The sequence below is a fragment of the Sphingorhabdus sp. genome (assembly GCF_046292425.1).
Classification (GTDB): domain Bacteria; phylum Pseudomonadota; class Alphaproteobacteria; order Sphingomonadales; family Sphingomonadaceae; genus Sphingorhabdus_B.
This window is the reverse complement of sequence record NZ_JBKBQV010000018.1, coordinates 1-42,509: the sequence shown is the minus strand read 5'-3', so window position 1 is coordinate 42,509 and position 42,509 is coordinate 1. Positions and strand designations below refer to the sequence as shown.

Below are 42,509 nucleotides of genomic sequence, written 5' to 3'. Positions count from 1 at the left end.
AACAGACTTTGCCTTGAACAGACGTTATTCTGTGGATTGTCAGCCGACCGCTAAAACGATCACCGTTGTAAGTCGGCCCATCCAACGCATATCCTAGTGCTGCTAATCTCGCCCGATCTAAACCAAGGTATTCCTCAACGAGTGGCGCGTCGGCAAAGCCGCGGGTGATCTCCCGCTCGCGTCGCACCTCGTATCTGGTAATTCCTTCCCGGTCAGGCGGGTATCTTAAACGTTTGGCCATTGTGTATTGTCCCGATGTTGCTCGAGAACACTAAGTCGCAGCGCCGGCAGTTTTAGGACCTGCATTAACTGGGCAAAACCGCGACGAACAATAAATCAACAATAAGTGCAGACATGAGAATCAAGGGTCTCTCATCTCGTCGGTGGTCGCGCGCTGCCCGTCGGTTAATGCACTTCCGTGCTTTACGCATTCCACTTGGTTGCTATTAAACCGATTGAACGTCGCGCACATATAGCATAGCAGAACATAAAGCGAACAAGTGTATATAAAAGGGTAGGCCATGCGATCATTGGAACTTTGTGCTGGTGCAGGCGGACAAGCAATCGGATTAGAGATGGCCGGTTTTGAGCACGAAGGCCTTGTTGAAATTGATAGTCACTGCTGTGATACGCTTCGCTTTAACCGACCACAATGGAACGTTATCGAAGAGGACCTGAGGTTATTTAAGGAGCGGGCAGGTGATTTTGCCGGAGTGGAACTCGTTGCTGGCGGGCTACCCTGTCCCCCGTTTTCAGTTGCTGGCAAACAATTGGGAGCTCTAGATGAGCGCAACCTATTCCCGGATGCGCTTGACATCGTGGACGCAGTTCGGCCCAAAGCTGTGATGATCGAAAATGTGCGAGGCTTTTTGGGCGCCGTTTTTGAAGATTACCGTATTCAACTTAAAGCGCAGCTCAAGAAGCTTGGGTACGACGCGGATTGGCGGTTACTGAACGCGTCAGACTTCGGAGTGCCACAACTTAGACCTCGTGTAGTAATTATAGCTACCAAGCATGAGTTTACCTCAAATTTTCAATGGCCCACTGTTGATCCGGTAAATCCGAAGACTGTAGGGCAGACGCTATATGACCATATGCGATCCGATGGATGGAAAGGCGCAGCACAGTGGCGTGACCGAGCAAGCGACATTGCACCTACTCTTGTCGGCGGATCGAAGAAACATGGGGGACCAGATCTTGGTCCGACTAGAGCAAAACGTGCGTGGGAGTCTTTAGGAGTAAATGGTCATACGCTTGCAGATAGCCCGCCAGACGCAGATTTTGTAGGTATGCCTCGCTTAACGGTGCCCATGGTTGCACTACTCCAAGGATTTCCACCCGAGTGGAAAATCACTGGCCGTAAAACGGCTGCTTATCGACAAGTTGGGAATGCGTTCCCGCCACCCGTTGCAGCATCGGTAGCCACGCAGCTTAAGAAAGCGATTAGCGTCAGGCGATCCCTAGCTGTTGCTTGAGTTGAGACTTCTTGGCGGGGTTCTCCCAATCGCGGATTAGCTGCCGATGATCGGGTGGAAGGTCGCGCCAGTTGTGGAGGGTGTAAGTGCTGCGGGTGAACCCCTGTGGCGTCTTGTAGCGCCCACTCGTAATTTCAAGACCGATTACGGGGTATCGTAAGTCGCGCAGTCTCTTCTGCCAGTCTTCCTGCCTCTCAGTCGCGTTTGCTACGAACTCAATCACGTTAGAGTCAACAGGCTCTCCAATGTGAAGCTTGAGCAAGTGAGCAATTCGAAGATGTACCGTCTCGTAGGCAAGCAACTCGGCCATCTCGTTTGGGTCGTAAGACTGGAAATGATCACGTTTGCCGTTGTTACAGTCGGAACAGATTGCCCATAAGTTCTCTATTACCGTGAGCCCGCCCCAAGCCTGTGGGACCTTGTGATCTATCTGCAGCTTCACTCCATCCTCTGCGACGGTCTTGCCACACATTTGGCAGCGCCCCTTTGCTAGATTTAGTGCCTCTGCACGCAACTTCCCAGAGATGACACCCGAGTCCGTTTCGCCAACCTTGGGCGCTCCAAGTCGGTAAACATAGCGGCCGTCTTCAAAGCCACCGGGGAGTTCATAGTATTTTCTCAAACTGCGCAAGCGTCGATCCAGATGCATCTGGTCTGCCCCGACGTTCAAAATCTCCTTGATCTGATCAATGTCGAGGCCATTCGGGTGCTCGAGTAGCAGGTCGCGGATCGCCCGGGCTACGTGATTTAACTTGTCACCAATGACGTCGCCGCTCGAGTCTATTGCCATGCTTTCCATGGTGGCAGCAGGCTGCGGCGTGGTCAACTTGAGTCATAATGGACCGATCGATGGAATGTCGACCGACACGTACTCAGTTTTTGGGGTTCCAGTATAAAGAAACGATGACGTGGCGGACCTTATATTCACGTCCTGTTCGCTCGTGCACGTGACGCGTGTTCATCACCAGATCGCCAGGTTCACGCGTCTCAATAGTTACATCTGGGCGAGATTCTGCGAGGTGCTTTTCCCATTCGTCCATCACTCGATCGGCCCGGGCGCCGCGATGATAAATTACGATGCCACCGTGGTCCTGGTCCTTGATAGCAGTCGCATAGCGGCTATCGAGCTGGTTAAAGCCTTTTAACAGCCAGTCGTAACCACTGTGAATCTTGGCTTCACCAAGCCACAAAAAATCAAACCGTCCATCGATCACAATATCGCAGTGGCCACCTGTTGTGGTATCGTGAGTTGCTTCGAAACCAAAATGCTTCAACGAAGTAATGAGGTCTATCGACAATCCATCTTCACTGCGGTCATGTCGTTCCTTCGGCGTACGCGAAAATTCTTGCAGGATGTGGTCGATTGCGGGATCTACCCTTGCCAGAATATCGTCAGCACAAGTGGCAGCCATCAATGCAAGCGGCGTTTCCCAAGCAATTTTCCCACGCGCCATGAGCTCCAAGTCCCGCAATGACAATTCATCCATGCGCGCGGGCTTCCAGAAACCGCGTGGAGACTTCAAAGTATGGAATGAGCTTGCTTTCAAAGTCTTCTATCAGAGCGCCGGTCTCGGGATGCTCCAGCAAGCCACTCTTTCGTGCGGTAGCCAGTTCTAGGGCATCGACGTGGACCTCAAAACCTTCCTCTTCGCAAAGAAACGCTTTGGCATCCAGCGCGTGCACAGTTGAACTGACAAGAATTGCCAAGGCGGCGAGAAACTCTTGATCGATTTCTTTGCGGCCAACCGCATCGAGAAGCTTAGGTATAGTGAGCATTCTCAGCTCCTGGTCGTCGAGCTCCCCCATAAACTCAATCACCCCAAGCGCTAGCGTTGCCGCCGGAACATCCGGCCAGCCTGTCGCTACCTCGCGCTTAAGATTTTCAACGGACATTACTCTCCTATCACTGGCCTTCGCGATCACATGAAGTGAAGGATACGATTTCGCACATGATCGTAATCAAATAACCCAACAGTCTTGCGGATCACGGCATCGTACAATTGCGGGTTTGCATTGTCCGCGATGTAGCTCGTCGTGTGCAAATTCAGCTCTGGATGAGATTCAACGCCACCGCCAAGATTGAATGTATATGCTATACTAACTTTATAGGGCGTAACAGGAGTTTTGAGGTTTTTCTTGCCGCCCATGTGATAAAGTTCGGTGCGTAGGCAATCCACTGATACCCGCATCCGCTCATGCTTTATGGATCGGGTGGTTGTCCCAAATGCTAGCTCTACAACGCGCCCTTCGCCTGCCTCTTCATACATCTTCATCAGAAGCGGAAAGAGGTTGATTGGTGCCACAAACGGGTTGCCACCAACAAGCTTGTTGAAAGCGGCCATGGCAGTGTTCTGAGAAGCGCGTCCTATGTCCGCATGCGTTCCTTTCGGATAGTCGATCCGCAAATCAATCACATTTCCTTGGTCAGGGATCCATACGACGTCAAAGGCTTGGTGCCGGATCAGCTTAAGGCCAATAACCTCGTCGTAGCCGGCCAACATTTGCGCGGCCCCGTCTGGGAACGCCGATGTGTCCACTGGCTCCCGCACCTTGAGCGCCCTCACAGAACCAAATACCGCAGCGATACCGCCTTCGGCCTCGACCACGGAAACCAGTTTTGGCTGGCCTAGCGGCAACTTTAACAAGTCTGCTTCAGAAAGCAAAAACGGAAACGTGTCTGCAATTGCGCCCTTCGGTGGCTTTGCAGCCTTAAGGGCGATCCGCATAGCCGCCAACGTCAAATCATCGACAGTATAATAGCGACAAAGCTTCTCCCCGCAAAGCTCATGCTCACGCAGCGCTTCCAGCAAAGCGTCCGCTTTTTTGTTTGGTAGCGCGTTTTTCTCGCTCAGTTTATCAACGGTGCCTGACCAACCGCGACCGCGGGCGACATTTTGCAGTTCGAACATCGGCTTTGAAACATCAAATGGCACACGGGCCTCAAGGCTTGCCGCCAGCACGGATCGTTTCTTTGTCACATGGTCTCCCTCTTCAGCCAACCATATGTTCCAAGCTATTAAGAGTCACCCTTAAATTAGAACAACCGCGCGATACGGTGCCTATTCGGTATTTGCCAAACGACTTAATATTGAACAAGAGGGATTTTTGGCCAAAGTCCATGTAATATAAAGTAAAAATGGTAGACGCTGAGGGGTTCGAACCCACGACCCGCTGATTAAGAGTCAGCTGCTCTACCAACTGAGCTAAGCGTCCCCATTTCGGGCTGGCCAGATACGCAGGCCCGTTTGGAGCGCCGCCTTTGATGGGTTTAGCTGGCTTTGTCAAGCTTCGCTGCGGGATTTATTGGAACTGGCCGCGCTTTGCTCCGGGGTGGCGTTCGATCGACATGATGATACCGACGCAAAGCATCATCGTGAGCATCGACGATCCGCCATGGCTTACGAAGGGCAGGGGTATGCCTGCAACGGGGGCGAGGCCCACGACCATAAGAAGGTTGATCATGATGTAGAAGAATATCGTGCAGGTCAGTCCCGCAGCGACGAGCTGTCCGTAGCGTGTTTTGCTCTGCATGGCGACTTTAAGGCCCCAGCGCATCAACAGAAAATAGAGGAAGATAATGGTAAACCCGCCGACAATACCCCATTCTTCGGCCATGGTAGCAAAGACAAAGTCGGTGTGTCCTTCGGGAAGGTAATCCAAATGGCTTTGAGTGCCATTGCCAAAGCCTTTGCCGAAGATGCCACCTGAACCAATGGCGATCTTCGACTGGGTGATGTGATAGCCAGCCCCAAGCGGGTCGTTTTCCGGGTTGAGGAAAATCAGAACGCGGTCTTGCTGGTATGGTTTGAGTCCAAAGAAATACACCAAGGGCGCGAATATGGCGACGCCGACCCCCGCTCCAATGAAATAGATGAGCGGCAACCCGGCCATAAAACCGACCACGCCAAGGCCAAAGGCGTACGCGATGGCAGCATCAAAGTCCGGCTGGATGATCACCAGAATGCTCGGCAGCAACAACAGCGCGCCGAGAGGCCAAACGGCATCAATGCCAAAGATGCGGTTCGGCGGCAGTCGGTCGAAAAACCAGGCTGCGGCAAGCACCATGACGGGCTTCATCAGTTCGGATGGCTGAAGCGTGATAATCCCAAGATTGATCCACCGCTGGCTGCCGCCGCCTACGAACCCCATGAGTTCCACAACCACAAGCATCAGCAGCAGAAGCAAATAGAGTGGGAAGGTGATCGACTTCCAGAATTCGAGTTTCATCCGCGACATGATGATCACCATGCCCAGGAGAATCAGAAACCGGATGACATGTTTTCCAGCCCATGGTTCAAAATGGCCGCCCGCAGCGGAATAAAGGACTGTGGCGCCAAAGCCCACCAATGCCATCAGGATGAATATGACGCGCCATGGCAATGCGGCAATTGGCGCAGGTACGATGCCGTTCATATTGTGGGGTCCAGCGGCGGGGGAGGTGCAGGTTGCCCTTGATATGCAGCATATTTGGACGCCATGCGCTGTTCGATATTGCCTCCCCATCCAGCCTCGAGCGCCTCAAGCGAGGCCATTGCCTGTTCGCGGTCATATAGAAATGTCAGCACATCTTTGGCGATGGGCGCTGCGGCGCGCGCGCCACCCATGCCATGTTCAATCACGACGGCGGCGCCATAACGTGGTTGATCAACGGGCGCAAAACATACGAACAGGCCGTGGTCGCGATATTTCCATTCCCCCGATTGCCCCCGCTGTGCACCTGCGATTCTGCGGACTTGCGCAGTACCTGTCTTTCCGGCCATCGCGACATTTTCAAGCTGGAGCCTGCTGCGCACAGCCGTTCCTGCTCCATTGACGACAAGGTTCATGCCCTCGCGCACGACGTCGAGATGTTCCTTGGGAAAGGACAATGGTCTTGGTGCAGCCCGTTTTTGCATAAGGATTTCGGGCTGGATGTTCAGGCCAGAGGCAATGCGTGCCGACATAAGTCCCAACTGGAACGGACTCGCGATAATATACCCTTGTCCAATGACCGCGTTTAGCGTGTCGGACTCAGTCCATTTCTGGTCATATTTGCGCATTTTCCAGGCGCTATCCGGCACTGTGCCATAACGTTGCGAGGGGAAGGGCAGCGCGAATTCCTGGCCCAGCCCAAGTTCACGCGCGACGGGTGCGATATTGTCATAGCCGAGCCGTCGCCCCATGGCGTAGAAATAGGTGTTGCAGCTCTTCATAATCGCGCTGGACATGTTCATCGGCCCATGCCGCCCAAGGCATTTGAAAACGCGGTTGCCGAGCCGGTAGCCGCCGCTACAATTTACCGTCTCCTCAGGGTCGATGCCGTGGCGCAACATGGCAAGGCCCGCCATGGGCTTTAGCGTTGAACCCGGCGGGTAAAGTCCCTGAAGAGCCTTGTTGAGCATGGGGATATGATCGTCGCTGTTTAACATCTTCCATTCGACCCGCCCAATGCCGTCCGAAAAGCTGTTGGGGTCGTAACAGGGCATTGATGCCATGGTGATGATGTCGCCAGTGAGGCAATCGAACACCACCACTGAGCCTGATTCAAGGCCAAGTCGGCGTGCGGCATAATTATGCAGGTCGATATCAATGGTTAGCTGTACCGGCTTGCCGGGCGTATCGGGCCGGGTAGTCAGCTCGCGCACAATCTTGCCTCGTGCGGTAACCTCGGTCCGCTTCGCGCCAGGTTTACCCTGTAGCCTGTCTTCAAGCGTCTTTTCGAGGCCGTCTTTGCCGACCTTGAACCCCGGCGTAATCAACAACGGGTTTTTGTTTTTTTGATACTCTTCTGCCGATACTGTACCGACATAGCCAATCAGATGTCCAACCGCGGCGCCGCTTGGGTAGAAACGCGAATAGCCTTGCCGTGGGCTGACACCGGGAAGGTCGGGCAAGCGAACACTAACGGCAGCGAAACGATCATAGTCAAGACCGTCAGCAACCTGCACCGGCTGAAACCCCTGCGCGTTCTTAAGCTCCCTCTGGATTCGGTCGACATCATCTGTCGAAAGAGCCAACAACTCTGCCAGCGTCTGGATTGTTTCCTCTTTCTTCAACAATCGGTCGGGAATGATGTCGACGCGGAAATCAGCGCGGTTGGTCGCTATAGGCTTGCCATACCGGTCAATGAACCAACCTCTGCGCGGCGGGATAATGGTCAGGTTGACCCGGTTGCTTTCGGCCAGCAGCTTGTATTTTTCATTATCTGCAACGGCAATATACGACATGCGCGCAGCCACCGTGAGGCCAATTGCCGCCTGCACGCCGCCCACAAATATGGCACGGCGCGTGAAGGTGAAGTCAAGCTGTCCTGAAGTTACCTGCTTTTCGACTTTCATGTTGCCAATCGCCAGCTGTCGAGACGGGCGCATATTCGCACGACGAGCGGATATAGCAATATAGACAGTATGATTTGTGGAAGCACAATCACGGGATCCGGCGCAGCATGCGCCATCCCAGCAATCCAAACCCCGCCAAGCAACACAGCCGTGATGAGCAAAGCCGCTATTAGCCAGTCCTGAAGATAATCGCGCCAGATTGCTCTGGCGTCAATGACTTCAACTGTCAGCATCGCAAGTGACCAAAGCAGTCCAGCGCTGCCAAAGGGTTGGCCGCTGAAAAGATCGTCAATCAGACCGAATGGAACGCCTGACCAAACTGGCAGGAGTCCCGGCCGCATCAAACGCCAACTGAGGAACATGAGCAGCCCAAAAGGCGGCACAAGCGGCTCGGCAGTCAGGACTGGCAAGGTAGTGACCATGGACGCCAGAATGACCGATGCAATCGGGATCGCCAGCATCTTGAGCAACGATTGTTCGCGGTCGAAGCGGCTTTCATATTCACGTCCCGGCCGTGTGGGCAGGCGGATTGCGGTCTTCGGGATTTTCACTCCGCAATCTCTTTTGTTTCGCCGTCAGGGGCCGCCGATTGCTGGGCTATCCGGGCCTCTGACTGATATGGTCTCACGACAACGACATACGGCGTGTTGCCGGGGTCAGCAAAGGGGATCGCTATTGCACCGTCGCTTGTCTTGCGGATAACGCGCGCAAATGGAATATTTGGGCGGTATAAGCCGCCATTGCCGGACGTCACGATGATGTCGCCGACCTTAAAGGGGCTTTCCCCAAGATTTAGCGGCTTTACCAAAACGGTTCCGTCGCCAAGGCCCGCTGAAAATGCGGGCAGGCCATCAATCGCGCGCATAACGGGCACCAGATTTTCGGAATCCGTTACCAAAAGGACACGCGCCGTCGTCGGTCCTGTTTCAATGACACGCCCGATCAGGCCGGACGGCCCACGAACAGGCTGTGCACGTTCAACGCCAAAGTTCCGACCGATGGACAAGGTTGCGATGCGCCGTGTGCTTGAAGCCGTGGAGCTGATAAGCCGGCCGACCGCAACTTGCTGCTCGCCATCTTCCGCCAGTTTCAATAGTCCACGCAGCCGTGCATTTTCGACGCGGAGCGCCTGCGCTTCGATTAATTTGCCGCGATTGGCTTTGACTTGCTTCTGAAGGGCTGCATTTTTGGAGGCAGCATCCACATAGGCTGACACATTGCGCGTCAAGCCTTGGGCACCCTGCCGCACATTGCTGAACACACGCGCAACGGGAGCGGTAACTTCCGCGCCTACTGTGCGCAGTGCCGAAAACCCTGCAGGGTCCACCACTGAAATTGCCAGAAGCAAGGCAGCCACCACGGTTCCCGCAATCGCAACCACATAGGTCGCGAACAGGCCATATTGCGCCTTCCGGGAAAATCCGGGGCGCCGATGTGGTGGCGGCGCCATCCTAACCTCGCCTTAGGCGGTAAGCAGGACGCCGCGGAAGATTGGATCTTCCATGGCCCTGCCAGTACCAATGGCAACGCAGGTCAACGGGTCTTCAGCGACAGTAACAGGCAGGCCCGTTTCGTCACGCAAATATTCGTCAAGGCCAGCCATCAACGCGCCGCCGCCGGTCAGGACGATACCCTGATCCACGATATCGGCGGCCAGTTCAGGTGCGGTATTCTCAAGGGCAATGCGCACGCCTTCAAGGATGGTCCCGATGGGTTCGGACAAGGCTTCGGCAATTTGCCCCTGATTGATCGAAATTTCCTTTGGCACCCCGTTTACAAGGTCGCGGCCCTTGATGTGCAAGGTTTGGCCGATGCCATCGGCTGGCGGACGCGCAGTTCCAAAATCTTTCTTGATCCGCTCGGCAGTTGCCTCGCCGATCAGCAGGTTATGATGTCGTCGGACATATGAGACAATCGATTCGTCCATCTTGTCACCTCCGGTTCTAACCGAAGTGGTGTAAGCAAGGCCACGCAACGACAGGACGGCAACCTCAGTTGTGCCACCACCGATATCGACGACCATTGAGCCGATTGGCTCTGTCACTGGCATGTCAGCGCCGATGGCCGCTGCCATTGGTTCTTCAATAAGGAATACCTCCGATGCGCCCGCGTTCGACGCCGCATCGCGAATCGCGCGGCGTTCGACGGAAGTAGATCCTGATGGGACGCAGATGACGATTTCAGGATAGCTGAACATCCGGCGCTTGCCGTGCACCTTGTGGATGAAGTGCTTGATCATCTGTTCTGCAACATCGATGTCGGCAATGACGCCGTCACGCAAGGGGCGAATGGCTTCGATGCTGTCCGGCGTCTTACCCATCATAAGCTTGGCGTCGTCGCCAACAGCCTTTACGCGCTTGATACCATTGAGGGTTTCAATTGCCACAACCGACGGTTCGTTCAAGACGATGCCTTGGCCGCGGACATAGACGACCGTGTTGGCGGTGCCCAGGTCGATTGCCATGTCCTGTGATGCGAAACGGAAAAACTTGCCAAATACCATGTAATATCCACCCAGTCCGGTTTGGTGAGAGTCCTTTGGAGCGCGCCCAAATAATCGCGCGGTCCTAGCGGAATTTGCTGTTTTACAAAACAGGTATTTGGCTGGATTGCGAACGATTAAGGAGTCGCTTGAGCAGTGCGCTTGGGCTAGGAACCTGCGGATGTCAATAAGAAGGCTCCCTGAAAATCTGGTCAACCGGATTGCTGCCGGTGAAGTGGTGGAAAGACCAGCCAGCGCGTTGAAGGAATTGGTGGAAAATGCCATCGATTCGGGCGCGCGAAATATCTCGGTACGCTTGGGAGCAGGGGGTATTGATCTGGTTGAAGTCACCGACGACGGCTGCGGTATGTCACCGTCCGATATGGCCTTGGCGCTTGAGCGCCACGCGACGTCAAAACTGCCGGATGAAGACATTGAAATGGTCTCCACTTTGGGCTTTCGCGGGGAAGCCCTGCCGTCGATTGCCAGTGTTTCAACAATGACTCTCGAAAGCAGGCCTGCAGGTGCCGAAGGCTGGAGGCGGACCGTGGACCATGGCATGGTTGTGAGCGAGGGGCCGGCCGCTTTGCCGCATGGCACGAGAGTTCGCGTTGAAAATCTTTTCGGCAAGGTGCCCGCGCGCCGCAAATTCCTGCGCAGCGCCCGCGCGGAATATGCTGCGGCGCTGGACACAATGAAACGGCTTGCAATGGCGCGGCCCGACGTCGGCTTTGTGGTCGAACATGACGGGCGGCGCGTATTGGCGGTTCAGCCAACATTGGCGCGCCCTGAACGTGTCGCGGCACTGACCAGCAGCGAGTTGATCGACAACAGCGTGGCGCTTGATTTCGAACGCGAAGGCGTGCGGCTTGGCGGCGTTGCCAGCCTGCCGACCTATAATCGCGGTGTGGCCGACCATCAGTTCCTGTTCGTCAATGGCCGTCCCGTGAAGGACAGACTGCTCATCGGTGCGGTGCGCGGCGCTTATGCCGAAATGCTGGCGCGTGACCGGCATGCCGTGGTGGCCTTGTTTCTGGACCTGCCGCCAACGCAGGTTGATGTGAACGTCCATCCCGCCAAGACTGAGGTGCGCTTCCGTGACCCGGCATTGATCCGTGGCATGATCGTGTCTGGCCTGCGCCATGCACTTGACCAGTCGGGCTTTCGCGCGGTGCAACGGCCAAGTGCCGACGCGCTCGCCGCATGGCAGCAGGAGCCTGTGCAGACCGCGCAAGGCGATATCTTTGCGCGCCCTGTAACACTTGGGGCGACTGCTTATCAGGGGAATTATGGCCGGCACCCTGCTTATCCATCGGCCTATGAAAACCGCAGCAGCTTTGCCGATATGGGCGCGATTCAAGGCGAAGACCTTGCGCCCTTATGGGGCAGGGCGGCCGAAGCGCACGAACCCGTCCCCGACCGCGCCCGCAATCCACTAGGCGTTGCGCGCGGACAAGTCGCCAATACTTATATCGTGGCGGAAGCCGAAGACGGCCTTGTTATCGTTGACCAGCATGCCGCGCACGAACGGTTGGTGCTTGAACGCATGCGCACGGCCATGGCGGCGGCGGGGAGGGCAGTCCCATCGCAGGCGTTGTTACTGCCAGTGGTCGTTGAACTGGAAGAACCCGCATGTGACCGGCTTGAGGCGCGCGCAGAGGAGCTCTCCGCCTTCGGGCTGGAAGTGGAACGCTTCGGTCCCGGCGCCATGTTCGTACGCGCCACGCCAGCGGTTCTGGGCGAAGGAGACGCCAAGGCGTTGCTGGAAGACCTAGCCGACGATCTTGCGGCCTATGACGATGCGCTGTCTCTAAAGGAACGGATTGACCATGTCGCCGCGACCATGGCCTGCCACGGCTCCGTCCGCGCAGGCCGCGTGCTGTCCGTCACCGAAATGAACGCTTTGCTCCGCGAAATGGAAATCACCCCGCACAGCGGGCAGTGCAACCATGGCAGACCAACTTGGGTGAAGCTGGCGTTGGGCGACGTGGAAAAGCTGTTCGGGCGGAAGTAAACGAGCAATCTGACTTCAAGTCAGTTCAAACATTAAACCGGAACAGCATAATATCCCCGTCTTTGACGAGATATTCCTTGCCCTCCGAACGCCATTTGCCCGCTTCTTTTGCGCCAGCTTCGCCATTGTACTGGACATAATCTTCATAGGCCATGGTTTCGGCGCGGATGAAGCCTTTTTCGAAATCGCTGTGGATGGCGCCGGCTGCATTTGGTGCGGTAGCGCCCTTGGTCACTGTCCATGCCCGTGCTTCTTTGGGGCCAACGGTGAAAAAGGTAATCAGATCGAGCAATTCGTAACCTGCGCGAATGACGCGCGCTAGGCCAGTTTCGGTTAGGCCCAGGTCTTCGAGGAACACTTCGCGGTCCTCGGCAGGCATCGTGGAGATTTCCGCCTCAATCGCGGCGGACACAACGACCGCCTCGGCGCCTTCTGCCTTGGCCTTTTCAAAGACCTTTGCCGAGAGGGCGTTACCGTTGGCAGCGCTAGCTTCTTCAACATTGCAAACGTAAAGCACGGGCTTCGCAGTCAAAAGTTGCGCTATCTGGAAATGTCGTTCTTCTTCGGCATCGTCGCGCTTGGTCAGGCGAGCGGGCTTGCCATCACGCAACAGGTCAAGCGCACGGCTTAGAACAGCTGCGCTAATCTTGGCTTCCTTGTCCCCCTGTATGCCTTTTTTGATGAGGTTGGGAACGCGCTTTTCAAGGCTTTCAAGGTCGGATAGCATCAGTTCGGTTTCCACTGTCTCGGCGTCCGAAATTGGGTCGATCTTGTTGTCGACATGTTGAATGTCGTCATCTTCAAAGCAGCGCAAAACGTGGACGATGGCGTCGACTTCGCGAATATTACCCAGGAACTGATTGCCAAGGCCTTCGCCCTTTGACGCCCCGCGCACGAGGCCGGCTATATCGACAAAGCCCAATTGGGTTTCGATGATTTTCTGACTGCCGCCGATTTTCGCGATGGTCTGCAAGCGCGGGTCAGGCACTGCGACATTGCCGATATTGGGTTCAATCGTGCAGAACGGATAGTTAGCCGCTTGCGCCGCCGCTGTCTGAGTCAGCGCATTGAACAAGGTGGACTTGCCCACATTGGGAAGTCCCACGATACCGCATTTAAAACCCATGAGATGTCCTTGATATTTTGAAATTGCGCCGCACTGATGCGATGTTGGCCGCGCCGTAGCGCCATGCGGTGCAAAATACCAGAGGCGGCTTTAGTCGTTAATCATGTACTGCCTTGATGAGTGGGCCATAAGGCGAGTTTCCAAGCCAAGCGAGCTGCGTTTCCGCTGAAACTTTATTGATCGCCTCTTGCGGCTTGGCTCCGGGGTGAACAGCACGCCGTAGTGGCCGACTTCCAGCGGGCATGGCGATGATTTCGGCTATGGCACGCGGCACGTCGAAGATATCGGCGCTTCGGCCGGAGCCATCCTCAGTGCCCATGCGCGAGGTAAACATTGCATAAGCGGCTTTACGTTCATCATCAGCGCGGGCGAGCAACTCGCTGGTGTAGCGATTGCGGTTACGCCACACATCGGTTGGATAGCCGCCGGGTTGAACGATGGTGACCTCAACGCCATGCGGTGCGAGTTCATAAGCCATTTGTTCGCTCATCGCCTCAAGCGCGAACTTCGTCGCGGAATAATGGCCGCCGCCCGGCACAATTACACGGCCAAGCTGTGACGATATGTTGAATATCTGGCCACGCTTTGCCTTGCGCATCGCTGGCAGGACCGCGCGCGCCATACGGTGGCAGCCAAAAACATTGGTATCGAACATCAACTGTGTCGCTGCCATATCCTGCATTTCGACGGGTCCGGTAAGGCCAATGCCAGCATTGTTGATGAGGACATCAAGCGCCCCGCCGGCAATCCGTTCGGCTTCGGCAACGCCTTTGGTAACTTGATCATCAGAGGTCACGTCAATTTCTATGACGGTGATATCCAGATTTTCCTTCTTGCCCTCGGCCTTCAGTCTGTCGGCCTCTCCCCGGGGCAAGTTCCGCATCGATGCGATCACTTTGGCGCCAGCGCGGGCAAAATGCAGCGCGCCGGCATAGCCAAAGCCGGACGAACTGCCGGTGATCAGAATGGATTTGCCTTTAAGGTTTAACGCGGCGGCGGTTTGCGCGGTCGCAGATGAAGCGACCGCAGTCGCAGTGGTGACAGCGGCGGCAGCGCCAAGCAGCGTTCTACGATTGATTTTGGAAATGGGGTCCATGGGGTTCCTCTCTACTGAAACGCAAAGATCATCTAACTGGCCGGGTAAAGCGAGTCCATCCAGCGTTGCAGTTCGGCAGGGCTTTTTAGCTTAATGATCTTGTTTTCATGCCCAATAAGGTGCCGTTCCATGCGTACCCGTGGTCCGCTGTTCCAACGTATCAGGTAAAACAGAAACCCAAGGTCAAAGCGTTCGGGGCATCCTTCGGTCATGTCCGGGCGGGCACGGCCGCGATAGGTCCAGATGCGCTTAAGCAAGCGGCGGAGGCACAGGGTGATGGGATAATCGAGATAGATGATTTGGTCTGCGCGCGGCAGGCGGTCGCTTAATGTGCCGCCATATGTGCCATCAATGATCCAGCGGTCTGCAGCTGTGATGGCAGCAAGCTTTTTGCGTATTTCCTCCTTGCTACTTTCCACCCAGCCGGGTTTCCAGTTGAGTTGGTCCATATGGAATAAGGGTATGCCAAGGCGGACAGCAAGTGTGCTGGCTAAAGTCGATTTGCCTGCACCGCATGGGCCAATGACCAACACGCGCTGCATGGGTTCAATCCTGTTGCAACCGCATTGCGACGTCATTCATGAACCGGACGTCATCGCCTTTCGCCAGCCAGTCGGCCTCTGCGGAGATCGCGCCCAGCAAATCGGCCAAATCGTCAATCTCGCTCTTATGAAAATTGCCCAGCACATAGCCCGTGACACGGTCTTTATTACCCGGATGGCCAATGCCCAGACGGACACGGCGGAAATCGGCGCCGATATGATCGGTGATCGAACGAATACCATTATGGCCTGCTGCGCCGCCACCAGTCTTTACCTTCACCTTGAACGGGGCAAGGTCAAGCTCATCATAAAAGACGGTTACGTCCTTCGGCTCAAGTTTGTAGAAATCCATCGCTGCGCGCACGCTGCGGCCGCTTTCGTTCATGAAAGTCGCAGGCTTCAGAAGAATGATTTTATCGGAGCCGATCCGAAGTTCCTGGACCCATCCCTGAAATTTCTTGGCGGGCAGGGGAAGTTCGTAAATCTCGGCCAGTGCATCAATGGCCATGAACCCGATATTGTGCCGGTGCATCGCATAGGTGGCGCCTGGATTACCTAGACCTACCCATAATTGCATCGTACGAGTCCCTTGTGGGAAATATCCGGGACGGGCCGAAGCCTGCCCCGGAGATTGATTTAGGCTTCCGCTTCGCCTTCTACGGTCGTGTCACCCTCGGTCGACTTGAGCGCCGATGGTGCAACGATGGTCGCAATGGTGAAATCGCGGTCAGTGATCTTGCTTTCCGAACCATTCGGCAGCTTTACATTGCTGATGTGAATGGAATCGCCGATGTCAAAGCCTGTGACATCAATCTGGATGTCGTCAGGGATCTTGTCGTTATCGCAGACGAGTTCGAGTTCGTGACGCACGACGTTCAAAACACCGCCGCGCTTCAGACCAGGCGACGCTTCTTCGTTGATGAACACCACAGGAACCTGAACGTCGGCCTTTGCGCCCTTCACGATGCGCAGGAAGTCAACATGCGTTGGACGATCGCTGACCGGATGAAATGCAACATCCTTTGGAATCGTAATCTGTTTTTTGCCACTAAGTTCGATCTCGACGACGCTGTTCGAAAAGTGGCCAGTCATCAACAGCTTGATGAGAGCCTTTTCCTCAACGTGGATGAGTTCGGGTTCTTGCTTGTTGCCGTAAATTACGGCGGGCACTCGGTTTTGACGACGCAATTCGCGGGAGGCTCCCTTGCCTGCCCGATCGCGCGTCTCTGCCGACAAAGTCAGCTGATCGCTCATGTTTATTCTCCAAAAAAGTTACTTTGCCGCCACGCCTCCAGGGATGACCATGCACGGCAAGCGGGCGCCTATATGTGGGTTGCCTGCAAAAAGCAAGCTTGGTGCACAATTAGGTGAGCGCTCTGTAAAGGCTGAATATGCTTGTCGCGATCAGGACGATACTCACCGCGAACAGCAATACGCGCGGACGAATGCGCTTTGCGACCAACGCACCGAAGGGTGCTGCCAACAATCCGCCAATCAACAGTCCGCCCGTGACGACCGTGAATGCTTCCAGTCCAATGGTTAGAATGAAGGTGACGGAGACTGCCACGGTCAGGAAAAATTCCGCCGTGTTGACGGTGCCGATTGTTTTGCGGGGATCGGCGCCTTGGATCAGTAGATTGGAAGTAACAACTGGCCCCCATCCGCCGCCGCCGGACGCGTCAAGAAAGCCTCCGATCAGGCCAAGCGGCATGGTGACCTTGGGGTCGCGCGGCTTGTGTTCATGCGTGAAATCCCACGCCTTATAGAACAAATAAAAGCCTATCAGGGTCAAATACCCCATCACAAACGGCCGCGCGGCCTCGGTATGGATGCTGGCTAACAAATAAGCGCCGGTGCAGCCGCCGATGACGCCTGGTATCGCAATGCGGGCGAACAGCTTCCAATCAACATTTTTGTGTAACACATGGCTTATGCCGGAAGCGCCGGTTGTAAACATTTCGACAAAATGGACGCCGGCCGATGCGCGGGCAGGGGCAACGCCCATGACGCTGACGAGCAAGGTGCTGCAAATTACACCAAAGGCCATGCCAAGCGCGCCATCGACCAGTTGCGCAGCAAATCCGACTGCGATGTATGGCGCCACAGCCGCCCAATCGACATTGGCAATATATTCAATCATCCAGACCTCGCCCTTTGCTTAGGATTTGCAAATGCATAGTCAGATGCCCCTTCATTAGCCACAGCTTTGTATCTCGCTATTTTGTTTCTGCCATCCAAGAATGAGTTTCACCCTGAATGTTGCCATTGTCACCCGGGCGTCGATTTAAAAGGTGAACTTAACGGTTGCGCCAACGGTGCGCGGATCGCCAAGCTGCCCCGCAATCAGGCCAACATTGCTTGGGGCGACTTGAAGCAACTCATAATATTGCACGTTGAAAACGTTCCGTACCCAGCCATAAATGTCGAAATTGTCGGACCGAAAGCCCATGCGGTAATTGGATAACGCATATCCGTCGATGTTGGTGTAAATCGATGGCGACGGGTTAGACGAAAAGCCGGACCGGTAATTCCCGTCGAACCCGACGTATAACTGGCCCTCGGTGGCGAGCAGGGTGAAGGGCGTATTCACCTCTGCGCCATAAGACGCGGCCCATTTGGAAACACCGGGCAGGCGTTGGCCCGAAATATCACAATTGGCTGGGCTCAGTCCGTCTGGCGTTGCCGGCGCGCTGGGCGTCTGGCCAGCGCTTGCCACACTGCCGCCCGACAGTTCTGGAGGGCATGGCGCATCGACAAACTGGGCATATTTCGCGTCGGTATAGGCCCCGTTCAAATAGGCACTAAAGCGTTCGCTTGTGCGGATCTTGAAGTCTGCTTCCAATCCTTGCGAGCGCACTTTGCCTGCGTTGGCGAGATAGCCGCGAAGGACACCAAGCTGGCCATTGGTGACGGTAGCCTGATAATTTTTGATATCGGTACGGAAAGCCGTCAGGTTAAATGTCGCCTTGCGGTCCCAAAACTGGGTTTTGACGCCAGCTTCAAAATGATTGACCGATTCAGGCTTTACCACCCCTGCCGAGGCAATCGGCACGCCAGCAGCGTCAAGCGGCAAACCGTTCTGGTTGATGCCAACGGTCTTAAAGCTCTTCGCGTAACTTGCATAAGCAAGAACGTCCTGCGCGAGCTTGTAATTGGCATTCAGGTCATAACTGAAGTTCCAGTCGCTAACCGAGGGTGCGCTCGTTTGGGGCGTAAATACGCCGCATTGCGCTGCGCCAATGGATCCGGTCGGCTGCGGGCATGTCAGCGTGGAACCCGTGCCAGTTGTCACTATCCGCTGATAAAAAACGGATTTCTTGTCATAATTGATCCGCACGCCAGGCTGCAGAGTCAGGGCGTCCGTGACCTTCCAGCTTACCTGCCCAAAAAGTGCTGCGCTGGTGCTCTTTAAAAACTGCGTATTGCGCGCGGTAAGCCCAGCAAGTACGGCTGGATTGTTCGCAAGCGCGCCTGTCAGGTTCCAGCGGCTTGACGCAATGCCCTGTTGTTCAAACCCTTGCGTATCAATCCGCTGTTTGAAGCCGAAGGCACCAACAACGAAGTCGATCTTGTCGCCTGTATAATTGTAACGGAATTCCTGGCTATATTGGTCTTGCTGTGAAGGATTGTTTGATGCCGTCACAATGGGCAGACCCGTAAAGTCACGGTCATTTTCCGGTCTCCAATCCCAAAACCGCCATGCCGAAATAGATGTCAGGGTGCCAGGACCTGCTTTCAGCTTAACGCGCAAGGACGCGCCGCCGATGATGTTACCAGCGCTTAAAGGGGCGTCGATGTCGGTCAGGCGAAAAAACGGGTTGCGCGATACCACCCGGTAATTTTGCGCCGTGGCCAGCGCTTCATATTGCCGTGCAAGGGGGCGCTGCGTCTGGCCCACCCGCACGAAGACCGTTCCGCAGCATTCAGGGTTCTGGTGACTGTAATCGCCTGACACTGTAATGCGGACATCGTCATTTGGCTGGAACAGCAATGTCCCGCGCAGGCCAATATTGTCCTGCTCGTTGATATAACGATTGCTGGTTACGTTGAATATCGTGCCTTTGCGACTGGTGGAGGATACCGCAATCCGTGCGGCGATGGTATCGGTCAGCGGGCCGGATATGGCGGCCTTGGCTTGTTTGAAGTTGAGATTGCCCACCGTCACTTCGGCGCGACCTTCAAAATTGAACCTGGGCTGGTTGGTGGTGATGTTGATAGCGCCTGCGGTCGTATTCTTGCCATATCAGAGACCCTTGTGGACCGCGCAGCACTTCGACCTGCTCGACGTCGAGAAAGTCGAACGTCGCGGCGGCGACACGGGCATTGTAGACATCGTCGACATAGATGCCGACGCCCTGTTCAAAGCCGTCGCTGGTCAGGCCGAATGGCACGCCGAGTCCGCGAATGTTGACCGCGGTATTGCGCGGGTTAGACGCATAGACCTGTAGAGTGGGTGCAAGTTGCTGCAGCTTGACGACATTAAAATTACCTGTTGATTCAATGCTATCTCCGCGAATGACCGAAATGGCCAGCGGCACTTCCTGTGCAGTTTCCTGGCGTCGGCGCGCAGTCACGATGATGACATCGCCGCGGCTGACGTCGTCGTCGGTCTGCGCGCCAATGTCGCGTGCGTCATCCTTGGTTGTGTCACCGACGCTGCTACTTTCTGCATAAGCCGGCGCGGAGAAGGCAAGTAAGGTTACGAGGGCTAGTGAAGGCCCGTAAGCACGAAATCGCATATGTTTATCTTTCGAAAAAACGATGCATCCGGCCGTCCGGTCTGCCTCTGGTCTGGGAGGAAGAAACTAATTGCTGAAGCGTTTGCGCTCCGTGATGTCTACTTGGACAAGCTTGCCCTCGTGGACCGTCATCTGGATGGCACCAAAGCGCATCGAATTCAGTGCCTCAAGCACAGCGAGAATGGGCTCAGAAAGCGTTTGTGTTGCAGGCTCGCTTGTTCGCCCTTCATTGGTGTCATTCATAAGCACCCCTAAACTGGATAGCGCTTTATCACGCTTTCATCCTTACGGCTTGCTTAAAGTCAACCAATTTAATTGACAATATGATTCGGGTGTAGATTTTGCTTTCAGCGCCGAAAGGTTCTGTTTGTGCGCCATCCGGATTTGCCAGGAGTTATTCGGCAGCTTGCAGGTATATGTCCGCGTCAACCACATCGGTTAAGTTAATGCCATCAAGTAACTGCGCGGTTTTGTCGCGCACCTGAAGCATCAACGCGCGCGTACGGCAATTATCTTCCTCTACGCAATTCTTGCACGTTTCATGTGCATATCGGCTTGCGCAGGGCACCAGCGCCAAAGAACCCCGCATGATACGGATGAGGTCGCCATAACTGATGTCGATTGGCGGGACGCCCAACCAATATCCCCCGTCTTTGCCACGTTGCGATGCGACAAGTCCCGACCGCGATAGCTCGGACAAGATGACAGTCAAAAATTTCGGAGGAATCTTTTGCGCCTCGGCAATGTCGGCAAGCTGGACAGGTCCCTTGCCGTAATGGTCGGCAAGATGCTGCATTGCGCGTATAGCGTAGCGGGTTTTTTGCGACAGCATGGCATTCTTTTGCGCTTTGCAACCTCAATTTTCAACCCACCAAGTAGACAAGATCCGAATTGTTGTAAAATCTCCCTATGATTCACGGTGAGTTGCTTGGAAAGGCAGTTGCAATGCGCGATAGGTCCGAATAGCGTGCAACCTTGAGGTGGCTCGGGGCTGAGCTGACATTATACAGGGGGATAATATGAAATATTCAAGAACCGCAATTTTGTTGGTGGCGACCTGCCTTACGACACCTGCCTTCGCGCAGGACGCATCTCCTCCGACGAGCGCGGAAACCAGCGCCGATGAAGGTACTGCGATCATTGTCACCGGATCGCGTATTAAGCAGGACCCGACGAAAAGCGCTGCACCATTGCAGGTTATTACGCCGTCGGATTTGTCGCGCGAGGGAATTAACAGCCCCGAGCAACTCATCTCATTTCTGTCAACAAACGGCACTGGCGCGGACAATCTTGCATCCAACGGTGACGTGACCAGCGGTGCGCAACGCGGCACCAACGGTCTGTCGGCTGCTAACCTGCGCGGTCAGGGCGCAGCATCAACGCTCGTCCTCCTAAACGGACGCCGGGTTGCGGCTCATGGCCTGACCGGCGGTGCGGTTGACGTTAATCAGGTTCCTTTTGCCGCGCTTGAACGGGTCGAAGTATTGAAGGACGGTGCGTCCGCAATCTACGGGACCGACGCGATCGGCGGCGTGATCAACTTTATCACCAAGTCAAATTTCCAGGGTGTGGTGCTCAACGGCTTCACCGACATCACCGAACGAGGCGATAGCCCGATTTACCGCCTGTCTGCGACTGCTGGCTATGGCGACCTTGACACCCAAGGCTTCAACATAATGGGCGCTGTCAGCAAGAGCTGGAACGGCATTTTGCTCGGCAAGGATCGGGATTTTGTTAATGGGAACCAGCCCAATCGCGGTCTTTCAGTTGATACTCGTGGCACCCCGATTGCAACGGCATTTCCTGCAAACCCCAATAGCATCTTTGCACCGACTGGCTCGCTGCTTGGTGGGACTACTAATAATGCCGCAAGCTTTTTCCTTCCCGGATTGGTGATCCCGGGAACCACGATCCGCGCAGACGGGGGCATTAACCCGCTGGATTTACCTGGTGGCGCTGGGTGCGATTCAGTTGAAGGTGGGATGGCGTATGATGAGGTGCTCTGGTCCGTCCCAGGAGCGCGGTTTGCCTGCTCATGGGATACGGGGCGCGCAGCCGTGCTTCAACAACCGCTGCAAACTCTTACTTATTATGGCAAGGCGACATTGGCCCTCGGCGAACATCGTTTGTCTGCAGAAGTGACAGGTTCGGATGCGGACTCGAGGAAGCGGTTCTCGAACAACCAATATTCGATCAACGCGACCACCATGCCGCTCTATTTTCCACTCAACGCAACAACGTCGGCAACCTACAACAGCGTATATGACGCGATTGCGGCGACATTCCCTGCGATCGGCGCCGTGGGGGACCGCACCGTTGATGCTGTCGGAAATTACGGCAAGCCGATTGCCTATCGCTGGCGTAACATTCCTGGCGGCAATCGCGAATATGTCACAAATACCAAGACCATCCGTGGCGCGTTGACTGCCGAAGGCCCGCTTGGTGGCACATGGGATTACCGTGCTGGCGCTTCTTACGCAAAAAGTGAAGCATCGTCGGTGCTGGGGACAGGCTATCATTATGCAGGGATATTCCGTTCTGCTGCCAATGCTGCGGCATCGGGAGTGGTGGGAGCTGTCAATGGCGGCATCGACCCCAGAGCGCCGACTGCGCCCGGCGCAACCCGGCCAGGGATTGTAGGACTGCTGAACAGCGGAATTCTTAATCCCTTCTCCGGCGTACAATCTGCTGCGGCGTTAGCAGGGCTGGACGCCGTTTCGGCTGAAGGAACCACGCTGTATGGCGGTCAGTACGAGGTAAAACAGTTCGATGCCTCTGTATCAGGATCGTTGTTTGATCTGCCCGCCGGTGCGGTCCAGGTTGCACTTGGCGCTGACTACCGCCGTGAAACCTATAGTTTTAACGGGTCGGCAGCAGCGGTCACGGGGCAACCTGAAATTTTCAACGTAGCCTTCGATAACGTAAACGCGTTGACGCCGAAAAACCGCGACGTGAAAGCGGTTTATGCCGAAGTTTCGGTGCCGCTGCTGGATATCCTCGAAGTCACCGGTGCAGTTCGGCTGGACGACTATACGGGTTTCGGCTCGACAATAAATCCCAAGTTTACGGCAAGATTTTCTCCCACGGACTGGGTCATGCTGCGGGCATCTTATAACACAGGGTTCCGGGTCCCGAGCTTTAACCAGATTTTCAACGGCGTTACAGAATCGCCTAATCCTGGCAACAACCTGACTGACCCAACTACCTGCCCTGCAGGCGGGATCGTTAATGTTACAGCCGGTTGCGGTGCGATTACGCCCAATTCCCTGAGCGGCGGTAATCTTAACCTAGGCCCTGAAACATCGGAGCAATATTCGGCCGGTATCGTCTTCACGCCCGCGCGACAATTCAGTGCTTCGGTCGATTTTTGGTCCATCGCCGTCGATAATACTATTGGTGCGCTCACCATTGCGCAGTTGTTAGCGAACCAGTCCTCCTTTCCTGATCGCGTAGTACGAACAGGCGGGGTAATCACAGGGTTGGATTTGCGGGCCGACAACATCGGCTCACGGCGGACCCAGGGTCTGGAAGTCTCGCTGCGTGGCGGTGTCGATGCATTTGGGGGCGTGTTTACCGCAGGTCTTGACGGAACATATCTGATCAAAAAGCGCGAGAAGTTTTTGCCCACGTCACCATTCGGGCCCAGTTTGATTGGCGTGTTCACTTATGCTGGCGACCTTGGCCTCCGCTGGAAACATAGCGCGTTTATCAATTTCGCTGTTGACGATGTGATGCTCAGCTTCTCCCAGATCTATCGTAACGGCTACAAGAACAATGCACTTCCGCGATCCGCCAGCCGTCCCGATTACAACGAGCGGGTTAAGGCCTATGTCATCTACAACATGTCGGCCGCAGTTGATATTGACGACCGTTTCCGCCTGACCGCGGGCGTGCGTAACGTGTTCGACAAGGATCCGCCATTTGCCATCACTTATGACAGCAACACGGGTGCTGGCTCAAGCTGGGAGCCGCGCGTTGCGGATCCACGTGGACGGTCCTTCACTGTCGCGGTTGAAGCAAAGTTCTGATCTAAAAGGATGCCGGGTATGGATTTGAATGCAACTCGGCGTCAGATTATCGCGGGGCTGGCAGCGTTGCTGTCGGCCTCGCCGCTTTTGGCGGCAAACCCGGCGGCGGCTAAAGCTGCGCGCAAGCCGTCGCGCCTGCGCGTGGGGGACACCGTTGGTTTGATTGAGCCGGCATCGGCCAGCGACGAGCCCTTCCAGATCCAGTTGGTCGAAGAGGCTATTTTGGCCATGGGGCTAAAGCCAAAGCGTGCACCCCATTTGCTGGAGCGTTATGGCTATCTTGCAGGTCAGGACAAGGACCGCGCGTCAGACATCAATACAATGTTCGCTGATAAGGATGTGAAGGCCATATTCGCTGTGCGAGGCGGATGGGGCAGCGCGCGGCTTTTGCCTTATCTCGACTGGAACATCATTCGCGCAAATCCGAAATTGCTTACCGGTTTCAGCGATATTACCGCGCTGCATATGGCGATTGCTGCCAAGGGCGGGTTCGTGACTTTGCACGGCCCGAATGCCAGCAGCGCATGGGGCAAGGCTTCATGGGATATTTACCGTGAAATCGCATTTGATGCTGGCACGCCTTTGTTCACCAATCCCGTCGGCGGCGAGGACAGGCTGACGCAAAGGCGTTGGCGTACAAGGGTGTTGGGCACCGGCAAGGGCAAGGCGCAAGGAAAGTTGCTGGGCGGAAACCTGACAGTGCTGACCGCGCTTGCGGGAACACCTTATTTACCCAGTTTCGACGGCGCAATTCTGTTTCTGGAAGATGTAGACGAGGCGGAATATCGCATTGACCGGATGCTGACACAATTGGGGCAGGCAGGTGTGCTCAAAAATTTGAAGGGCGTCGTATTCGGGCAATGCACCGACTGTGTTAACAAGGGCAACAGCTATGGCGCCTTCACGCTCAACGACGTGCTGACTCAACATCTGGGTGGACTAGGTGTCCCAGCCTATCAGGGCGCGTATTTCGGGCATATCACTGACCAGTTCACGCTGCCTGTGGGCGGCATGGCAGAAATTGATGCAGATGCCGGAACGCTCCGCCTGCTTGAGCCCGTCGTTGTTTAAATCAGGAACTGCGTAATCAGCAACGCAAAGCTGTTATTGGCCATGTGGAGAATGATATTGGTCCGCAGCGACCCTGTGCGGTGGTATAAATAGCCAAAAGCAATGCTCAGGGACATCAAGCCGGGGATCGCATAGGGTTGCAGGTGCACCAATGCGAACAGAAATGACGACAGCAATATTGCGCCCCAGACCGGCAGATATTTCGTCAGCGCATTTTGTAATAGTCCGCGAAACAGAAGTTCCTCGACCAGCGGCGCAGCAATCGCGATGGCAAAGAACATAGCCGCCATATTCAATGGCGTCCGCGCAATGCCGGCAAGGAGTTTCGCCATTTCTTCTTGCATACCAATGCCGGGAATGACGTAATTGGCATATAATAGATTGAAGCCCATCGCGGCGATGACGAGCAATATGGCAAGCCCGGTAGCCTTGTGCAGGGGGATTTTGCCGAAATCATTCAGTCCCAATGTCTCCATGCGTCCCTGTCTGCGCAGATACAGCCACATCAGGAACAACTGGACCACCGCTGATGCAACAAGGCCGAAAATAATGGAGATTGGCAAAGGCGTGGCTGACGTCGCCAAGCCGTCCTGCGTCGCTGCAATAATTAGGCCGGTGCATAACCCCTGTAGGACGAAATACAGCACGATGAAGCCGATTGTGGGCAAAAGGCCGGGATATCGTTTCGGCGATGAAATCGAAATTGCAGGATCGCCGGGTTGCATTTTTTCCATATCAATCCTGCTAAAATAATGAAGGCCGGACGTGCTCTGCCCGACCCTCACCTGTTTACACATCAAAACTTAATAGGCTACCCGCGTTGCGGACAGGCCATAGGCGGGGAGCAATGCCTGAACGCTGGTCGGGCCTGCCAGATGTCCTGCACCGACCGCCATGAATGTTACGCCGGGCTTCGCCATCCGCGCCGAAATCCATTTCGCCCAATTGGCATTCCGTTTGGTCAGCAAGGCATCGTATAAAGTGCGGCTAGTGAGCCCCTCATTCATAAGTTGCCCTAGGCCCTCTGGGTCAGGCGCTGCCCACATGTCGACCATCTTATCGAGAGTGCCTCCAACATCATCAATCATTTTTGCCGTTTCGACCAAAAACGCGATTTGTTCAGCCTCTGGCAGGGTGTCAAACACGCCAAGCTGAAACTCCATCGTTTCAAGCCCCGCAATCGGCTTGTTACCGGCCTTGGCTGCTGCCGTAAGCTGTTTTTCAACGCCACTATTCGGGTCGAAACCCGTTTTCTGAGCCGCGAGCAAGGATAGGGTGATTGCCGCAGCCCATGGTTCAAACGGGTCAAATGCGGGGGCCGGAATACCAATCTTACCCATCGCTGCTTCGTAAACGGAGCGGTCGGCGTCGTTCATTTTTGAACGCAAGGTCTTGCCCTGCTGATCCATTGCAAGCTTGCCAAACAAGGCTTGTGATTCTGCCGGGGTTGGCTCGACCAGTTCCAGAACCAGTTCGTCCGATCCATCGAAAGCGGTTTTTACACCATCATCAAACCAGCCAAGGCCGGGTTTCAGGATGTGTACGCTGCCAAACAGATAGACTGTCGTGTCTTCGTCTTTCACTACCCATAATGCAGGATCAACGTCCTTGACCGCAACTGGTACGACCTTGACGGGATCAAGCGCTTCAACAGATGCAGGTGCTTCTGTTGGCGCATCTTGGGCAAATGCCGGGGCACAGCCAAGCAAGGCAGTCGCGACGAGTAGCGATTTCAAATAGGCACGCATGAAAATTCTCCTAAAAAGCAAAAGCAAAACTGAACTATAAATTCCTGATTGTCAGCGATATTTTTTCCAGAACCAGACGGCGGTCCAGATTAATGAGAATATCAGATAAATCGCCACACCGTCGGGCTCTGGCAAAAAGCCGCCGCGCCACAGCACCCACCACAAAGGCGCAAGGATAAGGAAGGCATAAGCCGCGTAATAGCCGCCGTCCCGGTAAGCGCTCGCTTCCTGTTCATCAATGGCGTGCGTATGCCAGTACCATGCGACAACCGGCATGATGCCTACCCAGATAAAGACGAACGCTATGACGATGCTCAAGGGAATTGGCCCTGAGCTAAAGATCGCCGATAAAGATCCTGGTCCATTGCCGGGCATATTGCCAATGCTCGACATCGACAGCACGACCCCCATAATACCGCCCAATAAGCCGAGACTGACCATGATGTTGCGGTTCAACTTCTCACGTTTGGTCATAGGTTCGCCCGTGGATTTCAGTTTTTTGACGTTGCGCCAGATAGCATAGCTCAAGCCGGCCATGATCGCGCCGACGCCAGCCAGCACAGCAATCGCAACCCCAGATATTGTGCCGGCGCCATCCGATTGATGCTCGCCAAGAAAGCCTGCAATCGCGCCTGCGGTCATTACAATGCCAAGTCCTGCCAGCACAATCCACACGATGCTGCGGCTACCCGTGCCTTCGTTTTCAAGCCTTGTCATCGGGGCCTCCACCAAATCCGTCATCGAAAATCTCCTCGATTGGCAATTCAAACAGCCGTGAAATTTTAAACGCCAGCGGCAGGGACGGGTCATATTTTCCAGTCTCAATCGCGTTCACCGCCTGGCGCGATACATCGAGATGCTCGCCCAAGTCGGCTTGGCTCCAGTTCCGCATAGCCCGCAACACCTTTAGCTTGTTTTTCATGTCAGGTAATGATGTCTTTGTGTCATGGATACCTTACTAAACCGATTCGTGCGTAATGTCAATAAGACCTTACAAAATGCTATGCAGCATTGACAAAAACCGCGAGCGTTATTCAGAACCTTGATTTAGCGGCCTATCTCCGCCAATGGCTGGCCATGTCCGACCTTGCGCCATTAAGTTTTCAGGACCTGATCCTTACGCTCCATGATTATTGGGGCAGGCAGGGCTGTGCGATTTTGCAGCCTTACGATATGGAGATGGGGGCGGGCACATTCCACACCGCGACCACATTGCGCGCGCTTGGGCCTGACCCTTGGAATGCCGCCTTCGTGCAGCCATGCCGCCGCCCAACCGATGGCCGCTATGGTGAAAACCCCAACCGCCTTGGTGCTTATTACCAGTATCAGGTGATCCTGAAGCCAAGCCCGCCCGATTTGCAGGAGCTGTATCTGGGCTCGCTTAACGCCATCGGCATCGACCCGTTGCTGCATGATATCCGCTTTGTCGAAGATGACTGGGAAAGCCCAACGCTTGGTGCGTGGGGCCTTGGCTGGGAAGTATGGTGCGACGGCATGGAGGTGACTCAGTTCACCTATTTCCAGCAAATGGGCGGATTCGATTGCAAGCCGGTGTCTGGCGAGCTGACCTATGGTCTGGAACGTCTGGCGATGTATATACAGAACAAGGACAGCATCTTCGACCTTGCCTATAATAATGCGACGGCCGACCGCCCCGCCGTCACCTATGGCGACGTCTTCCGCGAAAACGAACGGCAGATGAGCACTTATCATTTCGAAGTCGCCGATACAGATATGCTGTTCGACGCGTTTAAAAAGGCAACGGCAGAGTGCGAAAACTGCCTTGATCGCGGGATACCCATTCCCGCCTATGAACAGGCAATCAAAGCGAGCCACATCTTTAACGTCCTTCAGGCACGCGGTGTCATCTCCGTGCAGGAGCGTGCCAGCTACATGGGCCGCGTTCGCGACCTTGCCAAAGGCAGCTGCCAGGCATGGATGGAAAAGAACGGATGGACGGCGTGACCGACTTCCTGCTTGAACTTCGGTCCGAAGAAATACCTGCGCGGATGCAGGTGAAGGCGAAGGAAGATTTGGCCCGCCTTTTCAACGAGGCGTTGGCCAAGGCAGGCCTTGCTGCAGCTTCGGTCGAAACCTTCGCCACACCGCGCCGCCTTACGCTGATCGCGACTGGGTTGCCATTGGCGACCGACGCGGTGTCTGAAGAAACCAAAGGTCCAAAGCTCGGTGCGCCGCCGCAGGCGATGGAGGGCTTCCTGCGCAAAACCGGCCTCACCCAGGACCAGTTGATTGAACGCGACGGCGTCTACTTCGCAGTCGTGGAAAAGGCGGGGCGTCAGACGGCTGAGGTTTTGGCCGAAGCGATTCCTGCGATCATTCGCGCATTTCCGTGGCCAAAATCACAACGCTGGGGTGCCTCGTCCATCTCGACAGAAAGCTTGCGCTGGGTCCGCCCTTTGCAGGGCATTGTCGCAATATTGGGCGACGAGGTCGTGCATTGCGAAATTGATGGTATCGTGAGCGGCGCTGCCACCATGGGCCATCGCTTCCATCATAGCGGCCCAATCACCATCGGCAACGCAGGCGACTATATTGAAAAGCTGCGTGCCTGCCACGTCCTTGTCCATTTTTCCGAACGCTGCCGCATCATTCGCGATGGGGCCGAAGCCGCTGCGAAAGCCGCTGGCCTGACGCTGGTTGCGGACGAAGGTCTGGTTGTGGAGAATGCGGGCCTGACTGAATGGCCGGTGCCCATGCTTGGCCGCTTTGACCCGGCGTTTCTGGAGGTACCGCAAGAGGTCATTCAGTTGACCGCGCGCGTGAACCAGAAATATTTTGTCTGCCATGACGCCAATGGCAACCTTGCCAACGCGTTCGTCTGCACCGCGAATATCGACGCGCATGACGGGGGTGCGGCGATTGTTGCCGGCAACGAAAAGGTGCTGGCTGCGCGGTTGTCGGATGCGAAATTCTTCTGGGAACAGGATCTGAAAGTCGCGCTGGATGATCAGGCGGCGAAGCTGGCGCAGATCACGTTCCACGAGAAACTGGGCAGCGTCGCCGATAAGGTCGAGCGCGTGGCCAAGCTTGCATGCTGGCTGGTTGAAGAAGGTATTATTGAAGGTGCCGATGCCGACGATGCTGAACGCGCCGCGCGTCTGTGCAAGGCGGATCTCGTCACTGGTATGGTCGGCGAGTTCCCGGAATTGCAGGGCATCATGGGCGGCTATTATGCCCGCGCGCAAGGCGAAAGCGACGCTGTCGCCGATGCCGTCCGGGACCATTACAAGCCGGTAGGGCAGGGCGATGATGTGCCGACCGCGCCTGTTACAGTAGCAGTCAGCCTAGCGGATAAGTTGGATACGCTGGCTCAATTCTTTGCGGCAGGTATGCCGCCCACGGGTTCGAAGGATCCGTTCGCATTACGCCGCGCGGCCATTGGGTTCTTGTCACTGTTGCTTCAAAATGATCTGCGCGGTTCTCTGAAGAGCATGCTCATAGCAAATGGCACCGGTGCGAACTTCGATGCACTAGAAGAATTCCTAATTGACCGCCTCAAAGTTCAACAACGCGAAGCGGGTGTGCGGCACGATTTGATTGATGCGGTGTTTAGCCTTGGCGGTGAGGACGATCTTGTCCGGCTGCTGGCGAGGGTCAAGGCATTGCAGGCATATATCACGACGGCTGAAGGCGCGAATTTGCTGGCCGCGTACAAGCGCGCGGCGAATATTTTGAAGGGCTCAAACCCTGTTTCTCCCGTTCTCGACAAGGCTTCGGATGCGCCAATGTCAGGCGCAGAGGAACAGCAAATGCCGCAGACGGGTGAGGAAGACCCGTTTGTCGACGTCGACCAAGGTATGCGCTCCGCGATTGCGGGCAATCATGGCCGCACCGAAGGCGTAGTGCCGGAGGGCGCAGCGGCAGCGGATATTGCTCTACTTGGCGCGCTGGATGTTGCCGAACCACAGGCGCAAAAGGCGCTTGAGGCCGAGCAATTTGAAGACGCCATGGCAGCGCTGGCGACCTTGCGCGAACCAATTGACCGTTTCTTCGCAGAAGTGATGGTCAATGATGAAGACCCTGCCAAGAGGGCCTTTCGTTTGGGCTTGCTCGCGCGGTTCCGCAATGCGGTGCACAAGGTTGCCGATTTTTCGAAGATTGAGGGGTAAACTCCCCTCCCGCTTGCGGGAGGGGCGGGGTTGGGTGCTGTTTCAGTATCTGACCCTCCCCTAACCCCTCTCGCAGGCGGGAGGGGAACAAAGGAGCAAATATGACTCAGTACGTATTTCGTTTTGGTGGCGGTGTTTCTGACGGTGATGAGACCGTTCGCGGCAACAAGAACATCCTTGGCGGCAAGGGCGCGAACCTTGATGGCATGGCCTCGATTGGCCTTCCTGTTCCTCCCGGCTTCACGATCACGACTGAGATGTGCACGGCTTATTATGCCAATGGCCAAAGCTTCCCTGAAAGCGTGCGCGCTGAGGTTGCCAACGGCCTTGCGCATATTGAGCAGGTGACGGGAAAATCCTTCGGCAATCCTGCCAACCCGTTGCTCGTTTCGGTGCGCTCCGGTGCGCGGGTTTCGATGCCGGGGATGATGGATACCGTTTTGAATCTAGGACTTAATGACCAGACCGTAGAAGGACTTGCAGCTTCATCAGGCGATGCGCGCTTTGCGTGGGACAGTTATCGCCGCTTCATCCAGATGTACGCCGATGTGGTGCTTGAGCTTGACCATGGGGCGTTTGAGGAAGCGCTTGAGATCGCCAAGGAAGATCAGGGCTATTATCTCGACACCGAACTTTCCGCCGATGACCTGAGGTCGCTTGTGGCCGAATATAAGCGGCTGGTGGAGGCCGAATGGGGCAAGCCGTTTCCTCAGGATGTGCATGACCAATTATGGGGCGCAGTGGGCGCGGTGTTCGGTTCATGGGAGTCCGACCGGGCAAAGGTCTATCGCCGCCTGAACAATATTCCGGGTGATTGGGGCACGGCGGTCAATGTGCAGGCCATGGTGTTCGGCAATATGGGCGAAACGTCGGCGACTGGTGTTGCCTTTACCCGAGATCCCGCGACGGGCGAAAATGCTTATTATGGCGAATATCTGATCAACGCGCAGGGCGAGGATGTCGTTGCCGGAATCCGCACCCCGCAATATCTGACCAAGGCGGCGCGTGAGCGCGCAGGCGCAAAGCCGCTGTCGATGGAAGAGTCGATGCCGCAGGTCTATGCGGAACTGGCGCGCGTGTTCGAAATCCTCGAGACACATTATCGCGACATGCAGGATATCGAGTTCACCGTTGAGCGCGAGAAATTGTGGATGCTGCAAACCCGGTCCGGCAAGCGCACGGCAAAGGCCGCGCTGAAAATCGCGGTCGATATGGCCGAAGCGGGCATGATCACCACTGACGAGGCTGTGCTGCGCGTTGATCCGATGGCGTTGGATCAGTTGCTGCACCCCACGCTTGATCCGAACGCCAAGCGTGACGTGCTGACCTCCGGCTTGCCTGCCTCACCCGGCGCGGCATCGGGCGAGATCGTCTTTGACGCAGACACCGCTGAACGTTTCAATGACATGGGCAAGGCGGTCATATTGGTCCGTATCGAAACCAGTCCGGAAGACATTCATGGCATGCACGCCGCCAAGGGCATATTGACCGCACGCGGTGGGATGACCAGCCATGCGGCCGTTGTTGCACGCGGCATGGGACGGCCTTGCGTTTCTGGCGCAGGCAGCATTCAGATCGATGCTGCGGCCAAAACCCTTCGCATCGCCGGGCGTAGCTTGAAAGAGGGCGACATCATCACGCTTGATGGTTCAACGGGCGAAGTAATGGCGGGCGAAGTGCCAACGATCCAGCCGGAGTTGGTGGGTGATTTCGGGACATTGATGGTGTGGGCCGATGCTGGCCGCCGGATGAAGGTCCGTGCCAATGCCGAGACACCGTCTGATGCGCAAACTGCGCGTGACTTTGGCGCCGAAGGCATCGGGCTTTGCCGGACGGAGCATATGTTCTTCGACGCGGCGCGCATTACCGCCGTGCGTCAGATGATCCTGGCCGATGACGAGAAGGGCCGCCGGGTAGCGCTCGAAAAATTGTTGCCCGAACAGCGCAATGACTTTGCCGCGATATTCGAAGTCATGGCTGGCCTCCCGGTGACCATCCGGTTGCTTGACCCGCCATTGCACGAATTCCTGCCGCATCAGGAAAGCGAATTTGCCGAAGTCGCCGCTGCCGCTGGCGTTGGCGTCGAAGTGCTCAAACAGCGCGCATCCGAATTGCACGAATTCAACCCGATGCTTGGCCATCGCGGATGCCGTTTGGGCGTGACCTATCCTGAAATCTACGAAATGCAGGCGCGTGCGATATTCGAAGCTGCGTGCAGCCTTGCGGTCGCGCCCGTTCCCGAGATCATGATCCCCCTCGTCGGCACGCGCCGCGAACTGGAACTGATGAAGGACGTCGTCGACAAGGCCGCAGAGGCAGTCTTTGCCGAACAGGGCAAGCGCATCGAATATCTCGTAGGCACGATGATCGAACTGCCGCGTGCGGCATTGATGGCCGATGAGATTGCAGAGGTCGGAAGCTTCTTCAGCTTTGGAACCAATGACCTTACGCAAACCACCTTGGGCGTCAGCCGCGATGATGCGGCACGCTTTCTGACGCATTATGTCGACAAGGGCATTTACGCCCGCGATCCGTTTGTCAGCCTTGATGTCGAAGGCGTTGGCCAGTTGATCGAGATCGCAGCCAAGAAAGGCCGTGCAACGCGTCCAGAGATCAAATTGGGCATTTGCGGCGAACATGGCGGCGACCCCGCTTCGATCGCCTTCTGCGAAAAGGTCGGCCTCGATTATGTCAGTGCATCGCCCTATCGTGTGCCGATCGCGCGGTTGGCGGCTGCTCAGGCGGCGCTTGCCAGCAGGTAGAATATCCGGCTAACTGCTTGCTTCGGGGGGGAGCAATATGAAGGCTTGGCACAGGTACAGTATCTGTATCGCATTGGGGCTATTGGGCGGCATGGCGTTTGCCGTGCAGCAGGTGCGCGGCGGCTTGAACGACGGCCTCGTCACAAACGGGCCTTGGGAAACGGGCAAAAGCTTTGGCTCGGTCGACGCCAGCACGCTCACCCGCGCCAAGGTTGCGCTCTCCGGCCTGATGGCGTTGCCCGCCAAAGAGGCGATGTATTTTACCGCATCACGTGACAGCGCTGGCCGGGCACTGGACGGTCAATGCACTTACGACGTGCGCGGTGGAAAGCTGGATGGGCGGTGGTGGAGCATTACCTTGTATGAAGGCGAAGGCTGGCTTGTCAAAAATCCCGCCAACCGCTGGTCAGTCGCCGCCAGCGCAGTAGGAACAGACGCGCAAGGCCAATGGGCGTTCACGGTCTCGCCGCAATCGCAGCTCGGCGCCTGGTTGCCTACAGGTTCTGCAAAGGCATTTGACCTGACGTTGCGGCTGTATCATCCGTCGCCGGACTTGATTGGCTATCCAGAAAAGGCCCAGCTTCCCGTCATTACACGCAAAGGATGTGCATGATGCGGCGCTGGTTATTTCCCGTTGTAGTCGGCTGTCTGGTCGCTCTAGGTGCTTATCAGGTGACCTTGTTGGCAACGCCGTACGCGCTGATGTATGCCGCGCTCCAGAAAATCGCTGCGCGCGGGGCAGTGAACCAGTTTGCCTTTTCCCCCATGTCGACTGCGGACAACCAACCCATTGTCCGGCCAAGCCCTGACCTGTCCTATTCCACGTGCGTTTTTGACCTTTCAAAAGGGCCAGTAGTTGTCGATGTGGAGCCGGTCCCCGGACGGTACTGGTCCGTCAGCATCTTTGATGCGCGAACCGACGTCGCCGCTGTACGCAGTGACCGCGATACCAGTGGCAAGGCCGCTCGACTCGCTTTGATGAAAGAGGGACAAAAAGCACCCGCAGGATATGATCCCGTTTTGCTGCATTATGACCGGGGCCTTGCGCTGATCCGTATCTTGCTTGCCAATCCGCAGGAATTTCCCGCTATCGACGCGATCCGCCGGAAATCGACCTGCAAGCAGATTATAGGATCAAATTAGCTATTGCACATGGCCGCTCTCGTCCGTAATAGCGGCGCTCCAGTGCACCCGTAGCTCAGCTGGATAGAGCATCAGACTACGAATCTGAGGGCCGGGCGTTCGAATCGCTCCGGGTGCACCACTTTCCTTTCTTTGCTAATGCCGATACGCCGCGCGATTATTTGCGCGCAATATCGGTCTCTCGACTTTACAGCACGTGAACGGCTATGGGGGCGGCATGACGACGATATCCAAATCCGCAATTGTGCTTTTGTCCGGCGGCCTCGACTCCATGGTGGTCGCAGGCTTAGCGCGTGAGGCGGGGTATGACCTGATTGCGCTGACTATCGACTATAACCAGCGCCACAGGGTCGAGTTGGACAGCGCCGCGCGGATCGCAAAGCATCTGGAGGCGAGGGAGCATATCGTCCTTCCGCTGGACCTCACGCGTTTTGGCGGGTCGGCGCTCACGGCCGATATTGATGTGCCCAAGCAAGGCGTGGAGTCCGGCGCGATCCCGGTAACCTATGTGCCGGCGCGCAACACGATATTTCTTTCGCTGTGTCTTGGCCTTGCCGAAGCGCGAAACGCCCGTGACCTGTGGATTGGCGTCAATGCGCTCGATTATTCGGGCTATCCCGACTGTCGGCCAGAATTCATCCGCGCGTTTGAGGCGACCGCTAACCTCGCGACCAAAGCGGGGGTTGAAGGCGACCATTTCAAGGTGCACACGCCGCTGCTGGATATGACCAAGGCCGACATCGCGCGCGAAGCAGCCCGGCTTGGCCTGGATGCAGGCATGAGCTGGTCTTGCTATGACCCAAGCACTGGCAACAAGGCGTGTGGCCAGTGCGATGCGTGCCGCCTGCGCGCAAAAGGTTTTGCTGACGCGGGCCTTCCTGACCCGACTATTTACGCATGAGCTACGCGGTCAAAGAAATCTTCCTGACTTTGCAGGGCGAGGGCGTTCATGCCGGACGTCGTGCGGTATTCCTTCGATTTTCAGGCTGCAACCTTTGGACCGGACGCGAAACTGACCGCGCAGCTGCCATTTGCCAATTTTGCGACACTGATTTTGTCGGCATGGATGGTGAAAATGGCGGGCGTTACGACGCTGTGTCGCTTGCAGCGAAGGTCGCTGCCTTATGGGGTGACGGGATCGACAACCGATATGTTGTCATCACGGGCGGGGAGCCAATGTTGCAAGTTGACGATGCAATTGTCGATGCCCTGCATGAGCAACATTTTCAAATTGCAATTGAGAGCAATGGCACGATTGCGGTTCACCCCGGCATTGACTGGGTCTGCATCAGCCCAAAGGCGGGCTCAGATGTCATCCAGCATACGGGCGATGAGTTAAAGCTGGTTTGGCCACAGCTCACAAGCGATGTCGAGGCCATGGAAAAATGGGATTTCGGCAATTTCCTGATTCAGCCCATGGATATGGGCGACGCCGCTCTTAACGAAAGCAGCGTTGCTGAAGCCACGCGTTTCGTCATGGCGCGGCCGAAATGGCGCTTGTCCTTGCAAAATCACAAGATTCTCGGCCTCCCCTAACATTTGGTAAATTTGCTTGAAACCTCGCCCCGAAGATGACAGTCTTGTGACGGGAAAGAGGAGAGCATGAAATGGCAAAAGCCGAAGAAGCGCCACTGCGCGCATATAAAAGCTATTCGAAACGCATGTCTGACCATGTGGCCGTTGCGCTGGTCGTGTACACACTGGCTTTGATATTTCTGGTGACGCCAACGATTGAATCCGGCGGCACTTCGATTTTTCCGTATTTTGTACTGGTTCTTTTTGTTGCCGCAGTCATTCCTTTGTGCCGCAATCTGGAACGGCGTTGGCAAACGTTGGACGCCAATGCCCGGCCGGGCGACGGACTTGAAAGCCGCTATTTCGCCGACCGGTTGAAATTGTGGGTCGCCGCGATCGCCATTCCTGCGGCTTTAGCGGTACTGTTTACCGTCTTTTGAAAGCGGTTTGATTGACGCTGTAACAGCCCGCGCCTAAGTGGGAATCATGCTTAATCCACAAGAAGCGCTCGATCGCGCAAAAAATCTCGTTTCCCAAGCCATAAAGGCGGGCGCTGACGCCGCTGACGCGGTCTACGTCTGTGATGCATCTACCGAGGTGCAGGTCCGGCTTGGGCAGTTGGAAGATGTCTCCCGCTCGGAAGGTGAAGATATCGGCCTTCGCGTATTTGTGGGGCAGCGTTCGGCCACCATTTCATCGTCTAACATGAATCCTGCCATTCTTGCGGGGTTGGTCACGCGCGCCATTGATATGGCTAAGGAAGCACCGGACGACCAATATGCAGGTCTTGCGCCGCAGGAGCGCTTGTTGACGGGGGAAATTCCGGATTTGGACAGTGATGACGGTCTCGACCCTGATCCAGCCCTGCTGCGCGCAGCTGCGCTCGAATGTGAAGATGCTGCGCGCGCTGTCTCCGGCGTTACCAATAGCGAGGGCGCGGGGGCAAGCGCCGGACGCACCATCTTCGCGCTTGCCACCAGCCATGGCTTCACCGGGGTTAAATCCGGCTCCGGCTATGGCATGTCAGTCAGCGTGCTGTCGGGCGATGGCGACGCGAAAGAACGCGATTATGACTGGCGCACGGCGCGGCACCTGGCCGATCTGGATAACCCCGCCAGCATTGGCAAAAGGGCTGGTGAACGCGCAGTCAAGCGGTTGAACCCGGGCACCATGAAAAGCGGCCAGATGCCAGTCGTGTTCGATCCGCGCGTTGGCGGATCATTCGTTGGTTATTTGCTCGGCGGCATAAGCGGTTCCTCCATCGCCCGGAAAACAAGCTTTCTGCTGGAATCTCTTGGCGCACAATTGTTCGACAGCAGTATTTCGATTGTCGATGACCCCCACCGTATGCGCGGCCTTGGCTCGCGCGCATTTGATGGCGAAGGCCTGCCCACTTCACGTCGGTCTATTATCGAAAATGGCATACTGACTGGCTGGTTGATGGAAAGCGCGTCCGCCCGGCAGCTTGGCCTTGAGCCCACCGGTCACGCCAGCCGCGGTATCAGCGGCGCACCCAGCGTCAGCCCTTCCAATGTCCATTTGGAAGGCGGCAAGGTTAGCGTTGCCGAACTGATCGCCGATATCAAGCACGGCGTCTATGTTCATGAACTTGCCGGGCAGGGGGTCAATTCGGTCACGGGCGATTATAGCCGTGGCGCGGCGGGATTTTTGATCGTGAATGGTGAAATTGCAGGGCCAGTGAGTGAATTCACCATCGCCGGAAATCTGAAGGACATGTTCGCTGCGATGACCGCTGCCAACGACCTTGAATTTATCCGCAGCACCAATGTGCCTACGCTGCGCATCGACGGCATGATGATCGCAGGTGCCTGAGCGGCAGCTTGACCGGGATGCCGTCGTAGCTGCGACGCAAGAGGCCGCAGCTCTGGCGTTCGCCGCGTGGCGCGATGGTGCCGTGCCAGACACCAAAGTGTGGGATAAGAGCAAGAATAATCCGGTCAGCGACATCGACATGGCGGTCGACGCACTGCTGACTACTCGGTTGCAAGCGATATTGCCGGAAGCAGCGTGGCTGTCCGAAGAAACCGTGGACGACCCTTCGCGTCTGGACGCGCGGCTGCTTTGGCTCGTGGATCCCATTGATGGGACCCGCGATTATGTGCGTGGCCGAAGCGGCTGGTGCGTGTCTGTTGCACTGGTGGCCGATGGCCTTCCGGTCTTCGCTGTTATGGCTGCACCTGCGCAAGGCAAGATTTGGGTGGCTGCCCATGGCGAAGGCGTGACCTGCAACGGTGATCGGCTGGCGTGTAGCATAAGAGCGAATTTCGCTGGATCACGCGTGCCGGCGGACGATCTGCCGAAACTGGATTCCGATCTTGTCACCGTAACCAAGCCCAACAGCATCGCCATGCGCATGACCATGGTCGCATGCGACCGCGCCGATCTGGTGGCCACCTTGCGTTGGGGCAATGAATGGGACATCGCGGCGGCGCACCTTGTGGCCCAAGAGGCTGGCGGCGTTGTCACCGACGCGCTTGGGCGGCCAATACGATATAACAAACGCGAGCCACTGGATTTCGGCCTAATCTGCTGTGCGCCGGGGATTCACCAGGCAGCTGTGGAACGGCTGGCGGGTCGGGCGGCGCGGTTGCTGTCGGTGACCTGAAACGAGTTCAGGATGACGATAGCTTGGGGTGTAATATATTCGACTTGATGCGACTTAAGGTCGCAACCGCGTCCACAATGAATCCCGGTTCATATCGCGCGGATTGTTGGCAATTGCATCCACAAAAGCCTTGCGGACCCAGCGGAATTTTTCCGGCCGGCTTGTGAATATCCGTTCGTCCCAAGCATGATAGCCCGCGGCACGGACCTTGCGGGCGATTTCGCCATAAATGCCTGCCGCCGACAACACGGCCCAGCGTGCACGCAGCGGTAGGCTCTTTGCGCCAACCCGTGCGGATGCCTCATATTGCTCAGCCTCGTCGGCAAGCCAGCGGCCCATAAGCGCAAGCTTTTTGCGGTTGTGCGGTTTCATATGCTCGCCCGGCCCGATATCGAGCATGGCGAGCCAGTCGTCAGGCAAATAGCAGCGCCCGGCTGCGTCATCTTCCGCGATATCACGGGCGATATTCGCAAGCTGAAACGCAAGGCCAAGGTCGCAGGCTCTGTCGAGCGTCGAATCATCGTCGGCTGGCACACCCATGACGACAGCCATCATCACACCGACCGCGCCTGCAACATGGTAGCAATATTGATACAGGTCGCTTTCGCGGCGTGGATGCCAGTCGGCGGCATCAAGTGCGAAGCCTTCGATCACGTCTTCAGCCATGCGATGCGTGATCCCGCATTCGCGTGCAACGACGCCAAGGCAGTCAAATGCTGGCTCACTTGTGGGTGTTCCAGCCAGTGCCATTGCAGTAAGTTCGCGGATCGCCTTCAGCCGCTCTTGCGGATCGGCCACTGCTTCCATCGCGCCGCCATGGTCTTGCCCGTCCGCCATGTCATCACATTTGCGACACCAAGCGTAGAGCAGCCATACGCGCTCGCGCGTTGTGCGGTCGAACAGGCGGCTGGCGAAACGGAAAGATTTTGAGCCGCGCGAGATGCTCTGCTGCGCAAATCCCACCAGCGCGGGTCGGTCAAAGGTTCTTTGTCCGCCTGCGTTAGGTGGGGCAGAAGTCACAAATCATCTGCCTTCATTTGGAAGATGGTCTTGTGGGGTACATAAGCAGCCATTTTGTTCAACAGACCATCCAGATGATCATCGATAATCATGATCCCGGAATGTTGTGGCCGGATGAAGCCGACGTCGATCATATTCTGGTTGAACGCGACCAATTGGTCAAAAAATCCGGCAACATTCAGCAACCCGACTGGCTTTTGGTGATAGCCAAGCTGTGACCAGCTTATGGCCTCCCACAATTCATCCATCGTTCCAACGCCGCCCGGAATGGTGATGAACCCGTCGGACAGGTCAGTGAACCTTTGCTTGCGCTCATGCATACCCGAAACAATATGCAATTCGGTGCATCCTCTGTGCGCAACTTCTGTACCGACCAAAGCTTCGGGGATGATACCGATGACCTCGCCGCCTGCTTCCAACGCGCTATCGGCGACTGCGCCCATCAGGCCTAACCGCCCGCCGCCGTAAACAACGCCAATGCCGCGTCTAGCCAAAGCCTTACCGATCTCGCGGGCTACGATGATATAAATTGGGTTCTCGGGCGTTGCTGACCCACAATATACAGCAATACGCTTCACGATGTGGCAGCCTCAATCATCAGTGCACCCGTCGCCTTTGCGCTTCCTACAACGCCGGGAATGCCAGCGCCGGGGTGCGTGCCTGCGCCAACGAAATACAGGTTGGATATCGCGTCATCACGATTGTGCGCACGCAAATAAGCCGATTGCCACAGGACTGGTTCAAGACTGAAAGCGCTGCCTAGATGAGCAGACAAATCGCGGCCGAAATCGGCTGGTGTATAATGGAATTGAGTCATGATCCGGCTCCGGATGTCGGGAATTAGGCGGCGTTCAAGCTCGTCGAGAATCCGCTCGGTCATCGCTGCGCCGACATCACCGTCCCAATCGAGCGGCGCCTTGCCCATGTGCGCCACTGGGGCGAGAACATAAAATGTCGAGCAGCCCTCTGGCGCAAGGCTTGGGTCGGTTACGGTCGGATGGTGCAGATAGAGCGAGAAATCCTCCGGCAGGACGCCGTTTTTGTAAATGTCGTCCAACAGGCCCTTATAGCGGGGGCCAAACAGGATCATATGGTGCGGAATGCCCGGCCATGTGCCCTTGATACCAAGATGCAGGACAAACAACGAGGGTGACCAGCTTTTGCGGCGGAGCGATTTTGTGACGCGCTCGCCGCGCTTGTTGCTGGTCAGCAGGTCCTTGTAGGTGTGCATCAAATCGCCGTTCGAGGCCGCCATGTCGCAGTCCATGCGCCAGCCTGACTTTGTGCGCACCCCGATAACCTTGTCACCGCGTGTCTCGATTTCTTCAACAGCATCGTCCAGACGGATTGTTCCGCCGAGCCGTTCGAAATGCGTCACCATAGCTGCAACGAGCCGGTTGGTTCCGCCTTTTGCGAACCACACGCCGCCTTCTTTTTCGATTGTATGGATCAGCGCATAAATCGCGCTGGTGCTCATGGGGTTTCCGCCCACCAGCAATGTGTGGAACGACAATGCCTCGCGCAGCTTTTCGTCTTTTACGTAAGATGACACGATTGAATAAACCGAACGCCATGCCTGGTATTTCATCAACGCAGGCGCGGCCTTGATCATGGACGCGAAATCGAGGAACGCAACCGAGCCGAGCTTTTGATAGCCCTCGTGGAAAACGCCCTTCGAATATTCGAGGAATTTGCGATAACCTTCGACGTCTTCAGGGTTCAGCTTTTCGATTTCGGCCCGCAAACCAGGCGCATCGTTTGAATAATCGAAGTTTGTGCCGTCCGGCCAATTCAGGCGGTAAAACGGGAATACCGGCATGAGTTCAATATCGTCGGCCATCTTATGACCCGAAAGCGCCCATAATTCTTCAAGGCAGGGCGGGTCGGTAATGACCGTCGGGCCACCATCAAAGGTAAAGCCATCCTTTTCCCAATAATAACCGCGGCCGCCGGGCTTGTCCCGCGCCTCTATTATAGTCGTGGATATGCCTGCCGATTGCAGACGAATGGCGAGCGCAAGCCCGCCGAATCCGGCACCGATGATGGCCGCTGTCTTAGTCATTTTTTCTTGCTCCGGATCGCTGTAATGGCTTTCCCTATGGGAATGGGCGGCTTGCCAGTCAGAATGCGCGCCTTGTCGCCGTTGGTTGTATTCCCAGCATAAAAGCGCTCGATCAATCCGGGCTTTAGCCTGTAGAAGCGTTCCAGTATTTTGTAGCGGTCTGTGCCATCGGCACCGCGGAAGAGCATGCGGTTGAGCATGCGGTAAAACTTGCCTTTGTTCCAATGCTCCTCCGCGCGTTGACGCAGCAGAAGGTTAAGCTTGTCACCGTCAAGGTCGGGCTGCTCTGCAATGAATATGGCGTTGCGCACGGCATCCGGCAGGGAATAGCTCGTCACTGCCTGAAAAAACGCCCCGCGCGCCCCGGCCTTTGCCGTTCGCCCGCTGCCGCTGTTCCAATAACTTTCCAAATCCCCGCCCATGACCACGGGTAGAACGCCATTTTCCTCACGCAGAACCCGTTCGACTTTCCAGCCCTTTTGATCGGCATAAGCAGCGATGCGCTGCCGCAAAATGCGCGGGTCCAGGTCCGGCTTGTCGCTATAATATGTATCTTCGACAAACACCTTGTCCATGCCGAATGGCAGGACGTACACAAAGCGATAGCCGTCGT

The 42,509-nt window shown here is 56.1% G+C and carries 40 protein-coding genes, 2 tRNA genes and 1 pseudogene; 15 read left to right on the top strand and 28 right to left on the bottom strand.

All coding sequences use genetic code 11. The features are described 5' to 3' along the window. A partial coding sequence (locus ACK4S7_RS05775; RefSeq protein ID WP_409645072.1) for a hypothetical protein occupies window positions 1-241 on the bottom strand: 241 nt, incomplete at its 3' end. A 280-nt stretch (window positions 242-521) separates the two neighbouring features. Between ACK4S7_RS05775 and ACK4S7_RS05770 the strand changes: the two genes are divergently transcribed. After that, window positions 522-1,475 carry a DNA cytosine methyltransferase gene (locus ACK4S7_RS05770; RefSeq protein WP_409645071.1) on the top strand — a complete coding sequence of 318 codons (954 nt, stop codon included), beginning with the start codon at window positions 522-524 and terminating at the stop codon, window positions 1,473-1,475. Here ACK4S7_RS05770 and ACK4S7_RS05765 read toward each other — a convergent pair. The 10 genes from ACK4S7_RS05765 to ACK4S7_RS05720 form a co-directional block, all read right to left on the bottom strand. Then, window positions 1,450-2,301, bottom strand: coding sequence for an HNH endonuclease (locus ACK4S7_RS05765; protein ID WP_409645070.1), 852 nt, complete (start codon window positions 2,299-2,301; stop codon window positions 1,450-1,452). The genes ACK4S7_RS05770 and ACK4S7_RS05765 overlap by 26 nt on opposite strands. A 46-nt stretch (window positions 2,302-2,347) precedes the next feature. After that, window positions 2,348-2,962: a hypothetical protein gene (locus tag ACK4S7_RS05760; RefSeq protein WP_409645069.1), complete on the bottom strand. Its 615-nt coding sequence runs from the start codon at window positions 2,960-2,962 to the stop codon at window positions 2,348-2,350. Continuing rightward, window positions 2,955-3,368 carry a hypothetical protein gene (locus ACK4S7_RS05755; RefSeq protein WP_409645068.1) on the bottom strand — a complete coding sequence of 138 codons (414 nt, stop codon included), beginning with the start codon at window positions 3,366-3,368 and terminating at the stop codon, window positions 2,955-2,957. The genes ACK4S7_RS05760 and ACK4S7_RS05755 overlap by 8 nt, the downstream gene beginning before the upstream one ends. Window positions 3,369-3,394: 26 nt before the next feature. After that, complete coding sequence (locus tag ACK4S7_RS05750; protein WP_409645066.1) at window positions 3,395-4,453, bottom strand: hypothetical protein; 1,059 nt, start codon at window positions 4,451-4,453, stop codon at window positions 3,395-3,397. 159 nt (window positions 4,454-4,612) lie between these two features. Continuing rightward, window positions 4,613-4,688: transfer RNA gene (locus tag ACK4S7_RS05745), tRNA-Lys, on the bottom strand. An 87-nt stretch (window positions 4,689-4,775) separates the two neighbouring features. Next, window positions 4,776-5,888, bottom strand: coding sequence for a rod shape-determining protein RodA (rodA, locus tag ACK4S7_RS05740; RefSeq protein WP_409645065.1), 1,113 nt, complete (start codon window positions 5,886-5,888; stop codon window positions 4,776-4,778). After that, window positions 5,885-7,792: a penicillin-binding protein 2 gene (mrdA, locus tag ACK4S7_RS05735; RefSeq protein WP_409645064.1), complete on the bottom strand. Its 1,908-nt coding sequence runs from the start codon at window positions 7,790-7,792 to the stop codon at window positions 5,885-5,887. The genes rodA and mrdA overlap by 4 nt, the downstream gene beginning before the upstream one ends. Next, window positions 7,789-8,343 carry a rod shape-determining protein MreD gene (gene mreD, locus ACK4S7_RS05730; RefSeq protein WP_409645063.1) on the bottom strand — a complete coding sequence of 185 codons (555 nt, stop codon included), beginning with the start codon at window positions 8,341-8,343 and terminating at the stop codon, window positions 7,789-7,791. The genes mrdA and mreD overlap by 4 nt, the downstream gene beginning before the upstream one ends. Then, on the bottom strand, window positions 8,340-9,242 hold the full coding sequence (gene mreC / locus ACK4S7_RS05725; RefSeq protein ID WP_409645062.1) for a rod shape-determining protein MreC: 903 nt from the start codon (window positions 9,240-9,242) through the stop codon (window positions 8,340-8,342). The genes mreD and mreC overlap by 4 nt, the downstream gene beginning before the upstream one ends. A 12-nt stretch (window positions 9,243-9,254) precedes the next feature. After that, window positions 9,255-10,295, bottom strand: coding sequence for a rod shape-determining protein (locus ACK4S7_RS05720; protein ID WP_409645061.1), 1,041 nt, complete (start codon window positions 10,293-10,295; stop codon window positions 9,255-9,257). A gap of 160 nt (window positions 10,296-10,455) precedes the next feature. Here ACK4S7_RS05720 and mutL point away from each other — a divergent pair, with 160 nt between their 5' ends. Beyond that, window positions 10,456-12,288 carry a DNA mismatch repair endonuclease MutL gene (mutL, locus tag ACK4S7_RS05715; protein WP_409645060.1) on the top strand — a complete coding sequence of 611 codons (1,833 nt, stop codon included), beginning with the start codon at window positions 10,456-10,458 and terminating at the stop codon, window positions 12,286-12,288. Between the two features lie 25 nt (window positions 12,289-12,313). On the opposite strand, the gene ychF is transcribed toward mutL, so the two are convergent. From ychF to ACK4S7_RS05670, 9 genes and pseudogenes are all read right to left on the bottom strand, one after another. After that, a complete protein-coding gene (gene ychF / locus ACK4S7_RS05710) occupies window positions 12,314-13,414 on the bottom strand; it encodes a redox-regulated ATPase YchF (protein WP_409645059.1) in 1,101 nt (366 codons plus the stop codon). A gap of 97 nt (window positions 13,415-13,511) precedes the next feature. Beyond that, window positions 13,512-14,510 carry an SDR family oxidoreductase gene (locus ACK4S7_RS05705; RefSeq protein WP_409645058.1) on the bottom strand — a complete coding sequence of 333 codons (999 nt, stop codon included), beginning with the start codon at window positions 14,508-14,510 and terminating at the stop codon, window positions 13,512-13,514. 32 nt (window positions 14,511-14,542) lie between these two features. Further along, the gene (locus ACK4S7_RS05700) at window positions 14,543-15,052 is read right to left on the bottom strand and encodes an AAA family ATPase (RefSeq protein ID WP_409645057.1); all 510 of its coding nucleotides are present in this window, start codon (window positions 15,050-15,052) and stop codon (window positions 14,543-14,545) included. Window positions 15,053-15,056: 4 nt separating this feature from the next. Beyond that, the gene (gene pth, locus ACK4S7_RS05695) at window positions 15,057-15,629 is read right to left on the bottom strand and encodes an aminoacyl-tRNA hydrolase (RefSeq protein WP_409645055.1); all 573 of its coding nucleotides are present in this window, start codon (window positions 15,627-15,629) and stop codon (window positions 15,057-15,059) included. Window positions 15,630-15,688: 59 nt separating this feature from the next. After that, entirely contained in the window at window positions 15,689-16,306 is a 618-nt protein-coding gene (locus ACK4S7_RS05690; RefSeq protein WP_409645054.1) for a 50S ribosomal protein L25/general stress protein Ctc, read from the bottom strand. A 109-nt stretch (window positions 16,307-16,415) separates the two neighbouring features. After that, entirely contained in the window at window positions 16,416-17,192 is a 777-nt protein-coding gene (locus ACK4S7_RS05685) for a sulfite exporter TauE/SafE family protein (protein WP_409645053.1), read from the bottom strand. 144 nt (window positions 17,193-17,336) lie between these two features. After that, window positions 17,337-19,791 (bottom strand): annotated as a pseudogene (locus ACK4S7_RS05680) (TonB-dependent receptor). Between the two features lie 66 nt (window positions 19,792-19,857). Further along, entirely contained in the window at window positions 19,858-20,034 is a 177-nt protein-coding gene (locus ACK4S7_RS05675) for a YezD family protein (RefSeq protein ID WP_409645052.1), read from the bottom strand. 151 nt (window positions 20,035-20,185) lie between these two features. Then, a complete protein-coding gene (locus ACK4S7_RS05670) occupies window positions 20,186-20,623 on the bottom strand; it encodes an RrF2 family transcriptional regulator (protein WP_409645051.1) in 438 nt (145 codons plus the stop codon). A gap of 187 nt (window positions 20,624-20,810) precedes the next feature. On the opposite strand from ACK4S7_RS05670, the gene ACK4S7_RS05665 reads away from it, so the two are divergent. Continuing rightward, window positions 20,811-23,819 (top strand): TonB-dependent receptor domain-containing protein, encoded by a 3,009-nt coding sequence (locus ACK4S7_RS05665; protein WP_409645050.1) that lies wholly within the window; start codon window positions 20,811-20,813, stop codon window positions 23,817-23,819. Window positions 23,820-23,837: 18 nt separating this feature from the next. Continuing rightward, window positions 23,838-24,890, top strand: coding sequence for an LD-carboxypeptidase (locus tag ACK4S7_RS05660; RefSeq protein ID WP_409645049.1), 1,053 nt, complete (start codon window positions 23,838-23,840; stop codon window positions 24,888-24,890). Here ACK4S7_RS05660 and ACK4S7_RS05655 read toward each other — a convergent pair. The 4 genes from ACK4S7_RS05655 to ACK4S7_RS05640 all read right to left on the bottom strand — a co-directional run bounded on the left by ACK4S7_RS05655 (window position 24,887) and on the right by ACK4S7_RS05640 (window position 27,560). Then, on the bottom strand, window positions 24,887-25,624 hold the full coding sequence (locus ACK4S7_RS05655; protein ID WP_409645048.1) for a CPBP family intramembrane glutamic endopeptidase: 738 nt from the start codon (window positions 25,622-25,624) through the stop codon (window positions 24,887-24,889). The genes ACK4S7_RS05660 and ACK4S7_RS05655 overlap by 4 nt on opposite strands. A 69-nt stretch (window positions 25,625-25,693) precedes the next feature. Further along, window positions 25,694-26,638: a TraB/GumN family protein gene (locus tag ACK4S7_RS05650; RefSeq protein ID WP_409645047.1), complete on the bottom strand. Its 945-nt coding sequence runs from the start codon at window positions 26,636-26,638 to the stop codon at window positions 25,694-25,696. 51 nt (window positions 26,639-26,689) lie between these two features. Next, complete coding sequence (locus ACK4S7_RS05645) at window positions 26,690-27,355, bottom strand: hypothetical protein (protein WP_409645046.1); 666 nt, start codon at window positions 27,353-27,355, stop codon at window positions 26,690-26,692. Further along, a complete protein-coding gene (locus ACK4S7_RS05640; RefSeq protein ID WP_409645045.1) occupies window positions 27,342-27,560 on the bottom strand; it encodes a helix-turn-helix transcriptional regulator in 219 nt (72 codons plus the stop codon). Before ACK4S7_RS05640 ends, ACK4S7_RS05645 begins: the two co-directional genes overlap by 14 nt. 155 nt (window positions 27,561-27,715) lie before the next feature. Here ACK4S7_RS05640 and ACK4S7_RS05635 point away from each other — a divergent pair, with 155 nt between their 5' ends. The 11 genes from ACK4S7_RS05635 (at window position 27,716) to ACK4S7_RS05585 (ending at window position 38,814) form a co-directional block, all read left to right on the top strand. Then, window positions 27,716-28,603, top strand: a complete 888-nt coding sequence (locus ACK4S7_RS05635; protein ID WP_409645044.1) for a glycine--tRNA ligase subunit alpha — start codon at window positions 27,716-27,718, stop codon at window positions 28,601-28,603. Next, window positions 28,573-30,768: a glycine--tRNA ligase subunit beta gene (gene glyS / locus ACK4S7_RS05630; RefSeq protein ID WP_409645043.1), complete on the top strand. Its 2,196-nt coding sequence runs from the start codon at window positions 28,573-28,575 to the stop codon at window positions 30,766-30,768. The genes ACK4S7_RS05635 and glyS overlap by 31 nt, the downstream gene beginning before the upstream one ends. Window positions 30,769-30,869: 101 nt before the next feature. Beyond that, window positions 30,870-33,530, top strand: a complete 2,661-nt coding sequence (gene ppdK, locus ACK4S7_RS05625; RefSeq protein WP_409645042.1) for a pyruvate, phosphate dikinase — start codon at window positions 30,870-30,872, stop codon at window positions 33,528-33,530. A gap of 37 nt (window positions 33,531-33,567) precedes the next feature. Continuing rightward, window positions 33,568-34,143 carry a DUF1214 domain-containing protein gene (locus tag ACK4S7_RS05620; RefSeq protein WP_409645041.1) on the top strand — a complete coding sequence of 192 codons (576 nt, stop codon included), beginning with the start codon at window positions 33,568-33,570 and terminating at the stop codon, window positions 34,141-34,143. Continuing rightward, window positions 34,140-34,673 carry a DUF1254 domain-containing protein gene (locus tag ACK4S7_RS05615; RefSeq protein ID WP_409645040.1) on the top strand — a complete coding sequence of 178 codons (534 nt, stop codon included), beginning with the start codon at window positions 34,140-34,142 and terminating at the stop codon, window positions 34,671-34,673. Before ACK4S7_RS05620 ends, ACK4S7_RS05615 begins: the two co-directional genes overlap by 4 nt. Window positions 34,674-34,717: 44 nt before the next feature. After that, window positions 34,718-34,794 (top strand) — tRNA-Arg (locus tag ACK4S7_RS05610). A 96-nt stretch (window positions 34,795-34,890) separates the two neighbouring features. Further along, complete coding sequence (queC, locus tag ACK4S7_RS05605) at window positions 34,891-35,574, top strand: 7-cyano-7-deazaguanine synthase QueC (protein WP_409645039.1); 684 nt, start codon at window positions 34,891-34,893, stop codon at window positions 35,572-35,574. Then, window positions 35,571-36,209, top strand: a complete 639-nt coding sequence (gene queE, locus ACK4S7_RS05600) for a 7-carboxy-7-deazaguanine synthase (protein ID WP_409645038.1) — start codon at window positions 35,571-35,573, stop codon at window positions 36,207-36,209. The genes queC and queE overlap by 4 nt, the downstream gene beginning before the upstream one ends. Window positions 36,210-36,280: 71 nt before the next feature. After that, window positions 36,281-36,628, top strand: a complete 348-nt coding sequence (locus tag ACK4S7_RS05595; protein ID WP_409645037.1) for a hypothetical protein — start codon at window positions 36,281-36,283, stop codon at window positions 36,626-36,628. Window positions 36,629-36,674: 46 nt separating this feature from the next. Then, window positions 36,675-38,021, top strand: coding sequence for a TldD/PmbA family protein (locus tag ACK4S7_RS05590; protein WP_409645035.1), 1,347 nt, complete (start codon window positions 36,675-36,677; stop codon window positions 38,019-38,021). Continuing rightward, the gene (locus tag ACK4S7_RS05585) at window positions 38,014-38,814 is read left to right on the top strand and encodes a 3'(2'),5'-bisphosphate nucleotidase CysQ (protein ID WP_409645034.1); all 801 of its coding nucleotides are present in this window, start codon (window positions 38,014-38,016) and stop codon (window positions 38,812-38,814) included. Before ACK4S7_RS05590 ends, ACK4S7_RS05585 begins: the two co-directional genes overlap by 8 nt. Before the next feature lie 54 nt (window positions 38,815-38,868). Here the strand turns inward: ACK4S7_RS05585 and ACK4S7_RS05580 are convergent, their stop codons facing one another. From ACK4S7_RS05580 to crtY, 4 genes are all read right to left on the bottom strand, one after another. Then, entirely contained in the window at window positions 38,869-39,834 is a 966-nt protein-coding gene (locus tag ACK4S7_RS05580) for a phytoene/squalene synthase family protein (RefSeq protein WP_409645033.1), read from the bottom strand. Continuing rightward, on the bottom strand, window positions 39,831-40,412 hold the full coding sequence (locus ACK4S7_RS05575; RefSeq protein ID WP_409645032.1) for a TIGR00730 family Rossman fold protein: 582 nt from the start codon (window positions 40,410-40,412) through the stop codon (window positions 39,831-39,833). The genes ACK4S7_RS05580 and ACK4S7_RS05575 overlap by 4 nt, the downstream gene beginning before the upstream one ends. Next, entirely contained in the window at window positions 40,409-41,896 is a 1,488-nt protein-coding gene (locus ACK4S7_RS05570; RefSeq protein ID WP_409645031.1) for a phytoene desaturase, read from the bottom strand. The genes ACK4S7_RS05575 and ACK4S7_RS05570 overlap by 4 nt, the downstream gene beginning before the upstream one ends. Then, window positions 41,893-42,509: lycopene beta-cyclase CrtY (crtY, locus tag ACK4S7_RS05565; protein ID WP_409645030.1), on the bottom strand; the 617-nt coding region annotated here is incomplete at its 5' end. The genes ACK4S7_RS05570 and crtY, both read right to left, overlap by 4 nt.

Coding starts and splice junctions, on each gene's coding strand:
- ACK4S7_RS05690 (WP_409645054.1), bottom strand. CDS start 16,306: ATGAGCGATCAGCTGACTTTGTCGGCAGAGACGCGCGATCGGGCAGGC.
- ACK4S7_RS05645 (WP_409645046.1), bottom strand. CDS start 27,355: ATGACAAGGCTTGAAAACGAAGGCACGGGTAGCCGCAGCATCGTGTGG.
- ACK4S7_RS05670 (WP_409645051.1), bottom strand. CDS start 20,623: ATGCTGTCGCAAAAAACCCGCTACGCTATACGCGCAATGCAGCATCTT.
- ACK4S7_RS05660 (WP_409645049.1), top strand. CDS start 23,838: ATGGATTTGAATGCAACTCGGCGTCAGATTATCGCGGGGCTGGCAGCG.
- ACK4S7_RS05635 (WP_409645044.1), top strand. CDS start 27,716: ATGTCCGACCTTGCGCCATTAAGTTTTCAGGACCTGATCCTTACGCTC.
- ACK4S7_RS05570 (WP_409645031.1), bottom strand. CDS start 41,896: ATGACTAAGACAGCGGCCATCATCGGTGCCGGATTCGGCGGGCTTGCG.
- ppdK (WP_409645042.1), top strand. CDS start 30,870: ATGACTCAGTACGTATTTCGTTTTGGTGGCGGTGTTTCTGACGGTGAT.
- ACK4S7_RS05705 (WP_409645058.1), bottom strand. CDS start 14,510: ATGGACCCCATTTCCAAAATCAATCGTAGAACGCTGCTTGGCGCTGCC.
- ychF (WP_409645059.1), bottom strand. CDS start 13,414: ATGGGTTTTAAATGCGGTATCGTGGGACTTCCCAATGTGGGCAAGTCC.
- ACK4S7_RS05650 (WP_409645047.1), bottom strand. CDS start 26,638: ATGCGTGCCTATTTGAAATCGCTACTCGTCGCGACTGCCTTGCTTGGC.
- ACK4S7_RS05620 (WP_409645041.1), top strand. CDS start 33,568: ATGAAGGCTTGGCACAGGTACAGTATCTGTATCGCATTGGGGCTATTG.
- pth (WP_409645055.1), bottom strand. CDS start 15,629: ATGCAATTATGGGTAGGTCTAGGTAATCCAGGCGCCACCTATGCGATG.
- rodA (WP_409645065.1), bottom strand. CDS start 5,888: ATGAACGGCATCGTACCTGCGCCAATTGCCGCATTGCCATGGCGCGTC.
- queE (WP_409645038.1), top strand. CDS start 35,571: ATGAGCTACGCGGTCAAAGAAATCTTCCTGACTTTGCAGGGCGAGGGC.
- mreC (WP_409645062.1), bottom strand. CDS start 9,242: ATGGCGCCGCCACCACATCGGCGCCCCGGATTTTCCCGGAAGGCGCAA.
- ACK4S7_RS05665 (WP_409645050.1), top strand. CDS start 20,811: ATGAAATATTCAAGAACCGCAATTTTGTTGGTGGCGACCTGCCTTACG.
- queC (WP_409645039.1), top strand. CDS start 34,891: ATGACGACGATATCCAAATCCGCAATTGTGCTTTTGTCCGGCGGCCTC.
- ACK4S7_RS05720 (WP_409645061.1), bottom strand. CDS start 10,295: ATGGTATTTGGCAAGTTTTTCCGTTTCGCATCACAGGACATGGCAATC.
- ACK4S7_RS05655 (WP_409645048.1), bottom strand. CDS start 25,624: ATGGAAAAAATGCAACCCGGCGATCCTGCAATTTCGATTTCATCGCCG.
- ACK4S7_RS05700 (WP_409645057.1), bottom strand. CDS start 15,052: ATGCAGCGCGTGTTGGTCATTGGCCCATGCGGTGCAGGCAAATCGACT.
- ACK4S7_RS05640 (WP_409645045.1), bottom strand. CDS start 27,560: ATGAAAAACAAGCTAAAGGTGTTGCGGGCTATGCGGAACTGGAGCCAA.
- ACK4S7_RS05770 (WP_409645071.1), top strand. CDS start 522: ATGCGATCATTGGAACTTTGTGCTGGTGCAGGCGGACAAGCAATCGGA.
- mutL (WP_409645060.1), top strand. CDS start 10,456: ATGTCAATAAGAAGGCTCCCTGAAAATCTGGTCAACCGGATTGCTGCC.
- ACK4S7_RS05675 (WP_409645052.1), bottom strand. CDS start 20,034: ATGAATGACACCAATGAAGGGCGAACAAGCGAGCCTGCAACACAAACG.
- mrdA (WP_409645064.1), bottom strand. CDS start 7,792: ATGAAAGTCGAAAAGCAGGTAACTTCAGGACAGCTTGACTTCACCTTC.
- ACK4S7_RS05590 (WP_409645035.1), top strand. CDS start 36,675: ATGCTTAATCCACAAGAAGCGCTCGATCGCGCAAAAAATCTCGTTTCC.
- ACK4S7_RS05755 (WP_409645068.1), bottom strand. CDS start 3,368: ATGTCCGTTGAAAATCTTAAGCGCGAGGTAGCGACAGGCTGGCCGGAT.
- ACK4S7_RS05595 (WP_409645037.1), top strand. CDS start 36,281: ATGGCAAAAGCCGAAGAAGCGCCACTGCGCGCATATAAAAGCTATTCG.
- ACK4S7_RS05685 (WP_409645053.1), bottom strand. CDS start 17,192: ATGATTGAATATATTGCCAATGTCGATTGGGCGGCTGTGGCGCCATAC.
- ACK4S7_RS05615 (WP_409645040.1), top strand. CDS start 34,140: ATGATGCGGCGCTGGTTATTTCCCGTTGTAGTCGGCTGTCTGGTCGCT.
- glyS (WP_409645043.1), top strand. CDS start 28,573: ATGGATGGAAAAGAACGGATGGACGGCGTGACCGACTTCCTGCTTGAA.
- ACK4S7_RS05760 (WP_409645069.1), bottom strand. CDS start 2,962: ATGGATGAATTGTCATTGCGGGACTTGGAGCTCATGGCGCGTGGGAAA.